Annotated in this window: 51 protein-coding genes (2 of these 51 only partly in view); 29 read left to right on the forward strand and 22 right to left on the reverse strand. The window is 73.6% G+C overall.

Features of this window, described 5'->3' with window-relative positions:
• The 5 genes from M8330_RS08160 to M8330_RS08180 all read right to left on the reverse strand — a co-directional run.
• On the reverse strand, positions 1 to 477 hold the 5' portion of the coding sequence (locus tag M8330_RS08160; protein ID WP_250826936.1) for an anti-sigma factor. Its footprint begins 276 nt before the window's first position; 477 of the gene's 753 nt are visible here — the first part of the coding sequence; its start codon is at positions 475 to 477; its stop codon lies beyond the left edge, outside the window.
• Entirely contained in the window at positions 474 to 1,106 is a 633-nt protein-coding gene (gene sigK / locus M8330_RS08165; protein WP_250826937.1) for an ECF RNA polymerase sigma factor SigK, read from the reverse strand. Before sigK ends, M8330_RS08160 begins: the two co-directional genes overlap by 4 nt.
• A 163-nt stretch (positions 1,107 to 1,269) precedes the next feature.
• Positions 1,270 to 1,926 carry a fasciclin domain-containing protein gene (locus M8330_RS08170; RefSeq protein ID WP_250051349.1) on the reverse strand — a complete coding sequence of 219 codons (657 nt, stop codon included), beginning with the start codon at positions 1,924 to 1,926 and terminating at the stop codon, positions 1,270 to 1,272.
• A gap of 451 nt (positions 1,927 to 2,377) precedes the next feature.
• Positions 2,378 to 3,952 (reverse strand): molybdopterin-dependent oxidoreductase, encoded by a 1,575-nt coding sequence (locus M8330_RS08175; RefSeq protein WP_250826938.1) that lies wholly within the window; start codon positions 3,950 to 3,952, stop codon positions 2,378 to 2,380.
• Between the two features lie 35 nt (positions 3,953 to 3,987).
• A complete protein-coding gene (locus M8330_RS08180) occupies positions 3,988 to 5,475 on the reverse strand; it encodes an HNH endonuclease signature motif containing protein (protein WP_250826939.1) in 1,488 nt (495 codons plus the stop codon).
• Positions 5,476 to 5,766: 291 nt separating this feature from the next.
• On the opposite strand from M8330_RS08180, the gene M8330_RS08185 reads away from it, so the two are divergent.
• From M8330_RS08185 to zwf, 8 genes are all read left to right on the forward strand, one after another.
• Entirely contained in the window at positions 5,767 to 6,528 is a 762-nt protein-coding gene (locus M8330_RS08185) for an enoyl-CoA hydratase-related protein (RefSeq protein WP_250826940.1), read from the forward strand.
• A gap of 43 nt (positions 6,529 to 6,571) precedes the next feature.
• Positions 6,572 to 7,222 (forward strand): SigE family RNA polymerase sigma factor, encoded by a 651-nt coding sequence (locus M8330_RS08190; RefSeq protein ID WP_250826941.1) that lies wholly within the window; start codon positions 6,572 to 6,574, stop codon positions 7,220 to 7,222.
• A complete protein-coding gene (locus M8330_RS08195) occupies positions 7,219 to 8,613 on the forward strand; it encodes a hypothetical protein (protein ID WP_250826943.1) in 1,395 nt (464 codons plus the stop codon). Before M8330_RS08190 ends, M8330_RS08195 begins: the two co-directional genes overlap by 4 nt.
• Positions 8,614 to 8,764: 151 nt before the next feature.
• Positions 8,765 to 10,996 carry a HelD family protein gene (locus tag M8330_RS08200; protein ID WP_250826944.1) on the forward strand — a complete coding sequence of 744 codons (2,232 nt, stop codon included), beginning with the start codon at positions 8,765 to 8,767 and terminating at the stop codon, positions 10,994 to 10,996.
• A gap of 57 nt (positions 10,997 to 11,053) precedes the next feature.
• Positions 11,054 to 12,985, forward strand: coding sequence for an anthranilate synthase family protein (locus M8330_RS08205; protein ID WP_250826945.1), 1,932 nt, complete (start codon positions 11,054 to 11,056; stop codon positions 12,983 to 12,985).
• Between the two features lie 267 nt (positions 12,986 to 13,252).
• Positions 13,253 to 13,867 carry an anthranilate synthase component II gene (locus tag M8330_RS08210; RefSeq protein ID WP_250051335.1) on the forward strand — a complete coding sequence of 205 codons (615 nt, stop codon included), beginning with the start codon at positions 13,253 to 13,255 and terminating at the stop codon, positions 13,865 to 13,867.
• Positions 13,864 to 15,180, forward strand: coding sequence for an anthranilate synthase component I family protein (locus M8330_RS08215; RefSeq protein ID WP_250826946.1), 1,317 nt, complete (start codon positions 13,864 to 13,866; stop codon positions 15,178 to 15,180). Before M8330_RS08210 ends, M8330_RS08215 begins: the two co-directional genes overlap by 4 nt.
• Positions 15,181 to 15,252: 72 nt before the next feature.
• Entirely contained in the window at positions 15,253 to 16,698 is a 1,446-nt protein-coding gene (gene zwf / locus M8330_RS08220; protein ID WP_250826947.1) for a glucose-6-phosphate dehydrogenase, read from the forward strand.
• Positions 16,699 to 16,723: 25 nt separating this feature from the next.
• On the opposite strand, the gene M8330_RS08225 is transcribed toward zwf, so the two are convergent.
• The 7 genes from M8330_RS08225 to M8330_RS08255 form a co-directional block, all read right to left on the reverse strand.
• Entirely contained in the window at positions 16,724 to 17,116 is a 393-nt protein-coding gene (locus M8330_RS08225) for a rhodanese-like domain-containing protein (RefSeq protein ID WP_250826948.1), read from the reverse strand.
• Between the two features lie 63 nt (positions 17,117 to 17,179).
• Positions 17,180 to 17,560 carry a DUF805 domain-containing protein gene (locus tag M8330_RS08230; RefSeq protein WP_250826949.1) on the reverse strand — a complete coding sequence of 127 codons (381 nt, stop codon included), beginning with the start codon at positions 17,558 to 17,560 and terminating at the stop codon, positions 17,180 to 17,182.
• A 67-nt stretch (positions 17,561 to 17,627) separates the two neighbouring features.
• On the reverse strand, positions 17,628 to 19,055 hold the full coding sequence (locus tag M8330_RS08235; protein WP_250826950.1) for a sensor histidine kinase: 1,428 nt from the start codon (positions 19,053 to 19,055) through the stop codon (positions 17,628 to 17,630).
• On the reverse strand, positions 19,052 to 19,786 hold the full coding sequence (locus M8330_RS08240) for a response regulator transcription factor (protein WP_250826951.1): 735 nt from the start codon (positions 19,784 to 19,786) through the stop codon (positions 19,052 to 19,054). The genes M8330_RS08235 and M8330_RS08240 overlap by 4 nt, the downstream gene beginning before the upstream one ends.
• 77 nt (positions 19,787 to 19,863) lie before the next feature.
• The gene (locus M8330_RS08245) at positions 19,864 to 20,739 is read right to left on the reverse strand and encodes a fructosamine kinase family protein (protein ID WP_250051325.1); all 876 of its coding nucleotides are present in this window, start codon (positions 20,737 to 20,739) and stop codon (positions 19,864 to 19,866) included.
• Complete coding sequence (locus tag M8330_RS08250) at positions 20,736 to 21,248, reverse strand: low molecular weight protein-tyrosine-phosphatase (protein WP_250826952.1); 513 nt, start codon at positions 21,246 to 21,248, stop codon at positions 20,736 to 20,738. Before M8330_RS08250 ends, M8330_RS08245 begins: the two co-directional genes overlap by 4 nt.
• Before the next feature lie 3 nt (positions 21,249 to 21,251).
• Entirely contained in the window at positions 21,252 to 21,629 is a 378-nt protein-coding gene (locus tag M8330_RS08255; protein WP_250051320.1) for a phage holin family protein, read from the reverse strand.
• A 187-nt stretch (positions 21,630 to 21,816) separates the two neighbouring features.
• Between M8330_RS08255 and M8330_RS08260 the strand changes: the two genes are divergently transcribed.
• Complete coding sequence (locus M8330_RS08260) at positions 21,817 to 23,517, forward strand: methyl-accepting chemotaxis protein (RefSeq protein ID WP_250826953.1); 1,701 nt, start codon at positions 21,817 to 21,819, stop codon at positions 23,515 to 23,517.
• 17 nt (positions 23,518 to 23,534) lie between these two features.
• On the opposite strand, the gene M8330_RS08265 is transcribed toward M8330_RS08260, so the two are convergent.
• Positions 23,535 to 24,206, reverse strand: a complete 672-nt coding sequence (locus tag M8330_RS08265; RefSeq protein ID WP_250826954.1) for a GntR family transcriptional regulator — start codon at positions 24,204 to 24,206, stop codon at positions 23,535 to 23,537.
• 176 nt (positions 24,207 to 24,382) lie between these two features.
• On the opposite strand from M8330_RS08265, the gene M8330_RS08270 reads away from it, so the two are divergent.
• The 8 genes from M8330_RS08270 (at position 24,383) to M8330_RS08305 (ending at position 36,623) form a co-directional block, all read left to right on the forward strand.
• Entirely contained in the window at positions 24,383 to 25,363 is a 981-nt protein-coding gene (locus tag M8330_RS08270) for a dimethylarginine dimethylaminohydrolase family protein (protein WP_250826956.1), read from the forward strand.
• Positions 25,364 to 25,475: 112 nt separating this feature from the next.
• Entirely contained in the window at positions 25,476 to 26,063 is a 588-nt protein-coding gene (locus M8330_RS08275; RefSeq protein WP_250051312.1) for a VanZ family protein, read from the forward strand.
• A gap of 10 nt (positions 26,064 to 26,073) precedes the next feature.
• Positions 26,074 to 27,141: a histidinol-phosphate transaminase gene (gene hisC, locus M8330_RS08280; protein ID WP_250826957.1), complete on the forward strand. Its 1,068-nt coding sequence runs from the start codon at positions 26,074 to 26,076 to the stop codon at positions 27,139 to 27,141.
• 142 nt (positions 27,142 to 27,283) lie between these two features.
• Complete coding sequence (locus tag M8330_RS08285; RefSeq protein ID WP_250826958.1) at positions 27,284 to 30,877, forward strand: transglutaminase family protein; 3,594 nt, start codon at positions 27,284 to 27,286, stop codon at positions 30,875 to 30,877.
• Between the two features lie 68 nt (positions 30,878 to 30,945).
• Complete coding sequence (locus tag M8330_RS08290) at positions 30,946 to 33,537, forward strand: circularly permuted type 2 ATP-grasp protein (protein WP_250826959.1); 2,592 nt, start codon at positions 30,946 to 30,948, stop codon at positions 33,535 to 33,537.
• Positions 33,534 to 34,538 (forward strand): transglutaminase family protein, encoded by a 1,005-nt coding sequence (locus M8330_RS08295; protein ID WP_250826960.1) that lies wholly within the window; start codon positions 33,534 to 33,536, stop codon positions 34,536 to 34,538. Before M8330_RS08290 ends, M8330_RS08295 begins: the two co-directional genes overlap by 4 nt.
• 35 nt (positions 34,539 to 34,573) lie before the next feature.
• A complete protein-coding gene (locus tag M8330_RS08300) occupies positions 34,574 to 35,614 on the forward strand; it encodes a zinc-binding metallopeptidase family protein (protein WP_250826961.1) in 1,041 nt (346 codons plus the stop codon).
• A gap of 34 nt (positions 35,615 to 35,648) precedes the next feature.
• Positions 35,649 to 36,623 (forward strand): glutathione S-transferase family protein, encoded by a 975-nt coding sequence (locus tag M8330_RS08305; RefSeq protein WP_250826962.1) that lies wholly within the window; start codon positions 35,649 to 35,651, stop codon positions 36,621 to 36,623.
• A 123-nt stretch (positions 36,624 to 36,746) separates the two neighbouring features.
• Here the strand turns inward: M8330_RS08305 and M8330_RS08310 are convergent, their stop codons facing one another.
• Positions 36,747 to 37,502, reverse strand: coding sequence for an SDR family NAD(P)-dependent oxidoreductase (locus M8330_RS08310; protein ID WP_250826964.1), 756 nt, complete (start codon positions 37,500 to 37,502; stop codon positions 36,747 to 36,749).
• Positions 37,503 to 37,680: 178 nt separating this feature from the next.
• On the opposite strand from M8330_RS08310, the gene M8330_RS08315 reads away from it, so the two are divergent.
• A complete protein-coding gene (locus M8330_RS08315) occupies positions 37,681 to 38,280 on the forward strand; it encodes a TetR/AcrR family transcriptional regulator (RefSeq protein WP_250051303.1) in 600 nt (199 codons plus the stop codon).
• Between the two features lie 34 nt (positions 38,281 to 38,314).
• Here the strand turns inward: M8330_RS08315 and M8330_RS08320 are convergent, their stop codons facing one another.
• Both M8330_RS08320 and M8330_RS08325 read right to left on the reverse strand, forming a co-directional pair.
• Positions 38,315 to 38,527, reverse strand: coding sequence for a hypervirulence associated TUDOR domain-containing protein (locus M8330_RS08320; RefSeq protein WP_250051302.1), 213 nt, complete (start codon positions 38,525 to 38,527; stop codon positions 38,315 to 38,317).
• Entirely contained in the window at positions 38,524 to 39,003 is a 480-nt protein-coding gene (locus M8330_RS08325) for an SRPBCC family protein (protein WP_250826965.1), read from the reverse strand. Before M8330_RS08325 ends, M8330_RS08320 begins: the two co-directional genes overlap by 4 nt.
• A gap of 306 nt (positions 39,004 to 39,309) precedes the next feature.
• Here M8330_RS08325 and pdhA point away from each other — a divergent pair, with 306 nt between their 5' ends.
• From pdhA to M8330_RS08345, 4 genes are all read left to right on the forward strand, one after another.
• Positions 39,310 to 40,425 (forward strand): pyruvate dehydrogenase (acetyl-transferring) E1 component subunit alpha, encoded by a 1,116-nt coding sequence (pdhA, locus tag M8330_RS08330; protein WP_250827032.1) that lies wholly within the window; start codon positions 39,310 to 39,312, stop codon positions 40,423 to 40,425.
• A complete protein-coding gene (locus tag M8330_RS08335) occupies positions 40,422 to 41,417 on the forward strand; it encodes an alpha-ketoacid dehydrogenase subunit beta (RefSeq protein WP_308196256.1) in 996 nt (331 codons plus the stop codon). The genes pdhA and M8330_RS08335 overlap by 4 nt, the downstream gene beginning before the upstream one ends.
• A gap of 20 nt (positions 41,418 to 41,437) precedes the next feature.
• Complete coding sequence (locus M8330_RS08340; protein WP_250826966.1) at positions 41,438 to 42,772, forward strand: dihydrolipoamide acetyltransferase family protein; 1,335 nt, start codon at positions 41,438 to 41,440, stop codon at positions 42,770 to 42,772.
• Positions 42,773 to 42,948: 176 nt separating this feature from the next.
• Positions 42,949 to 43,440: a hypothetical protein gene (locus M8330_RS08345; protein ID WP_250826967.1), complete on the forward strand. Its 492-nt coding sequence runs from the start codon at positions 42,949 to 42,951 to the stop codon at positions 43,438 to 43,440.
• Between the two features lie 17 nt (positions 43,441 to 43,457).
• Here M8330_RS08345 and M8330_RS08350 read toward each other — a convergent pair whose 3' ends face one another.
• Both M8330_RS08350 and M8330_RS08355 read right to left on the reverse strand, forming a co-directional pair.
• Positions 43,458 to 44,945: a M1 family metallopeptidase gene (locus tag M8330_RS08350; RefSeq protein WP_250826968.1), complete on the reverse strand. Its 1,488-nt coding sequence runs from the start codon at positions 44,943 to 44,945 to the stop codon at positions 43,458 to 43,460.
• Complete coding sequence (locus tag M8330_RS08355; protein WP_250051295.1) at positions 44,942 to 45,529, reverse strand: RNA polymerase sigma factor; 588 nt, start codon at positions 45,527 to 45,529, stop codon at positions 44,942 to 44,944. The genes M8330_RS08350 and M8330_RS08355 overlap by 4 nt, the downstream gene beginning before the upstream one ends.
• 241 nt (positions 45,530 to 45,770) lie before the next feature.
• On the opposite strand from M8330_RS08355, the gene M8330_RS08360 reads away from it, so the two are divergent.
• Positions 45,771 to 47,354 (forward strand): serine/threonine-protein kinase, encoded by a 1,584-nt coding sequence (locus M8330_RS08360; protein ID WP_250826969.1) that lies wholly within the window; start codon positions 45,771 to 45,773, stop codon positions 47,352 to 47,354.
• 3 nt (positions 47,355 to 47,357) lie between these two features.
• Here the strand turns inward: M8330_RS08360 and M8330_RS08365 are convergent, their stop codons facing one another.
• Entirely contained in the window at positions 47,358 to 48,017 is a 660-nt protein-coding gene (locus tag M8330_RS08365; RefSeq protein ID WP_250826970.1) for a hypothetical protein, read from the reverse strand.
• Between the two features lie 77 nt (positions 48,018 to 48,094).
• Between M8330_RS08365 and M8330_RS08370 the strand changes: the two genes are divergently transcribed.
• Positions 48,095 to 49,627, forward strand: coding sequence for an amidohydrolase (locus tag M8330_RS08370; protein WP_250826971.1), 1,533 nt, complete (start codon positions 48,095 to 48,097; stop codon positions 49,625 to 49,627).
• A 217-nt stretch (positions 49,628 to 49,844) separates the two neighbouring features.
• Here the strand turns inward: M8330_RS08370 and M8330_RS08375 are convergent, their stop codons facing one another.
• Complete coding sequence (locus M8330_RS08375) at positions 49,845 to 50,783, reverse strand: SGNH/GDSL hydrolase family protein (RefSeq protein ID WP_250826972.1); 939 nt, start codon at positions 50,781 to 50,783, stop codon at positions 49,845 to 49,847.
• A 126-nt stretch (positions 50,784 to 50,909) separates the two neighbouring features.
• Between M8330_RS08375 and M8330_RS08380 the strand changes: the two genes are divergently transcribed.
• The gene (locus M8330_RS08380; protein ID WP_250826973.1) at positions 50,910 to 51,944 is read left to right on the forward strand and encodes a cation diffusion facilitator family transporter; all 1,035 of its coding nucleotides are present in this window, start codon (positions 50,910 to 50,912) and stop codon (positions 51,942 to 51,944) included.
• Positions 51,945 to 52,005: 61 nt separating this feature from the next.
• Here the strand turns inward: M8330_RS08380 and M8330_RS08385 are convergent, their stop codons facing one another.
• Positions 52,006 to 53,175, reverse strand: coding sequence for a PucR family transcriptional regulator (locus tag M8330_RS08385; RefSeq protein WP_250826974.1), 1,170 nt, complete (start codon positions 53,173 to 53,175; stop codon positions 52,006 to 52,008).
• Positions 53,176 to 53,323: 148 nt separating this feature from the next.
• On the opposite strand from M8330_RS08385, the gene M8330_RS08390 reads away from it, so the two are divergent.
• The 3 genes from M8330_RS08390 to M8330_RS08400 all read left to right on the forward strand — a co-directional run bounded on the left by M8330_RS08390 (position 53,324) and on the right by M8330_RS08400 (position 56,760).
• Complete coding sequence (locus M8330_RS08390) at positions 53,324 to 54,472, forward strand: ferredoxin reductase (RefSeq protein ID WP_250826975.1); 1,149 nt, start codon at positions 53,324 to 53,326, stop codon at positions 54,470 to 54,472.
• A 65-nt stretch (positions 54,473 to 54,537) separates the two neighbouring features.
• Entirely contained in the window at positions 54,538 to 55,824 is a 1,287-nt protein-coding gene (locus M8330_RS08395; protein ID WP_250826976.1) for a fatty acid desaturase family protein, read from the forward strand.
• 162 nt (positions 55,825 to 55,986) lie between these two features.
• Positions 55,987 to 56,760: an ABC transporter permease gene (locus M8330_RS08400; protein WP_250826977.1), complete on the forward strand. Its 774-nt coding sequence runs from the start codon at positions 55,987 to 55,989 to the stop codon at positions 56,758 to 56,760.
• 78 nt (positions 56,761 to 56,838) lie between these two features.
• Here M8330_RS08400 and M8330_RS08405 read toward each other — a convergent pair whose 3' ends face one another.
• A complete protein-coding gene (locus M8330_RS08405; protein ID WP_308195938.1) occupies positions 56,839 to 57,228 on the reverse strand; it encodes a MerR family transcriptional regulator in 390 nt (129 codons plus the stop codon).
• A gap of 69 nt (positions 57,229 to 57,297) precedes the next feature.
• On the opposite strand from M8330_RS08405, the gene M8330_RS08410 reads away from it, so the two are divergent.
• On the forward strand, positions 57,298 to 57,671 hold the 5' end (the start) of the coding sequence (locus tag M8330_RS08410; RefSeq protein WP_250826978.1) for an alkene reductase. Its footprint extends 694 nt past the window's final position; 374 of the gene's 1,068 nt are visible here — the first part of the coding sequence; it begins with the start codon at positions 57,298 to 57,300; the stop codon falls past the right edge of the window.

The raw sequence follows: 57,671 nt of genomic DNA on the forward strand, positions 1-57,671 counted from the left end.
GGAGCCGTCCTCGAACTTCTGCACGTAGCGCTCGGCGTCGGTCGCGGCGAGCACCCGGTCGGTCGGCGAGGCGACGAGGGAGGGCGCCGGGGCGTCGTCCCACGGACGGGTGATGGCCAGGGTGGTGGCGGCCCCTAGCGTGATGACCGCAGCGGCCGCGGCGGCCACGAAGGTCCGCACCCGGGGCGGCCGGTGGGCAGCGACGGAAGGCGTGGGCAGGGTGGCACGAGGGGCCGAGGCGACGACGGGCGGCAGCGGCCGCACGGTGCCGACCTCGGCCAGCAGCCGCTCGCGCAGCGCTCCCGGAGGGGTGACCTCCTCGGCGGTCGCGGCCAGCAGCGCGCCGGCCTCGCGCAGCGAGTCCACCTCGCCGCGGCAGTCGCCGCACTCGGCCAGGTGCCGCTCGAAGCGAGCGCGCTCGACGTCGTCGAGGGCGTCGACGGCGTAGGCGCCTGACAGGGCGTGGACGTCGTTCATCGGCCTACTCCCAACGCGTCTCGTAGTCGTATGAGCCCGTCCCGGATCCGCGTCTTCGCGGTGCCGACGGGCAGCTGCAGCATGCTGGCGACCTCGGTGTGGGTGTACCCGCCGAAGTAGGCCAGCTCGATGGCCTCCCGCTGCACCTGGGTGAGCGAGGAGAGGGCCCCACGGACCCGCCGAGCCTCCAGCGACGCGTGCGCCGCCTCGGCCGTCACGTCGTGGGGCACGGGCTGGTTCTTGTGCTGGTAGGCGACGTCGCGCCTGGTCGCGGCCTCGGCCGAGCGGACCCGGTCGACGGCCTTGCGGTGCACGATCGTCATGACCCACGACAGCGCGCTGCCGCGCTCGGGGTCGAAGCGTGCGGAGGTCCGCCACACCTCGAGGAAGGCCTCCTGGGTGACCTCCTCGGCCTGGGCCGGGTCCCGCACGACGCGCACCGCGAGCCCGTAGGCCCGGGACGAGCAGGCGTCGTAGAGCCTGGCGAAGGCGGACTGGTCGCCGCGGGCGCAGCAGCGCAGGGCCTCGTTCAGCTCCTGCGCGGCGTCCCGAGCGGCGACGGTGACGTCCTCGGGGCGCGCGCGACCGGAGGACGTGGAGCCGGCCTCACCGGGTATCGCATCGCTCACGAGGCGCATCGTCCCAAACTTCCTGCTCGAAGACCCTCACCTCGGGGTGAGTGGTCACGGTGTCGAGATCGGCCCGGGCCACCGGGAGGTGGCCCGGGCCGATCGTGCGTCCGGAGGAGGGGACCTGCGGACGACGTGGTCCAGTGCCCCGGAGGGCGCCGGATCAGGGCATCAGCACCTGGTCGATCACGTAGACCGTCGCGTTGGCGGTCGGGATGTTGCCGCACAGGACGTTGGCGCCGTCGACGGTCATGCCGTCGGTGTCGCCCTCGACGGTGACCATGTCGCCGTTGAGGGTCTCCTGGTCGCCCACGATCTGGTCGGGGTCCATCTGGCCGGCCACCACGTGGTGGGTCAGGATCGCGGTGAGCGTGTCCTTGTCCTTGAGGACGGCGTTGAGCGTCTTCTTCGGGATCTCGGCGAACGCGTCGTCGGTGGGGGCGAAGACGGTCAGCGCGTCGGCACCGTTGAGGGTGTCGACCAGGTCGGCGGCCTGGACGGCCGAGACGAGGGTGCCGAGCAGCGGGTTGTTGCTCGCGGCGGTGGCGACCGGGTCGGAGACCATGCCGTCGAAGGAGCCGGCGCCGTCGGTCGGCACGGCGGAGCAGGCCGGGCCGAAGACCTGGTCGCCCGCGGAGGCCTCGGTGGTGGTGTCCTCGGACTCCATGGAGTCCATCGACTCGGACTCGGTGGCCGAGGCGGAGGTCTCGGTGTCGCTGGCGGCGTTGTCGGTGGACTCGGAACCGCACGCGGCGAGACCGCCCATGGTCAGGACCGCGACGGCCAGGCCGCCGGAGAGACGAAGGGTGGTGCGCTTCATGATGTCGTGCCTTCCTGCATCGGGGGTACCGGACCCACTGCGGGCCCGGGGGTGCCTCCGGGCCGTCGGTGGTGGTCACCGGCCGGCCCTGAGTGGCTGGACGTGAGTAGTTCGGCGCTGTGCCCGGGGCGGATGGGTGGATTTCGAGAAATCTCCGAACTTTCTTGTTTCCGCAGTTCAGAGGCATGCCGGTGGTCGAGCAGCGAGGCCCTCCCTTGGTCGAGCGGCGAGGCCCTCCGGTGGTCGAGCAGCGAGGAGCTCCGGCGACGAGCGCACGACGAGACCACCCACCCGCACCTCGGCCACCCGCACCTCGGCCACCAGGCTCCGGACGCACCACACCCGGCAGCGGGGCCCATGACCCTGCTGCCGGGTGCGACTCGTCGGCGTGCGCCGACGTCCAGGTGACGAGCGCGGGCGGGCGTCGTCCAGCCCTGCCCCGCGGCCCGCCTCAGCCCACGGTCACCTGGAGCGTGTGGATGCCGGAGGCACCGTCGGGGAAGGGGTCTGCGCGCACGTTCTGCTGCACCTCTCCGCTGCCCGTGACCACGCGCGCGGAGATGCTGTGGGAGCCGGGCTCGGCGTCCCAGCGCAGGAACCACTGGCGCCAGTAGTCGTTGGCGACGTCGGGGCCGGCCTCCGCGTCGGTCCACGGGCCACCGTCGATGCTGACCTGCACCTGTCCGACACCGCCGGACTGCTGGGCCCACGCCACGCCGCCGATCGTGACCTCGCCGGCGTCCAGCTGCTCGAGGGCGGCGGGGGTGTCGATGCGGGCGGAGATCTTGATCGGGGCGTCGGTGGCCCAGTCGCGCTCGGTCCAGTAGGCCTGCGCGTCGTCGTAGGTGGTCAGCGTCATCCGGGTGATCCACTTGCAGGCGGAGACGAACCCGTAGAGGCCGGGCACGACCATCCGCGCCGGGAAGCCGTGCACCTGTGAGAGCGCCTCGCCGTTCATGCCGACCGCGATCATCGCGTCACGGCCGTCGGTGGCCACGGCGAGCGGGGTGGAGATGGTCATCCCGTCGAAGTCGGTGGAGAGGATCTGGTCGGCCCGGTCGCCGACACCCGCCTGGTCGAGCAGGTCGGTGAGCCGGACGCCGAGCCAGCGCGCGCCGCCCGCGTACGGACCGCCCACGGAGTTGGAGACGCAGGTCAGCGTGATGTCCCGCTCGATCAGGTCCATCGCGAGCAGGTCGTCGAACGTGAAGGTGAGCTCGTTCTCGACGTCGCCGTCGATGGTGAGCGTCCAGGAGTCGACGTCGACCGCCGGCACGTCGAGCCGGGTGTCGACGCGGTAGAAGTCGCCGATCGCCGTGCGCAGCGGCGTGATGCCCTTGACCTTGCCGTCGAGCCCGGTGGGGAAGGCCCCGGCCGGGTCGGCCGCCGGGGGCAGCGTGACGTCGGCCGGGCCCGTGCGCAGCCGCGCGACGAGACGGCTCGCGCCGCCCGCGGCGGCGGCCACCACCGCCAGTGCACCGGCGGCCAGGAGCACCCCGCGGCGGGTCGGTCGCGCGCCGGCGTCCGCCTCGTCGTCGGCGGGGTGCAGCCAGGGCAGGGAGGAGAGCCCGGACGCGGCGACGCGGTGCAGCAGCACCAGCGAGCCGACGCCCGCGACACCGGTGGCGATGCCGGGCACGGCGTCGAGGACGCCGGACTGCGGGCGCACCAGCGCGAGCACCGTGGCGACGAGCACCAGCAGGCCCTCGAGCGTCGCGCCCGCCACGAGCCGACGTCGGGCCAGCAGGCCCGCCACGGCGGCGAGGACCAGGACCACCACGAGCACGCTGCCGAGGAGGATCGCCTTGTCGGCGGTGCCGAAGGTCTCGATCGCCCAGTTCTTCAGCGGCGTCGGGGTGAGGTCGATGACGGTGGAGCCCGTGGCGAGCACGGGCGAGGCGTCAGGTCTGACCAGGGCGGCGACCAGCTGACCGACGGCGAGGCCGACGAGCGTGGAGACCACGCCCATCAGCGCCCAGGTGGGGGCGCCGACGGCGCGGTTGGACTCGGTGCGGGGGGTCTCCATGCGAGTGGTTCGGAGCGGGCGCCCGGACGGCTTGGTCAGTCGGTGCCGGTCCTGTTGTCGGCCGTGGTGCCCGCGGCGGTGACCAGGTAGCTCTGGCCGTGGCGGGTGGTCCACTCCCAGCCGGTGGCGAGCCCCTGGGTGTCGAGGGCGCGGTGGTAGGCCCAGCCGAGGTGGGTCTTGGCGCGGTGGTGCCGTCGGCACAGGGGCGCGGCGTTGTCGGTCGCGGTCGGGCCGCCCCTGGCGTGGGGGAGCACGTGGTCGAGGTCGGCACGGCGTGAGGGTCGGCGGCACCACGGGAACACGCAGGTCGGCTCCGTCAGCACGACGTGTTCTCGGAACCGGTCGGGGAACTCGTAGGCCTCGCTGTGCCGTCGCACGCGTGCGTCGATCACGGGCCTGACCGTGAGGGTGGATCTCGCGGGTGAGTCGGTGATCCACCTGGCGAGGACGTCGAGGGTGGTGAATCCACCGCCCAGGGCGCTGAGGCTCCCGGGTCCGGACTCGATCCTCGCGAGTGGCTCCTGATGGCGGTCGGCGGTGCCCTCGACCGCGGCGCGGACCGCGTCCTCGGAGAGGTGCACGTAGACGGTCATGTCCCGGGTCGTCGTGGGCCGGGCGGTCGTCCGGGGCAGGTGGCCCTGGAGCTGACGGCGGGCGATCTCGCCGAGGGCGGCCGCGCGGCGGACGTCGAGGGAGTCGACCGAGCCCGCCTCCCGGAGCTCGTCAGCGACCTGGCTCAGCGCGGCGTCGAGGTCCGCGGCGTCCGTGACGTCCGTGACGTCCGTGACGTCGAGCATCACGTCGACGCAGACGACGCCGGTGTGGTCGATCATCCGGTGGCCGGCGGGGGTCTGGTCGAGCGTGACGTGACGGGTCTCGGCGGCGTCGAGCGCCTGCTCCTCGGCGGCCTCCGGGTCGAACCGCACCAGCGCCTCGGTGACGAGCCGGTCGAGGGCGGTGGGGCCGATGCGGTGGCCGACCCCGGCGAGCTGGGCGTCGACGAACGCCGCTCCTGCGGCCGGCAGGTGCATCGTCCGCCGTGCGACCAGGCGGGCCCTGGACCAGGGCAGGGCGTGGTCGACCTCGCGGGCGTCGACGACCCGCACCCCTCCGTCGTCGCCCAGGGCGAGCCCGCGGGTCAGTGCCGCCCACGAGCGGGGCAGCCGGTGGCGGAGCTCGACGACGTCGCCGATGAAGGACCGACCGGCGTCGGTCGACATCCCCAGCGCGGCGGCCCACTCGACCACTGCCGCCTCGGTCACCAGTGGCGACCCCGGGCCGCCGAGGTCGAGGGGGCGGTCGCCGTGCAGGAAGGCCGGCGTCTCCCAGGCGTAGGCGGCGGCATCGGCGAGGCCCATCACGGCCTGCTCGGGGTGGGCCTCGACCCACGCCACCGTCGCCTGGGCGACCTCGACGTCGGCGACGTGCCGGGCGCGCCTGGCGTCGCGGACGCGCGTCAGGAGCGAGGCAGTGGGGTGGGTGCCCCTGGCCTCGTCGACGTCACGCTCCACGGTGCAGGTCATGCCTGACAGTTTACGCGATGATGAGTTCGAATCACAGGGTGTGGACTGGCCTGTGGAGAACGCTGAGGGTGGGCGTTGGCGGTCGGGTGCAGGGGTCTCGTGGCTCGTCGCCGGGGCTCCTCGCACCTCGACCACCGGTGGGTGCGGGTGCAGGGGTCTCGTGGCTCGTCGCCGGGGCTCCTCGCACCTCGACCACCGGTGGGTGCGGGCCGGCCTCCTCGCACCTTGACCACCGGTGGGTGCGGGCCGGCCTCCTCGACCGCGGGCGGGCCGCAGGGCAGGATGCGCCGCATGGACGCCCCCCTGGTCCGCACCGACGTCGACGGCGCCGTCGTGACCCTCACGCTCGACTCCCCGGCCAACCGCAACGCGCTCTCGCGGCGGCTGCTGGCCGAGCTGGACGCGGCGCTCGTGGCCGCGGCCGAGCGCCCCGGCACGCGGGTCGTGGTGCTCGCCGCCACCGGCCGGGTCTTCTGCGCGGGCGCGGACCTGAGCGAGGCCGCGGGCGGGTCCATGGAGGAGACGACCGCGGCCATCGTCGGCCTGCAGCGACGCATGCTCACCCTGCCCGTGCCCGTGCTGGCCCGGGTGCAGGGTCCGGTCCGCGCCGGCGGCCTCGGCCTGGTCGCGGCCGCGGACGTGGTGGTCGCCTCCACGCAGGCGACCTTCGCGCTCACCGAGGTGCGGCTCGGCCTGGCCCCGCTCGCCGTCAGCCTCACCGTGCTGCCCCGGCTCACCGACCGGGCAGCGGCCTGGGCGGCGCTGGGCGGCGAGGTCTTCGACGCCGCCACCGCCACGTCCTGGGGCCTGGTCACCACCGTCGTCGACGCCGACGACCTCGACGCCGAGGTCGGGTGGCGGGCCGACGTCCTCGCCCAGGGGGACCCGCAGGGCCAGCGGGAGACCAAGGCGCTGCTCGTCGCCGACCTCGTCGCGCGGATCGACGCGGAGGGTGCGAACGTGGCCCGCCGCTCGGCCACCCTGTTCGGCTCCGACGCGGCGCAGGCCGCGATGGCGGCGTTCCTCGAGCGGGGCCGTGGAAGAAATTCCTGACACGGGGGCAACCGGACGGGGGGTCGACCCGGTCCTCCAGGACATGACCACCCGATCTCGGGACCGGGAGACCACCACCGGACCCTCAGCGCAGGCGCCCGCCGCCGACACCGTGGGGCACGCCGCCCACGACGTCGCCGCGCCCTCGGCCGCGCACTCGCGCACCCGCCGCAAGGCGTCGGTGCCGTTCGAGGACTTCGTGGCCGCCCGCTCCGGTGCCCTGCTGCGCACCGCCTACCTGCTGACCCACGACCACGCGCTCGCCGAGGACCTCCTCCAGACCGCGCTGGCCAAGGCGTGGCCCGCCTGGGACCGGATCGACGAGCCCGAGGCGTACCTGCGCCGCGTCCTCGTCACCACCTTCTCCTCGTGGTGGCGCCGCAAGTGGAACGGCGAGACGCCCACCGAGGTGCTGCCCGAGACCTCCGCCCCCGACGCCCACGACGCGGCCGGCACCCGGGACGACCTGTGGTCGGCGATGGCCCGGCTGCCACGGCGCCAGCGGGCCGTCGTCGTCCTGCGCTACCTCGAGGACCTCACCGAGGCGCAGACGGCCGAGGCCCTCGGCTGCTCGGTGGGCACCGTGAAGTCCCAGACCTCCAAGGCGTTCGCGAAGCTGCGGATCGACCCCTCCCTGACCGACCACCACCCCACGACCACCACCTCCGAGCAGACCGGGGAGGAGCTGTCATGAGCCCCACGATCGACGACCTGCGCGCCACCCTCGACCAGCGTGGCCACGACGTGGACGCCGGCGGCGTCGACGTGCACGCCCGCCTCTCCGGCGTCCGGCACCGCGTCGCGGCCGCCCGCCGTCGTCGTGCCGCCGCCGTCTCCACCGCCGCCGCGGTCGTGCTCGCCGGCGTCCTCTCCGTCGGCGTGCTCACCCGCGGCGCCCCGGTCGACGACGGCCTCGTGGTCGCCGGCCAGGACGTGGCGGAGCAGGTGAGCCTGCCGCTGGGCGAGTACGCCTACCAGCGGTCGGTGGACCTCGACGACATGGAGGACCCGAACGGCGTCGTCCGCGACAGGACGGTTGCCGAGGAGCTCCTGCGACGCCAGGTCACCCTGCCTCGTGCAGGTGTCGACCAGGCGGTCGCGCTGGTCGCCTCGGGGCTCGACGGCGGCACCGTGACCCTGCGGACCCTGTACGGCGGACCCGGGCTCGTCCGCCTCACCGAGGACGGCACCACGCCTGTCGCGTCCGTCGGCACCGGGCGCACCGACCTCGTGCTGGTCCTCCGTGACGTCCCGGCCGACGCCGAGGTGGCGCTCGTGGTCTACGACCGCAGCGACACGCGGATCGACGCGCTCTACGCGCCCGACGGCTCGGCCTGGTTCCGGGACGAGGTCGGGGGTCGAACCCGGCTGGCCGGCGCCTTCACGCCGACCGAAGGTCGGGCCACCGCCTCCCTGACCTTCACCGGAGCCCTGGGCAGCACCCTCATCTCCGACTACTGCCGCAGTGACGTGAAGGGCGCCTACGCCACCGTGCTGGTCGACGGTGGTCTGAGCTCCTCGGGCGGTTGTGTCGGCGAGGCCGGCGACGCCTTCATCGGTGGCGTCACCTTCACCAGCCAGGACAAGGTCACGGAGCACACCCTGGAGATCCGGGTGACCCGCGGCGAGGACGGCCCGCTGCTGGACGCCTCCCAGGTGGTGGCCGGCGTCGCCGGGTACGCCGCCGACCCCGACGACACCGTCCTGAGCGACGGCACCCGCAGCGGGGACGACGTCGACGCCCGGATCGAGGTCGACGGCCGCGCCTGGGTGCTGGAGCAGGTCGTCGAGCTGTCCGGCCGGGACAGCCTCACCGCCGACATCGACCTCACCGAGGAGCCCGACGCGCGGTACGTGGACGTCACCTACGCGCGCGGACGCACGACCCTGAAGGCCGTCGGGTCGGTCAGCGGCAGGGCCCTGAGCGGTCGTGCGACCCACGTCGCCAGCGGCGGGTGGATGACCGGCCAGATGAGTGGCGTGCTGCTCCAGGGGGAGCGCTGGCAGGTCACCCTCGCCAGGCCGCAGGGCGCGCTCGAGGAGGGCGGTGGGGCCCTGCTCGTGTACGCCCCCGTCGACGAGTGAGCACCTGGGCCACGGCTCACCCCCCGGTTGGCGCCGTGGACGGACACCCGGACGGGTAACGTTGTCGTCTTGCCGCGCCCGGTGGGAGGGCGCGGACGCGCACGCGCGCGGACGAGGACCCCCATCCGGGACAGCACGACGAGGAGCAGCGTTGACCGAGGTCAGCAGCAGCGGTGACGAGCAGCGGCGTCCGGAGGACGTGGCCGCGACCGAGACGGCGGCCGAGCAGGCCTACGTCGACACGGTGTTCGCCCAGCTCGAGGTGAGCGCCAAGGCGGCGCAGGACCTCGCCAAGGAGGGCCACAGCCGCGGCGCGCTGGGCCACGAGGGCGGCCTCGTGGAGCGCGACGCGATGGTCTTCCAGGCGGCCAAGCGGATCGCCCAGCTCGACGCGGCCCACGAGGGCCTGGTCTTCGGCCGGCTCGACCTCGACCCCTCCGTCGACGACCGACCCCGCTACATCGGCCGCATCGGCCTGCGCGACGCCGAGCGGGAGAGCCTGCTCATCGACTGGCGCGCCCCGGCGGCGTCCGTCTTCTACCAGGCCACGGCCGCCACGCCGCAGAGCGTGCTGCGCCGCCGCGTCCTGCGCTCCAAGGGCCGCGTGGTCGAGGGCGTCGAGGACGAGCTGCTGGACGGCGAGGGCATGGAGGCCGCCGGCCTCGACCTGCCGATCGTCGGCGAGGGCGCGCTCATCGCCCAGCTCTCCCGGGCCCGCGACCGGTCGATGCACTCGATCGTCGCGACCATCCAGGCCGAGCAGGACCAGGCGATCCGGGCACCTGCCAAGGGCGTCGTCTCGATCTCGGGCGGCCCCGGCGTCGGCAAGACGGTGGTCGCGCTGCACCGCGCGGCCTACCTGCTCTACACCGACCGTCGCCGCTACGAGTCCGGCGGCGTCCTCGTCGTCGGCCCCTCCGGCGTCTTCATGCGCTACATCGAGCGCGTGCTGCCCTCGCTCGGCGAGACCGCCGTCGCGCTGCGCTCCCTGGGCGAGGTCGTGGACGGCGTCCGCGCGACGCGCCAGGACGACCCGGCCGTGGCCGCGGTCAAGGGCTCCGCGCGGATGGCCACGGTGCTCCGGTCGCTCTCGCGGCAGCAGGCGCCCGACAGCCCCACGAGCTTCCGCACCTTCTACCGCGACGACGTGCTCACGCTCGACCGCGGCACGCTCGGCCGCATCCGTCGCCAGCTGATGAACCAGGGCCGACGCAACCGGCAGATGCCGCGCGTGCCCGGCGCCCTGCTGGACGCGCTGTGGCGCCAGGTGCGCTCCGAGCGTGGCCGCGAGCGGGGCCGGGAGTCGTTCAACGAGGACCTCAAGGGCGACCCGAAGTTCCTCGACTTCGTCGCCGCCTGGTGGCCCCCGCTGGACGCCCGGGAGGTGCTCGGCTGGCTGCGCGAGCCCGACATGCTCGCCCGGGTGGCCGGCTCGGAGCTCTCCAAGGACGAGCAGGACCTGCTGGTGAAGTCCTACGGCCACGGCACCGACGACCTCTCGATCCAGGACGTCGCGCTGCTCGACGAGCTGCGCTACGCCATCGGCGACGTGCCGCAGAAGACCGACGACGAGGCCAGCCTCGACGACACCGGCCTGCTCGAGGGCGGCCTCGACATGGCCGAGCTGTTCACCGCCGCCGACCGCGAGTTCGCCCCGGCCGGCCGCGCGTGGCAGGCCCCGCAGCACAAGATCGAGGACGACCCGTTCGCGCACGTCCTCATCGACGAGGCGCAGGACCTGACCCCGATGCAGTGGCGCATGGTCGGACGCCGCGGGCGCACCGCGACCTGGACGATCGTCGGCGACCCGGCGCAGTCGTCGTGGCCGGTGCCCGAGGAGGCGGCCGCCGCCCGCGCCGAGGCGCTGGAGAAGAAGGCCACGCACTCGTTCCACCTCGGCACGAACTACCGCAACTCCTCCGAGATCTACTCCTTCGCCGCGGCCTACGCCGAGCGCGTGGGCCTGGACGCCGACCTGCCGACCGCGGTCCGCTCCACCGACGAGCACCCCGTGGTGCTGGAGGACGTCGACGACCTCGAGGCGTCCGTGCGCGAGGTGGTGGACGGCCTGGCCGGCCGCGTCGCCGGCACGGTCGGCATCGTCGTCCCCGTGGCCCGTCGCAGCGAGGTGAACTCCTGGCTGGCGAGCTGGCCCGAGCGCGCCGAGGACGCCCCGCACGCCCGCGCGGCGATCGACTCCACCGACGCCCCCAGCGGCGACGACCGGGTCGTCGTGCTGACCGGCCTGGACACCAAGGGCCTGGAGTTCGACGCGATCGTGGTCGTGCGCCCGCAGGAGATCGAGGACGAGTCGCCGACCGGCCGCGCCACGCTCTACGTCGTCCTCACCCGCGCCACGCAGCTGCTGACCACCATCAGCTGAGCACCATCAGCCGAGCACCGGCGCCGGACGGGCTCGGCCCGCGACTACCCTGCAGCCATGACCAACGACGTCGCCGCTGCCCGGGAAGCCATCGAGGCCATCCAGGGGCACGAGGCGTGGGCGATCATCCGCCGCTCCACGCGCGCGGGTGACAACCCGACCGTCGGCGTGCTCGGCGGCAAGCGGTGGGTCGCGGACTCGCTCATGGACGTCCCGCTGGAGACCGGCGTCCCCGAGCCCGGACGCTTCGCCGACCGGCTCGTGGCCGTCCCGTTCCGGCAGGTCGCCGAGCGCGGGTTCGACGCCCACGACGACGGCACCCCGCTGGTCGTGGTCGACGTCGAGGACGAGCGCGAGTTCTCGGTCGACGACGTGGTCGCGGCCATCACCGAGGTGCCGGTCGAGCTCGCCGACGCCGGCGGCTTCGACACCGACGACGAGGCCTACGCCGAGGTCGTCAAGCAGATCATCACCGACGAGATCGGCCAGGGCGAGGGCGCCAACCTCGTCGTCGGTCGCCCGTTCCACGCCACCGTCGCCGACTGGGACGCCGCGCGCGCCCTCACCGTCTTCAAGCGCCTGCTCGAGCGCGAGCGCGGCGCCTACTGGACCTACGTCTTCTTCACCGGCGACCGCTACCTCGTCGGCGCCACCCCGGAGCGTCACGTCTCCGTGCGCGACGGCGCGGTGCGGATGAACCCGATCTCCGGCACCTTCCGGCTGCCCCGCCCGGCCGCCGACGGCACCGCGGTGCCCGCCGCCGCGCTGAAGAGCGACCTCCTGGACTTCCTCTCCGACGAGAAGGAGATCTACGAGCTCTTCATGGTGGTCGACGAGGAGCTGAAGATGATGTGCGACATCTGCTCCGAGGGCGGCCAGGTGCTCGGCCCGTTCCTCAAGCCGATGAGCCACCTCATCCACACCGAGTACCTGCTGGCCGGCCAGACGCACCGCGACGTGCGCGAGGTGCTGCGCGACACGATGTACGCGGCCACCGTCACCGGCTCCCCGGTCGAGAACGCGTGCCGCCTGATCAAGAAGTACGAGCAGCAGGGCCGCGGCTACTACGGCGCCGCGCTCGCCGTGCTCGGCCGGGACGAGGCGGGCGGCCCCGTCCTCGACAGCCCGATCGTCATCCGCACCGCCGACGTGGACCTCGAGGGCAACCTCACCGTCACCGCGGGCGCCACGCTGGTGCGCGACTCCGACCCGCACTACGAGGTCGCCGAGACCCACGCGAAGGCCGGCGGCATCCTCTCCGCCTTCGGGCTCGTGCCCCCGGCCCCGCCGACCACGGTGGACGTGCCGGCGCTGGTCAACGACGAGGACGTGCTGCTGCGGCTCAACCAGCGCAACCGGCGCCTCTCCCAGTTCTGGCTCACCGACCAGGCCGGCGAGGACCCCGACCCGGCCCTCGCCGGCAAGAGCGTCGTCATCCTGGACGGGGAGGACGACTTCGTCCGCATGCTCCGCCACGTCCTGGCGACCCTGGGGCTGACCAGCACGGTCGTGCGGCACGAGGACTACGTGCCGGGCTGCCTCGACGGTCACGACCTCGTGCTCGTCGGGCCGGGCCCCGGCGACCCCCGCGACGGCGACGACCCGAAGATGGCGAGCCTGCGGCACGCGGTCTCCTCGGTGCTCGAGACCGAGCAGCCGTTCCTGGCGGTGTGCCTGGGGCACCAGGCGCTGTGCCACACCCTCGGCCTGCCGCTGGGCTACAAGGACATCGTCTTCCAGGGCACCCAGTCGCCCGTGCCGTTCGAGGGCCGCACCGAGCGGGTCGGCTTCTACAACACGTTCGTGGCCCGCGTGGGCGAGGACGTGGCGCTGCCGGCGGGCACGGTCGTCGACGCCGACCCCGAGAAGGGCGACGTGCACGCCATCCACGGGCCGCACTTCACCGGCATCCAGTTCCACGCGGAGTCCATCCTGACCCAGCACGGCGTGGACCTGCTGCACCGCATCCTGCTGCGCCTGCTGGGCTGACGTCTACCGCGGATCGTCGTTCCAGTCATCACTCATCTTCGGTAATCGCAGCAAAAGTAAAGCGATCTGTTGCCTTGACGCCGCGGGCTCGTCTAGCCTCGTGACCAGCCCGGCGGGGACTGCCCCCCAGCCTTGCCGGGCCCCTACTCCCCCCCCGGCAGAACCCCGTAGAACCCCTGGTCAGAGTCGTCGTCCGACGCGTGGCACCCACGCTCCGACGGCCGGGCGGGTGCCCGACGCGTCGTCGTCGGTCGCTATCGTGTGCCGGTGCCGGAGCGCTCCGTGATCGTGGTCGACCACCACGACTCCTACACGCAGAGCCTCGTGCACCTCGTCGCCGCGGTGACCGGGGTGCTGCCCACGGTCGTCCAGCACGACGAGACCGACGTGGCCACCGTGCTCGCGCACTCCCACGTGGTCCTCTCGCCGGGGCCCGGCCACCCCGCCGACGAGCACGACTTCGCCGTCGGCCGCGGCGTGCTGCGGGCGGGCACGCGGCCGGTCCTGGGCGTCTGCCTGGGCCTGCAGGGCATGGTCACCACCTTCGGCGGCACGGTCGAGCGGGTCCGGCCCGCGCACGGCGAGGTCGCCACCGTGCAGCACGACGGACGGGGGGTCTTCGCCGGCGTGCCCGGCCCCTTCGCCGCCGTCCGCTACCACTCGCTGGCCGCGACCCGCGTGCCCGACTGCCTCACGGTCACCGCCACCTGCACCGACCCCGACGGCACCGAGGTGGTGATGGGCGTGCGGCACCGCACGCTGCCGCTGGAGGCCGTGCAGTTCCACCCCGAGTCGGTGCTCTCCGAGCACGGCCTCGACCTGGTCGCGGCTTTCCTCGCGCCCGGCTTCGGCGTCGAGACCCGCGGGGGAGGGGACGCGTGAGCACCGCGCCGGAGCCACGGGACCTCGCGGCCGAGCGGTTCGCCGAGGTCGCCCGCGCCACCGACCGCTGCGTCTGGCTGGACGGGGTGGGGGCGCGCGAGTGGTCCGGACGCGACTCGGTGCTCGCCTGGTGCGAGCCGGAGGACGTCTCGTTCAGCTACGACGCGACCCGGCGCGAGGTCACCCGGCACGCCGGCGGACGCGCCCGCGTGGTCGGCGACGACCCCTTCGCGGTGCTGCGCGCCGAGCTGGCGGCGGCGCCCGGCGCCCGCTGGTACGGCTACCTCGGCTACGCGGCCCGGCCCGACCTGCCGGCACACCCCGACCCCGACCTCCCCGACGCGGTGTGGCTGCGTCCCTCGCGGGTCGAGCGGCTGCCGGCCGGTCGACCCCCGGCGCCCCGGGGGCACGCGGCGGCGGCGGAGAACGGGGCGGAGCAGGACGGGGCGGAGCAGGACGGGGACGACGGCACCCCGCCGTCGTCCTACCTCGCGCAGTTCGCGCAGGTGCAGGAGGCGCTGCACGCGGGCCTGAGCTACGAGGTGAACCTGACCCGCCGGGAGCGGGTGGAGGCTGCCGCCGACCCCGTCGAGGTCTACCTGGCCCTGCGGGCGGCGAACCCCGCCCCCTACGCCGGGTACCTGGCCCACGACGTGCCCGGGGCCCGCGCCTGGCTGCTCTCCTCCAGCCCCGAGCGCTACGCCCGCGTCGCCGACGGCACGATCGAGGCGCGGCCGATCAAGGGCACGACCCCGCGCGGAGCGACCCCGGCGCAGGACGCGGCCGCCGCCGACGCGCTGCGTCACGACCCGCGCTACCGCGCCGAGAACCTGATGATCACCGACCTGCTGCGCCACGACGTGGCCGGCGTGAGCGCGCCGGGCTCGGTGACGGTGCCCGAGCTCATGACGGTGGAGTCCTACCCGAGCGTCCACCAGCTGGTGAGCACCGTGCGGGGGCGGCTGCGACCCGGCACCGACGCCCTGGCCGCCGTGCACGCCCTGTTCCCGGCCGGCTCGATGACGGGGGCGCCGAAGCTGCGCACGATGGACGTGATCGCGGCCGTGGAGGACTCCCCGCGGGGCGTCTACGCCGGGGCGTTCGGCTGGCTCGACGCGGCCGGCGCCGACCTGGGCGTGGTGATCCGCTCGCTGGTCACGGCGGGCGAGGGCACCTGGACGCTGGGCACCGGGGGCGGGGTGACCGTGCACTCCGACGCGGACTCCGAGCACGCGGAGACCCAGTGGAAGGCCGAGCGGCTGCGGGCCGTCCTGGCCGCGGTGGCCCGACGCCCGGGTGAGGCGGGTCCGTGAGCCCGGCCACGACGATGAAGGAGCGCGGGTGGTGTCACCCGCTGGTAACCGGAGGTGGTTAGGGTCGAGTCCATGGAGAAGCCGCACGTCATCGTGCTCTTCGGCGCGACGGGTGACCTGGCCCGCCGCAAGCTGCTGCCCGGGCTGATGCACCTGTTCCAGGCGGGCCTGCTCAAGGATGCCCGGATCGTCGGCACCTCGCTGGAGCCCTACTCGAACGAGGAGTTCGTGAAGGTCGCTCGCGAGGCGTGCGAGGAGTTCGGCAAGGAGAAGTTCCAGGAGTCCTCCTGGCAGACCTTCGCCGAGGTGCTCAGCTACGTGCCGCAGGGCGCGGGCGCCGAGCCGCTGGCCGCCGAGGTCGAGCGCGTCGAGGAGATGCTGCCGGGCGAGGAGCGCGACAAGCGCCGCCTCCACTACCTCTCCGTGCCGCCGAAGGCGGCGCTGGACGTGCTGCGCCAGCTGGACGAGGCCAACCTGGTCGACCGCGCGCGGATCATCATGGAGAAGCCCTTCGGCACCGACCTGGAGTCGGCGAAGGCGCTCAACCGCCGGGTGCACACCGTCTTCGCCGAGGACCAGGTCTTCCGCATCGACCACTTCCTCGGAAAGGAGGCGGCCCAGAACATCCTGGCGTTCCGCTTCGCCAACGGTCTGTTCGAGCCGATCTGGAACCGCAACTTCATCGACCACGTGCAGATCGACGTGCCGGAGACCCTCGGGCTCGAGGGGCGCACGAAGTTCTACGAGACCACCGGCGCCTTCAAGGACATGGTGGTCACCCACCTCATGCAGGTGCTGGCGTTCACCGCGATGGAGCCGCCCACGGCGCTGACGCCGGGCCCCATCAGCGAGGAGAAGCTCAAGGTCTTCCGCTCGATGCGGCCGCTGGAGCCGAACAACGTCGTGCGCGGCCAGTACACCGGCTACCGGGGCAAGGAGGAGGTGGCGGACGACTCCGACACCGAGACCTTCGTGGCGCTCAAGGCCGAGATCGACAACTGGCGCTGGGCCGGCGTCCCCTTCTACCTGCGCACCGGCAAGAAGCTCGCCGAGGGCGCGCGGATCATCTCGATCGCGTTCAAGGAGCCGCCGCTGACGATGTTCCCGTCCGGCTCCAACGTGGGCACCCAGGGCCCGGACCACCTCACCTTCGACCTGGCCGACCAGTCGAAGATGTCGCTGTCCTTCTACGGCAAGCGGCCCGGCCCGGGCATGAAGCTCGACAAGATGTCGATGCAGTTCTCCACCCACGAGACCGCGGCCTCCGGGCTGGTGCTCGAGGCCTACGAGCGCCTCATCCACGACGCGATGCGCGGCGACCACACGCTGTTCACCACCGCGGACGGCATCGAGGAGCTGTGGGCCAAGTCCATGCCGCTGCTCGACAACCCGCCGCCGGTGCGCTCGTACTCGCCCGGCTCGTGGGGGCCCAACGCCATCCACCAGCTGATCGCGCCGCACGCATGGCGGCTGCCGTTCGAGCGGGCCTGGCGGGAGAGCAACCCCAACGAGTGGTGAGGCCCGGCAGGGCCCGGTGTGAGGGTCAGGACGTGGCGGGGTATCCCGCGTCCTCCATGTCACCGAGCCCGCCGCCGTTGACAAGGTCGGTGAACCCGGCGTCCGTCATCTGCTCGATGGCTGCGCCCGCGCGGCTGCCGGAGCGGCAGTAGACGACGTAGGCGGCCTCGGGGTCGAGCGCGGCGATCTCCTCGGCGAACGTCGAGGCGGAGACGTCGATGTTGACCGCGCCCTCGACGTGCCCGTCGGCGAACTCCTCGGGGGTGCGCACGTCGACGATCGTGGCGCCGCCGTCGATCGCGTCCGCGACGGCGGAGGAGCCGGCCGTCGACTCGGACGAGCCGCAGGCGGCGAGACCGAGGGACAGCCCGAGCGTGAGGCCGACGGCGAGCAGGAGCGAGGAGAGGCGGCTACGCATGCCCCGAGCGTAGCACCGCAACCCCTAGGGGGGTTGCGGACGAGCCGTGCTCAGGCGTGGCGCTCAGGCCAGGTCGCCGGCCTTGGGGCTCGGGCCGTACGCGTTGTCGCCGGGCTCGCTGTCCATCACGAAGAAGACGATGAGCACGACGAAGCCGACGAACGGCACGAGGCCGATGAGCAGCCACCAGCCGGTCCGGCCGATGTCGTGCAGGCGCCGCACGCCGACCGCGATGACCGGCACGATCAGGCCGAGCGAGACGATCACCGAGATGATGCCGAACAGCACCGCGCCGGCGTCCCCGGTGATGCTGGCCAGGATGTTCAGCACGATGTTGACCAGCACGACGGCCAGGTAGAACCACCAGTACTCCGAGCGCCGCGCGCGGCCGGTGAAGTCGGCGTAGTGGGTGAGGACGTGGCGGACGGCGTCGGTGAACGACATGGTGGCCCCTGGGAGGAGTGCTCGCGGATGGTCGAGCCGGGACGCTAGCGAACTCCGCCGAGCGGTGTCAGCCCCCGGTACGGACCGGCGCGTCGGCCTGCCCGGGCAGCTGGAGCACCATCCGGGCCCCGCCCAGGGGCGAGCGGCCGGCGACCACGGTGCCGGAGTGCCGCTCCGCCGCCTGCGCGACGATCGAGAGGCCGAGGCCGGAGCCGGGCATCGTGCGCGACTCGTCCGCGCGGTAGAAGCGCTCGAAGACGTGCGGCAGGTCGGCGTCGGGGATGCCGGGGCCCTCGTCGTCGACGGTGAGGACGCCCTCGACCAGCGACACCTGCACCCGACCGTCCGTCGGGCTCCACTTGGCCGCGTTGTCGAGCAGGTTCGTCACCGCCCGCTCGAGCGTCCCGGGCTCGCCGCGGGTGAACCAGGGGCGCAGGTCGGTCTCGAAGACGGCGCCGGGCGCGCGGCGGCGCACGCGGGCCAGCGCGTGCTCGACCACCTCGACGAGGTCGAGGTCCTCCACCGTGTGGCCCATCTCCTCGTCGCGGGCGAGCTCGACCAGGTCGCCGACCAGGGTGGAGAGCTCCTCGACCTGGGCGCGGACGTCGTCGAGCACCTCCGCCACCGCCTCGGGCGGCAGCACGATGTCGTCGCTGCGGGCCTGGGCGAGCAGCTCGATGTTGGTGCGCAGCGAGGTCAGCGGCGTGCGCAGCTCGTGGCCGGCGTCCGCCACCAGGCGCTTCTGCCGCTCCCGCGAGGAGGAGAGGGAGGCCAGCATCAGGTTGAAGGACGTGGCCAGGCGCGCGACCTCGTCGTCGCCCTCGACCGCCAGCGGCTCGAGCCGCTCGGTGCGGGCGATCTCCTCCACTCCCCGGGTGAGCGTGCGGACCGGGCGCAGGCCGCTGCCGGCCACCGCCCAGCCGGCCAGGGCGGCCACGAGGACGCCGGCCACGCCCAGGACGAGGGTCACCGCGCCGAGCTTGGCGAGCACCGACTCCTGCGAGGTGAGGGACTGGGCCAGCACGAGGGCCTGGCCGGCCTGGTCCGGCACGGGCACGGTCACGACCCGGAAGCGCTCGCCGTCGTCGGTGACGAGGGTGCGCAGCGAGCCCTCGCTCAGGCCCTGGGCCACCGCGATCTCGGGCTCGCCGATCGTGAGGCCGGTGCCGGTGGTCTGCGGGGAGATGACGTTCACGGTGCCGCTGGTGACGTCCACGACGGCCACCCGGATCTCGCCGGCGGCCAGCGCGAACGCGGACAGCCCCTGCGCCGCGTCCCCCACCTGGTCGAGCTGGGCCACCGCCTGCGCGCGGGTCACGAGCGCCTCGTCGGAGGTGGAGCGGAGCTGGGCCCGGGTGGTGACGAACGCGCCGACGGCGACGGCGGCCACCGAGACGGCCACGGCGAAGGTGGTCAGCAGCGTGATCCGGCTGGCCAGCGAGCGCCGGTAGTGCCAGCGGTGACCGAGGGCGTCCGGGCCGAGGGTCGCCGTCATGACTCCTTCAGCACGTACCCGACGCCGCGGACCGTGTGGATGAGGCGGGGCTCGCCCTCGGCCTCGGTCTTGCGGCGGAGGTAGCCGACGTAGACCTCGAGGGAGTTGGCCGTCGTCGGGAAGTCGTAGCCCCAGACCTCCTCAAGGATGAACGAGCGCTCCAGCACCCGGCGCGGGCGCCGCAGGAACATCTCCAGCAGCGCGAACTCGGTGCGGGTGAGCTCGATGGCGCGGGAGCCGCGGCGGACCTCGCGGGTGGCGGTGTCCATCGTGAGGTCGGCGAAGGAGAGCTGCTCGGTGGCGTCGTCGCCGGCGGCCGGCACGACCCGGCGCAGCAGCGCGCGCAGCCGGGCCAGCAGCTCGGCGAGGGCGAAGGGCTTGGTCAGGTAGTCGTCCGCGCCGGCGTCCAGGCCCTCGACGCGCTCGCCCACCGCGTCCCGGGCGGTGAGCACGAGCACCGGCACGTCGTTGCCGGCGCTGCGCAGGGCGCGGGTCGACTCCAGGCCGTCCAGGCGCGGCATCATCACGTCCATCACCACGGCGTCGGGGCGGCGCTGCGCGATCGCGGCCAGCGCCTGCGCACCGTCGTCGGCGGTGGTGACCTCGTAGCCGTTGAACTCCAGCGAGCGGCGCAGCGAGTCGCGCACGGCACGGTCGTCGTCGACGACGAGGACGTGGGGCCGCGGCTGCGTCGCGTCGGCAGCGGCGGTGGAGGCTGCGGGAGTGGGCACGGCACCACTGTGTCAGAGGCTGCTGAACGGTCCCTGAGAGTGCGCCGCAGGGCGTGCGGCCGGTCCGGACCGGTCGGTCACAGGTACCGGCGGGCCGTCTCCGCGGCCCGAGGCCCGTAGCCGCCACCGAACAGGCAGGCGTGCACCAGCAGCGGGAAGAGCTGGTGCAGGCCGAGGCGGTCGCGCCAGCCCTCGGCCAGCGGGCTCGCCTCCTCGTAGGCCTCCAGCACCTGCGGCAGGTGCGGCAGCCCGAAGAGCGCCAGCAGCGCGAGGTCGGTCTCCCGGTGGCCGCCGTGCGCGGCCGGGTCGATGAGGTGCGGCACCGTCTCGGCGCCCGGCGGCGCCCCGACCGGCAGGCCCCACAGCACGTTGCCGTTCCACAGGTCGCCGTGCAGCCGCGCCGGTGCCTCCTCCGGGACGAGGCGGGGCAGCCGCCCCGCGACCTGCTCGATCGACGTGGCGTCCTCGGGCTCGATGGCGCCGCGGTCCCGGGCCAGCTTGAGGTAGGGCAGCACCCGCCGGACGGCGAAGAACTCGCCCCAGGTGGGGGCGGGTCGGTTCGGCAGGGGCAGCCGGCCCGCGTACCCGTCGCGCTCGGCGCCGAACGTCGGCGCGCCGGCCGCGTGCGTCGTCGCCAGGCCACGGCCCAGCGCGGCGGCGGCCTCGGCCGAGGCCCGCCCCGGCTCGACCCAGCGCAGGATCAGGCACTCCTCGTCCACGGCCAGGATCTCGGGGACGGGCACGCCGCCGGCGTCCGCGAGCCAGCGCAGGCCCGCGGCCTCGGTGGCGAAGAAGTCGGCCGGTGCCCCCGGCAGCGACTTCACCAGCGCGGTGCGGCCGTCGGAGAGACGGATCTTCGTGGCGTGCGCGATGTCGCCCCCGGCCACCTGAGAGGTGGCGGAGACGGCGGCCCCCAGGAGCCGTTCGGCGCGGCGCGCGACCCCGGTCGTCATGCGCGCCCCCGGACCCCGGGCAGGCGCTGGAGGGAGGCGACCACGCACGCGGCGACGCGCTCGCAGGTCTCCAGCGCCTCGGTGAAGCCGCGCTCGCCGCCGTAGTAGGGGTCGGCCACGTCGGCGCCGACGTGCACCGGGTCGTGGTCGCGGAAGAGGTGGACGCGCTCGCTGCGCCCGCCCAGGTCAGCCAGGTTGCTGCTGTCCATCGCGAGCAGCAGGTCGAACTCGGCGAACCAGGAGTCGTCCAGCTGCTGCCCGCGGTGGCCGCTGGGGTCGTAGCCGGAGGCGAGCAGCGCGGAGGCGGAGCGGTGGTCCATGGACTCCCCGACGTGCCAGCCGCCGGTCCCGCACGAGGCGACCCGCACGTGGCGCGCCAGCCCCGCCTCGTCCACGCGCTCGCGGAGCACCACCTCGCCCATGGGCGAGCGGCAGATGTTGCCGAGGCAGACGACGCCCACGGCGTAGCGGCCGGGGGTGCGGGGCGGGGGGAGAGGGGCGGTGCGCACGCCTCAGTCCTCCCCCAGGACGCCGTCCACGACCCAGGTCACGACCGTGACGATGATCGCGCCCCACACGGCGGACCAGAACCCGTCGACCCGGAAGCCGACGCCCAGCTGCTGGGCCAGCCACGAGGTGAGCAGCAGCATCGCGGCGTTGATCACGAGCAGGAACAGCCCGAGCGTGAGGATGATGAAGGGCAGCGAGAAGAACTGCAGCACCGGCTTCACCACGGCGCTGAGCGCACCCAGGATCAGGGCGGTGAGCAGCAGCGGGACGATCTTCTCGGTCCAGTCCCCGTTGCGGGGGATGAACCAGATGCCGCCGAGCAGCCAGGCAGCGACGGCCAGGGCGACGGCGTAGGACACGAGCCAGCTCACGAGGCGCACGTGGCGATCATGGCAGGTCCGTGGTCGGCCCCGACCCCCTTCCCGGGGGAGCCGTCCCGCTGGCCGCGCCCTGGCGAAACCGCTTGAGTCCGCATCTCGGCTGCCGATGCGAGGGATGGCCGGGACGCTCCCGGACCCGCTCGTCGTCCCCGCGCCACCTCGGCGCGCCCCTCGCAGGAGTACCGCCGTGACCCTGGCTCCCGACCGCCCCGTGACCGCCGCCCCCGCCGTGCCCTCCGGGACCCTCGCGAGCGCCCCGGCACCCGCCGCGTCGCCCACGCCGGCGGCGGTCGGCACAGCACCGGGCCCGTGGAGCCGGCTGCCCCTGCGCTGGAAGATCCTCACGCCCGTCGGCGTGGCCGGCCTCGTGGCCGGCTTCGTGGCCGCCCTTGGCGTGAGCGGCATGGCCACGGCCGCCGGCGACGCGGCCGAGATCCACGAGCACCAGCTGGCCTCCGAGGCGCTGCTGGAGATGTCGGTGCTGCGCAAGAGCCTGTCGCTGAGCGCCCGCGACGTGCTGCTCGTCGGTGACGGGCCCGGACGCGCCGCGGTGCTCGAGGAGTACGAGGCGCTGCAGGCCGACTTCGCCGACCACGTCGAGCGGTACCTCGCGCTCGAGCCGGCGCCCGCCGAGGCCGAGCTCGCCGCGACCCTGCCCGACCTGCTCACCGAGTACGTGACGCTGGTGGACACGGCGCTCGCCCCGGCGGTGGCCGCCCAGGACAACGCCGAGTGGATGCGGGTCAACGAGGCCGAGGTGGTCCCGGCGGCCACGGCGATCAGCGACGTGCTCGCCGAGCTCAGGAGCGCGGAGGACGAGGCCAGCGAGGCGGCGCTCACCGAGGCGCAGGCCACCTACCGCGCCGACCGCACCGTCTTCCTCGTCGCGCTGGTGGTGGGGCTCGTGCTCTGCGTGGCCATCGCGCTGGTCGTCAGCAACGGGATCGTCCGCGCCATCCACCGGCTCCAGACCGCCCTGGCGGGCATGGCCGCGGGCGACCTGACGGTCGCCGCCGGTGCCCTCGGTGCGGACGAGGTGGGCCGGATGGCCGTCGACTTCGACGCCTCCCGCGAGGCGCTGCGCAGCTCCCTGGCGGAGGTCATGGACCACGTCGTGGTCATGTCGGCCGCGGCCGAGGAGATGCAGTCGGTCTCCGTCGAGCTCGGCGGCACCGCGGAGGAGTCGGCCCAGCAGGCCGCCTCCGTCACCACCGCCACCGAGGAGGTCTCGGTCAGCGTGCAGACCGTCGCCGCCGCCAGCGAGGAGATGAGCGTGAGCATCCGCGAGATCGCGGAGTCCGCCACCGAGGCCGCCCGCGTGGCCACCGACGCCGTCAGCGACGCGCAGGCCACCACCGCCACCGTCGCCCGGCTCGGGGAGTCCTCCGCCGAGATCGGCAGCGTCATCCGGACGATCACCGCCATCGCCGAGCAGACCAACCTGCTCGCGCTCAACGCCACCATCGAGGCCGCACGGGCCGGCGCCGCGGGCAAGGGCTTCGCCGTCGTGGCCAACGAGGTCAAGGAGCTCGCGGTGGAGACCTCGCGGGCCACCGACGAGATCGCCGGCCGGATCGAGGCGATCCAGGGCGACAGCGAGGGCGCGGTCAGCGCGATCGCCGGCATCGTCGCGGTGATCAGCCGGATCTCCGACTACCAGACCACCATCGCCGCCGCCGTGGAGGAGCAGACCGCCACGACCGGCGAGATCGGACGCAACATCGTCGGCGCCTCCGAGGGGGGCACCGAGATCGCGGAGAGCATGTCGTCGATGAGCCGCTCCTCCGAGCACACCGCCGTCGCCGCGTCCATGACGCGGGAGGCGGCCGTCGAGCTCACCGAGGTGGCCCAGCGGATGCGTGACCGGATCAGCCGCTTCACCGTCTGAGGCGCCGGCGGGGTGCCTCAGCCCAGGCCGAGCGCGTCGAGGATGTCGTCCTCGGCGTCGATGAGGTGCTGGCGCAGGAACGCGTAGGCCCCGCGCACGTCCCCGGTCTCCAGCAGCACCACGAGCGCCGTGTGGTTCTCGGCCTCGTCGTGGGCGTTGCGCCGGATGCGCTCGACCTGCGCGAGCGCCAGCTTCAGCTCCACCACCAGCGCCTCGGCCATCGCCTGGAGCCGCGGGGAGCCGGTGAGGCCCACCAGCGACAGGTGGAAGGTCAGGTGCCGCTCGTTCAGCTCCTGGTAGGAGGCGCCGCCCGAGACCGCGCGCGTGTAGGCCTCGAGGCTGGCGCGCACCGCTCCACGCTGGGCGTCGGTGGCCATGTCCCACCGGCGCACGCCCGCGCCCTCGAGCACCCAGCGGGCCCGGCAGACGTCGCGGATGGAGTCGGCGGCCGGCGTGGTGACGCTGACGCCGCGGTGCGGCTCGCGGGTGGCCAGCCCCTCGGCCACCAGCTGGGTCAGGGCCTCGCGCACCGTCGGCCGCGAGACGCCGAGCGACCCGGCCAGGGCGACCTCGCGCAGCGGGGTGCCCGACTCCAGCTCGCCCTCGAAGATGGCGCGCCGCAACTCGGCGACCACACGGTCGACGGTGGAGGAGTGCTCCAGGCGGAGCGTGGCGAACTGCTCGGGCACGGCGGACATTCTCCCCTCTCCCCGGTGCGGGCGCAGGCCCGGGCACGGCGCGGCGGACTTGGCAGGGACCAGGGTCCTGCCCCACACTCGCTTCTGTCAGATTGTCTGACAATCTGACGACGAAAACCATGCCGCCCGGCGATCCCGGTCGGCCCGCGCTCCCCAGGAGGACAGTCGTGACCCTGACGCACCCCACCGACCTCCACGCCGTGCCGTCGCCCGAGACCTCCGACCTGGCCGAGCGCCGGGGCGCCGACCTGGTCTGGGGGCGGCACTACGCCGCCGTCCGCCCGGACCACTTCCGCATCGAGTACGCGATCAACCCCTTCATGCACCTCGACGACCAGCCCGACCCGGCCCTCGCGCTGGAGCAGTGGGAGCGGATGGTCGCCGTGCTCCGCGGGCTCGGGGCTCGGGTCGACGTCCTCGACCAGCGCGAGGACTCCCCGGACATGGTCTACGCGATGAACCTGGGGCTGGCCTTCGTGGACCCGTCCGGGCGCGAGCACATGGTGATGAGCCACATGCGCTACCCCGAGCGCCGGCACGAGACCCGCTCGGCCGAGCCGTTCTTCGCCGCGGCCGGTCGCGAGACCTCCTTCGTCGGGGCCGGCGGCACCGGCCCGCACCTCGAGGCCGGCGACGCGTTCGCGTTCGGCGACGCGCTCGTCGTGGGCTACGGCCCGCGCACCGAGGAGGCGGCCCTGGCCCAGCTGGCCCGCACCCTCGACGTGCGGGTGCGTGGGCTGCGGATCACCCACCCCGGCATGTACCACCTCGACCTGGCGTTCTGCCCGCTCGACGAGCGCACCGCGCTGGTCTGCCCGGCCGCGCTCGACGGCCCCTCGGCCGACGCGCTGCTCGACCTCGTCCCGGACCCCGTGGTGCTGACCGAGGCCGAGGCGCTGAGCACCTTCGCCGCCAACTCCGTGGTCGTGGGCCGCACCGTCGTGATGCCCGCCTGCCCGCCCCGCCTGCGCCAGGAGCTGGAGGGTCGCGGCTTCGAGGTGGTCGTCGTCGACGTCACCGAGTTCCACAAGGGCGGCGGCTCGATCCGCTGCCTGACCAACCCCCTCGACGTCACCGTCGGCCGCGACCTGCCCCGCGTGCCCGGGGGCGAGGTCGTCCTCCCCGGCGCCTTCGAGGGCGTCGCCTGACCCCGCCGAGTCGGCAGCAGCTTTCACCGCCGGGACGCCGGCGGGGCACCTCACAGGCGCGCACAGCCGAGGATGAGGGCCCGGCCAGGCTCCTTTGCCTAGGGTCTGGTCCGTGTTCGGCAACGAGTTCCCCGTGGGCGGCATCCCCGTGATGCTGGTGGGCATCGCGCTCACGGGCCTGCTCTGCCTCGGGCTCCAGCGCGGCCTGCGCTCCCGCGGCCGGGTGCTCGCCTGGTCGGTGGCGCTGCTGGTGTGGTCGCTGGCGGTCATCGGCTTCGTGACGCTGCTGCCGACCAGCCCCGACACGGGCGTCGTCTACGCCGAGGACCGGCTGGGCACCTGCTCGTGGGACTACGGCGGCCCCGCCCCCGACGGGTTCTGGATCTTCTCCGGTGGGCAGCGGCTGCTGAACGCGGCGATCTTCGTGCCGGCCGGGCTGCTGTGGGCGGTCGCGACGGCGCGCTGGCGCGCCGGCCGGTGGCTGGTGCCGCTCGGCCTGGTGGTGCTGACCGGCTACTCGGTGCTCATCGAGTGGCTGCAGCTCGAGGTGGCCAGCCTCAACCGCGCGTGCGACGTCACCGACGTCGTGGACAACGCGGCCGGTGCGGCGCTCGGCCTGGCCGCCGGCGTCCTCGTGGCCCTCGTGCTGCGCCCCTGGCGCGAGCGCCCGGGCTCCGCCGAGGGGCCCGCCGCTCACTAGTCTGCGGGGCATGACCGCACCGCAGCCCCGCGCCCACCTCGCCCACGTGCCGGCCTACAAGCCGGGCAAGCCGCCCGTGGCGCGCGAGGACCTGGTGACGTACAAGCTCTCGAGCAACGAGAACCCGTACCCGCCGCTGCCGGGCGTGGTCACCGCGGCGCACGCGGCGGTCGACACCATGAACCGCTACCCCGACATGGGCAACGGCCTGCTCTACTCCGGGCTCGCGCAGGAGCTGGGCGTGCCGGAGTCGCACCTCGCGGCCGGCACCGGCTCGGTCGCGCTGATCTACCAGCTGCTCACGGCGTTCTGCGAGCCCGGCGACGAGGTCGTCTACGCCTGGCGCAGCTTCGAGGCCTACCCGATCGCGGTCTCCACGTGCGGCGCGACCTCGGTGCAGGTGCCGGTGCTGGCCGACGGTCGCCACGACCTCGACGCCATGCTCGACGCCATCACCGACCGCACCAAGGTCGTCATGGTCTGCACCCCCAACAACCCGACCGGCCCGGCGCTGACCCAGACGGAGCTGGACGCGTTCCTGGGCCGCGTCCCCACCCACGTCGTCGTGGTGGTGGACGAGGCCTACCTGGAGTTCGTGCGCAACGCCGACGCGGTCGACGGCATCGCCACCTACGCCCGGCACGAGAACGTGGTGCTGTTCCGCACCTTCTCCAAGGCCTACGGGCTGGCCGGTTTCCGCGTGGGCTACGCCGTGGCGCCCGAGCCGATCGCCACCGCCCTGCGCCAGGTCTCCCTGCCCTTCGGCGTCTCCTCGGTCGCGCAGGTCGCCGCGGTGGCCTCCCTCGAGGCCGCGGACGCGCTGCTGGAGCGGGTGGACGCGCTCGTGGCAGAGCGGGACCGGCTCCAGGCCGCGCTGGCGGCGCAGGGCTGGGACCTGCCCGACGCGCAGGGCAACTTCCTCTGGTTCGCGCTGGGCGAGCGCACCGCGGACTTCGCGCTTGCCTGCGACGACGCGGGCATCGTGGTGCGTCCGTTCGCTGGCGAGGGCTGCCGCGTGTCGGTCGGCGAGACCGAGGCGAACGACCGGCTGCTCGAGGTCGCCGCCACCTTCGTGTGACCCGTCCGGGCTGAAAGCTCCTGCCGACTTGGCCCCGACACCTGTCGAGTCGGCAGAAAGTTACTGCCGACTCGGCAAATGAGCCTCGCCGGTGACCGAGATGGTGACGCGTTCGTCACCAGACCAAGGCAGTCTTGGCCCCATGTCGATCAAGGTCGCCCTGGAGCACCGCACCACCTACGACTTCGACCGCCCGATCAACGTCGGTCCGCACGTGGTGCGGCTGCGGCCTGCCCCGCACACGCGGACGCCGATCGACTCCTACACGTTGAAGGTCGAGCCGGCCGGCCACTTCATCAACTGGCAGCAGGACGCCTTCGGCAACTGGCTGGCGCGCCTGGTCTTCCCCGAGAAGGTCAAGACCCTCGACATCACCGTCGGGCTCGTGGCCGACATGATCACGATCAACCCCTTCGACTTCTTCGTCGAGGAGTACGCGGAGACCTTCCCGTTCACCTACGCCGAGGAGCTCCGGGCCGACCTGGCGCCGTACATGCGCGACGTCGAGGACGCCGGCGAGGTCGACGCCTGGCGCGAGAAGCTCGACCTGCCGATGGACGTGCGCACCGTCGACTTCCTGGCCAACCTCAACGCCGCCGTGCAGGCCGAGATCGGCTACTCGGTGCGGATGGAGCCCGGCGTCCAGACGCCCGACCACACGCTGGAGTCCAAGATCGGCTCCTGCCGGGACTCCGCCTGGATGCTCGTGAGCCTGCTGCGCCAGTACGGCCTCGCCGCCCGCTTCGTCTCCGGGTACCTGGTGCAGCTCAGCGCCGACCAGGAGAGCCTGGACGGGCCCAGCGGCCCCGAGGCCGACTTCACCGACCTGCACGCCTGGACCGAGGTGTTCGTCCCCGGCGCCGGCTGGATCGGCCTGGACCCGACGTCCGCCCTCTTCGCCGGCGAGGGCCACATCCCGCTCTCGGCGACCCCGCACCCCTCCTCGTCCGCCCCGATCGAGGGCGCCACCGACAAGACCGAGGTGGAGTTCTCCTTCTCCAACACGGTCACCCGGGTGCACGAGGACCCGCGGGTCACCAAGCCCTACACGGACGAGGCGTGGAGCCGCGTCGACGCGGTGGCCCAGGGCGTCGACGCCCGGCTCGAGGCGGGCGACGTGCGCCTGACCATGGGCGGCGAGCCCACCTTCGTGGCGCTCGACGACCAGACCTCCGACGAGTGGAACACCGACGCCGACGGCCCGCACAAGCGCGCGCTCGCCCGCGAGCTGGCCGAGCGGCTGCGCGCCGTCTACGCGGACGGCGGCGTGGTGCACCGCGGGCAGGGCAAGTGGTACCCGGGCGAGCCGCTGCCCCGCTGGAACATCGCCCTGCAGTGGCGCTCGGACGGCGTGCCGCTGTGGTCCGACCCGGCCCTGCTGGCCGAGCCGTGGGACGACGATCAGGCCTACGAGGACGCCCACGAGCGCGCCGAGAAGCTGGCCTACCGCGTGACCCGCTCGCTCGGCCTGCCCGCCGAGCAGCTGCGCCCGGCCTACGAGGACCCGTTCCTCTCGCTGGCCGAGTCGGTGGCGCGCCCGCACGGCGAGAAGCCGGAGCTGGACCTGCTCGACCCCGCGCACGTGGCCGCGCTCGAGGCGGAGGCGGCGCTCGACGAGGCCGGCCCCGTCGACGTCGGTCCGGTGGTGGCCGACAAGCCGAAGAACCTCGAGCCGCACGGCGTCGAGGCCGACCCGGTGCGCGACTCCGACGGCGAGCCGGGGGCCGAGACGCTCCGCGACCCCTCCGACCCGACCGACCCACGCGCCGGCACGCAGGCGCCCTCCCCGGAGGCCGAGCACGGCGAGGCCGAGCCGGTCTCGATGGTCGACCGGATGGACGCGGCCGGCCTGGAGCTGATCCAGCGCCTGGACGAGGCGGTCACCGAGCCCACCGGCTGGGTGCTGCCGCTGACCACCGGCGAGGAGTGGACGTCCCCGCAGTGGCGGCTGCGCCGCGGCCGGCTCGTGCTCAGCCCGGGCACCAGCGCCGTGGGCCTGCGCCTGCCGCTGGACTCGATCTCGTGGGTCGACCCCGACCCCGACGACCAGCCCTCCTACCTGGAGGCCGGCGAGCCGCTCGAGCCGAGCGTGCCGAAGGTCGACATCTGCGCCCCGGACGGCGCGCCCACCACCGCGGTCGCCTTCGAGGCCCGCGACGGCCACGTGCACGTCTTCCTGCCGCCCACCGCGCGCCTGGAGGACTACACCGACCTGCTGAAGATCATCGAGGTGGCCGCCCGGCGGCTGGAGCAGCCCGTCGTGCTCGAGGGCTACGGCCCGCCGCCGGACGCCCGCCTCACCTCGCTCACGGTCACGCCCGACCCCGGCGTCATCGAGGTCAACGTGCAGCCGACCCGCTCCTGGACCGACCTGCGCGACCTCACCGAGACGCTCTACGACCAGGCCCGGCGCAGCCGCCTGACGACCGAGAAGTTCGACCTCGACGGGCTGCACACCGGCACCGGCGGCGGCAACCACATCACCCTGGGCGGCCACCAGCCGGTCGACTCCCCGATGCTGCGCCGCCCCGACCTGCTGGTCAGCCTGCTGCGCTACTGGCAGCGCCACCCGTCGCTGTCCTACCTGTTCAGCGGACGCTTCATCGGCCCCACCAGCCAGGCGCCGCGGTTCGACGAGGCACGCCCCGAGGCCGTCTACGAGATGGAGATCGCCTTCGCGGAGATCGCCCGGATCACCGACAGCCTGGCCTGGCAGGGCCTGGAGCCGCGTCCGTGGCTGGTCGACCGGGCGCTGCGGCACCTGCTCGTCGACCTCACCGGCAACACCCACCGCGCCGAGTTCTGCATCGACAAGATGTACAGCCCCGACTCCTCCCGCGGGCGCCTCGGCCTGCTGGAGCTGCGCGGCTTCGAGATGCCGCCGCACCCGCAGATGGCGCTGGTGCAGGCGCTGCTGGTGCGCAGCCTCGTCGCGATGTTCTGGGAGCGGCCGAACCACGACCCGCTGGTGCGCTGGGGGACGGGCCTGCACGAGCGGTTCCTGCTGCCGCAGGGCACCATCGCCGACATCGCGGAGGTCGCGGCCGACCTGCGCGGTGCCGGGATCGCGTTCGAGGAGTCCTGGCTGGACCCGTTCACCGAGTTCCGGTTCCCGCGGATCGGCGTCGTCCGGGTGCCCACCACGCCCGGCATGCGCCCCGAGCAGGGTGGCACCGGCCATGTTCCTGGGGCGGTCGAGCTCGAGCTGCGCCAGGCGATCGAGCCCTGGATGGTGCTGGGCGAGGAGGCCACCGCGGGCGGCACGAGCCGCTACGTCGACTCCTCGGTGGAGCGGATGCAGGTCACGGTCCGCGACTTCGACCCGGGCCGACAGATGGTCACGGTCAACGGCGTCCCGGTGCCGCTGGCGCCGACCGGCCGACCGGGCGAGTACTACGCCGGCGTCCGCTACCGGGCGTGGCAGCCGTGGTCGGCGCTGCACCCCTCCATCGGCGTGCACGCGCCACTGCACGTGGACGTGGTGGACACGGTGAACCAGGTCAGCCTCGGCGGCGCGACCTACCACGTCAGCCACCCCGGCGGCCGCAGCTACGACGTGCCCCCGGTCAACGCCAACGAGGCCGAGTCGCGGCGCCTGACCCGGTTCGAGCCGCGCGGGCACACGCCCGGCCTGCTGGACGTCGCCGGCATGCGCGAGACCGGCCGGCGTGCCGCGTCCGCGGAGACCCCGCACACGCTCGACCTGCGGCGGGCGCCCGGCCCGCTGCGGACCTGAGCGCACGACGGGCGGGACGCGGTGTCCGGAGTGCGGGGAATCCGTGAGCGGCAGGTGAGAATGTCCCCGTGACGGTGCTGCGCGACTACGCCGCTGCGGTGACGCAGCCGCCTCTGGACGAGGACCGGCCCCGCCGCTTCGACGAGGTGGTGGGCCCGGACGGGTCGCTGCGGCCTGCCTGGAAGCCGCTGGCCGAGCTGGCCGTGGGGCTGACCCCGCACGACCTCTACCGGGTCGACGGGGACATCGTCCGCATGCTCGCCGACGAGGGCGTCACCTACGCCCGCCCCGGCGAGCGGCCCGGCCCGTGGCGGCTGGACCCGGTGCCCCTCGTCGTGGACGCCGGCACCTGGGCGCCCCTCGAGGTGGGCCTCGCCCAGCGCGCCGAGCTGCTCAACGCCCTGCTCGTGGACCTCTACGGCCCGCAGCGGGTGCTCACCGAGCGGGTCGTGCCGGCCGCCGTGGTGCTCGGCCACCCGGGCTTCGTCCGCGCCATGGCCGGCGCCCGGATGCCGGACAGCCACCCGCTGGTCTTCTCGGCCACCGACATCGGCCGCGACCACGACGGCACCTGGCGCGCCGTCGGCGACAAGACCCAGGCGCCCTCCGGCATCGGCTACGCGATGGAGAACCGGCGCGTGCTCTCCCGCGTGCTCCCGGAGATGTACCGCGAGGCCGGGCTGCACCGCATGGAGCCCTACTTCTGGGCGCTGCGCAGCGCGCTCATGCAGGCCGCGCCCGGCGAGGTCGCCGACCCGCGCGTCGTCGTCCTCACCCCCGGCACGCACTCCGAGACCGCCTACGACCAGGCGTTCCTCGCCTCCACCCTCGGCTTCCCGCTGGTCGAGGGCAGCGACCTCGTCGTCCGCGACGGGTGGGTCTACCTGCGCCAGAACCGCGGACGCATGGAGCGCGTGGACGTGGTCGTGCGGCGCGTCGACGCCTCCTGGTCGGACCCGCTGGAGCTGCGCGGGGAGTCCCAGCTCGGCGTCGCCGGGCTCACGGAGGCGGCCCGTCGCGGCCGGGTGCGGATCGTGAACCCGATCGGCGCCGGCGTGCTGGAGAGCCCCGCGCTGCTGCCCTACCTGCCCGCCGTGTGCGAGCTGCTGCTGGGCGAGTCGCTGCTGCTGCCGTCCGTGGACTCCTGGTGGTGCGGCGACCCGGCCGGCCTCGAGGCGACCCTGGACCTGGTCGAGCGGGACCCCGACGTCCGCGTGGTCGCCGTCGACGGCCCCGAGGACGGCCTGACCGGCCTGCCGCGCGGCGAGCTGGTCGAGCGGGTGCTCGCCCGCCCGCACCACTACGTGGGCCGCCGCGACCCGGTCTTCTCCCAGGTGCCCTCGTGGAGCGCGGGGGCGGCCCGGCCGCGCCCGGTCACGCTGCGCACCTTCACCGTGCGCTACGGCACGGCCTACCGGCCGCTGGTCGGCGGCATGGCGAACGTGCTGGACGACATCGGCACCCGCTCGTCCTCCAGCAAGGACGTCTGGGTGCTCAAGGCCGACCCGGCCGACGCGGACCAGGGGCTCTCCGGCGTCCTCGCCGCGACGCCCGGGCGCGCCGCCCCGGTCGCCGCTCCGCGCGTCCTGGAGGACCTGTACTGGACCGGCCGCTACGCCGAGCGGGCCGAGGGCATGCTGCGGCTGCTGCTGGTCACCCACGGCACGGCCGAGGACTTCCGCAGCCGTCCGCGCACCGCGGGCGGGACCAGCCTCGAGGTGCTGCTCGGCGCGCAGTCCCGCCTGGCCGGGCGGCGGCACGAGAACCTCGACGCGGAGTTCCGCTCGCTGCTGCTCGACGAGGACCGCGTCGGCGGCGTCGGGCACAGCGTGGCCGCGCTGCGCGACGCGCTGTCCGGCATCCGTGACCAGCTCTCCGTCGACACCTGGCGCGCGCTGGGCGTCATCGACCGCGCCGTCACCCTGCTCGAGCTCAGCCCGGCCAGCCACCAGATCGCCGAGGCCGCGGGCCGCCACCTCACGGGGCTGCTGTCGCTGCAGGGCAGCAGCGCGAACATGATGCAGGACGACGGCTGGCGGCTGCTCTCGGCAGGGCGCTGGCTCGAGCGGGCGATCCAGCTGTGCCACCTGCTCGTCGCCACCACCACCGAGCGCCGGGGCCTCGACGTGGACCGGGCCGTGCTGGCCGCGGTGCTCGACGCGGCCGAGTCGGGCGTGACGCACCGCCGGCGGTTCCGCGGCTACGTCCGCCCCGCCGGCGTCCTGGACCTGCTCCTGCTGGACCCCGACAACCCGCGCTCGCTGCTGCACTGCCTCACCGAGCTGCGCACGCACCTGGGCCGACTGGCGGGCTCGACCGGCTCGACCCGTCCCGAGCGGCTCCTGGAGCACCTGCTCAGCGAGGTGGAGGCGCAGGAGGTGTCGTCGCTGGTGGCCATCGGCGGCACGGACCGTCCGCTGCTCACCACGTTCCTGGAGGAGACGCTGGAGCGCCTCTCCACGCTGGGTGACGCCATCGCCGAGCACCACCTCTCCTCCGGCCCGCCGCCGCGTCCGCTCAACAGCCTCACCGTGCTCGACGCGCTGCCGGCCGAGCCGGTCACCGGCACCATCCCCGTCATCACCGACGACATGGAGCGTCCGCCGGGCATCCCGCCGCGGGTGCCGCGCGGTGGCGCGAGGCGCGAGGGGGACGCATGAGGTACCGCGTCACCCACCGCACCACCTACACCTACGACGAGCCCGTCACCGACTCCTACGGCCTCGCCTACGTGACGCCGCGCGCCCTGCCGGGCCAGGAGATCGAGACGACCGAGGTGATGGTCAGCCCCGCCCCGTCCGACCTGACCACGCGCGGGGACTACCTGGGCAACACCGTCACCTACTTCCAGGTCACCGAGCCGCACCGCAAGCTCGAGGTGGAGGCGGTCTCGACGGTGCGCACGGCCGAGCCGGAGCACCCCGAGGCCGCGCTGTCCCAGCCGTGGGAGCGGGCCCGGCCGCTGCTGCACCCCGACCTGCCGGGGGCGCGGCACGCCACGGACTTCGCGCTGCCCTCGGCGCTGGTCGCGCAGACGGAGCAGGCGCGGGCCTACGGCGCGGAGTCCCTCACGCCCGGGCGGCCGCTGGGGGAGGCGGTCACCGACCTCATGCGCCGGGTGCACGCCGACTTCTCCTACGACAAGACGGCCACCACGGTCACCTCGACCATCCCCGACATCTTCAGCAGCCGGGCGGGCGTGTGCCAGGACTTCGCGCACCTGATGCTGTCCTGCCTGCGCAGCCACGGCCTGGCCGTGCGGTACGTCTCGGGCTACCTGGCCACCGACCCGCCGCCGGGCAAGCCCCGCATCGTCGGCGCGGACGCCTCGCACGCCTGGGCGGCGGTGTGGCTGCCGGCGGTCCCGACCGTGCCGGCCCCGGGCGAGGAGGCCGGCCCCGCCGACGTCCTGCCCGCCCAGGAGCCGGAGGGGCACTGGCTGGCGCTGGACCCGACCAACGACCAGTGGGCCGGGGAGCGGTACGTGACGGTGGCCTGGGGCCGCGACTACGCCGACGTGCCGCCGGTCAAGGGCGTGATCTTCACCGAGGCCAAGCGCTCGACGCTGCGGGTCTCGGTGGACGTGGCGCCGATGGACGAGGAGGGCAACCTCGTCGAGGTCGTCGGCGCCCTGCCCGGGGGGACCCCGCTGGACGGGTGAGAGCCCGCGGGCCGGCGAGCGGGCATCATGCGTGCGTGAAGGCGTACCGCTGCCGGGTCTGTGCGAACCCGCTCTACTTCGAGAACTCCGTCTGCGTGTCCTGCGGCACCAACCTGGGCTGGTCGCGCGCCGAGCGCGACATCGTGCCGGTGGACGAGAAGAACAGCTACACCGACGCGGCCGGCACCACCTGGTACGTCTGCGCGAACCTCAACCTCTCCGGCTGCACCTGGCTGACCCGCGACGAGGGCGGCTGGTGCTTCTCCTGCCACCTCACGCGCACCCGGCCGAACGACGCCGACCTCGAGGGCCTCTCGAACTTCCCGGTGGCCGAGCAGGCCAAGCGGGCGCTCATCACCGAGCTGGAGGACCTCGGCCTGCCGATCGTCGGCAAGGAGGGCGAGGACGCCGCCGGGACGAACGCGGACGAGGCGGACGGCCTGGCCTTCGACCTGCTCTCCTCGGTGGAGGAGAACGTGGTGATCGGGCACGCCGACGGCGTCATCACCATCGACCTGGCCGAGTCCGACACCGCGTACCGCGAGAAGGTGCGCGACCAGATGGGCGAGCCGTACCGCACGATGCTCGGCCACTTCCGCCACGAGATCGGCCACTACTACCAGTGGCAGCTGGTGCGCGACGACGAGACGCACGCGCGCTACGTGGAGCTCTTCGGCGACGACACGGCGAGCTACCAGGACGCCATCGACCGGCACTACGAGCAGGGCGCGCCGGCCGACTGGGCGGAGAACTACATCTCCACCTACGCGACCATGCACCCGTTCGAGGACTTCGCCGAGACCTGGGCGCACTACCTGCACATCGTCGACACGATCGAGACCGCGCGGGCCTACGGCCTGGCCGGGCCGGTCGGCATCGAGCCGGGGTTCCGCGACGTCGTCCAGCACACCTGGATCCCCCTCTCGACGGCGCTGAACATGGTCAACCGATCGATGGGCAAGGAGGACCTGTACCCGTTCGTCATCCCGGCGCCGGTCCTCGACAAGCTCGAGTTCGTCGACGGCCTGGTGCGGGCCTCGTCCTCGGACGTGACGGGCACCCGACCGGTCGGGTGACCGTCATGGTACGAGTTTCAACTACCCTCGTGCCATGACGACCTCCGACCACACCCCCAGCTACGTCGAGAAGGGCAAGGGCTTCGACCGGGACATGACCTACGTCCCGGACCGGATCACCGCCGGTGCCCGCACGCCCGAGCACGGCCCCGTGAACGGGGAGCTGTGGCCGGTGGAGCCGGGGCGCTACCGCCTGATCGCGGCCCGCGCCTGCCCGTGGGCCAACCGCGCGATCATCGTGCGCGAGCTGCTGGGTCTCCAGGACGTCATCTCGATCGGCCTGCCCGGCCCCACCCACGACCAGCGGTCGTGGACGTTCGACCTCGACGAGGGCGAGGTGGACCCGGTGCTGGGCATCCACTTCCTCAAGGACGCCTACGAGAAGCGCTTCCCCGGCTACCCGCGCGGCATCACGGTGCCCACGATCGTGGACGAGCGCACCGGCGAGATCGTCACCAACGACTTCCCATGGATCACGCACGACTTCTTCCACGAGTGGAAGGAGTTCCACGCCGAGGGCGCGCCGAACCTGTGGCCCGAGGAGCTCCGCGAGGAGATGGACGTCGTCAACAAGCGCGTCTTCACCGAGGTGAACAACGGCGTGTACCGCTGCGGCTTCGCCGGCTCCCAGGAGGCCTACGAGGACGCCTACGACCGGCTGTTCACCGCCCTGGACTGGCTGGAGGAGCGCCTCGCCACCCGCCGCTACCTGATGGGCTCGGCGATCACCGAGGCCGACGTCCGCCTCTTCACCACGCTGGTGCGCTTCGACGCGGTCTACCACGGCCACTTCAAGTGCAACCGCAACAAGCTGACCGAGATGCCGAACCTCTGGGGCTACGCCCGCGACCTCTTCCAGACCCCCGGGTTCGGCGAGACCGTCGACTTCGACCAGATCAAGGCGCACTACTACGTCGTCCACAGCGACATCAACCCCACCGGGATCGTCCCGAAGGGCCCGGACGCCGCCGTCTGGGAGACCTCGCACGGGCGCGAGTCCCTCGCCTGACCTCAGGCCGTCCGTCTCCGGAACGGCCCGGCCCGCCCACGGGATCGCCGTGGACGGGCCGAGGTCAGGGGGCCGCGTCGGGGGGCGCGGCGTGCCGTCACGCGGGCGTGACGGCCGGGGTCGTCACTGGGCGGCGTAGCCACCGTCGACGAGGTGGTAGGAGCCGGTGATGAAGGACGCGGCGTCGGAGGCGAGGAACGCGACCAGGCCGGCGACCTCGTCCGGGGAGCCCATGCGGCCGAAGGCGTGCTTGGAGGCGAGGAACTCCTGCGCGTCGGCGTCCAGGTTGGCCTCGAGCAGCGGGGTCTTGATGAAGCCGGGGCCGACGGCGGTGACGCGGACGTCGTCCTTGGCGTACTCGAGCGCGGCGTTCTTGGTCATGCCGAGGAGGCCGTGCTTGGCGGTCACGTAGGCGCCGGAGTTCGGGATGCCGACGGAGCCGAGGACGGAGGCCATGTTGACGATCGAGCCGCCACCGTTGGCCTTCATGGCCTCGACCTGCGCGGCGACGCCGTAGAAGACGCCGTTGAGGTTGATGTCGATGACCTTGCGCCAGGAGTCCAGCGGGTACTCGCCGGCCGGGGCCGCGGCGCCGCCGATGCCGGCGTTGTTCACGGCGATCTTCAGCGGGGCCATCGCGTTGGCGGCCTCGATGGCCTTCGCGTGGGTCTCGGCGTCCGAGGCGTCGCCGATGAAGGCCTGGGCGGTGCCGCCGGCCTCCTCGATCTCGGCGACGACCTTCTGCGCGGCGTCCTCCAGGAGGTCCCAGACGAGGACGGAGGCGCCGTTGGTGGCCAGGGTCAGGGCGACTGCGCGGCCGATGCCGTTGCCGGCCCCGGTGACGATGGCGGAACGGTCGGCGACGTCGTAGGTGGCCATTTCTTCTCCTCCGGTCCGGCAGCGAGGTCGGGCCTGATCTTATTCGACAGTTGTTGGGCTATTTGACACTGTAACCTCACGCGCACGTGACTTGTTCCGAGGGTGGGGCGTAACTTCCCTGGCAGGTTGCTGTGAGGTGCGCCACCGCAGGTCGGTGGCGCTGGTGAGGGGCGAAGACATGGACGCACGACAGCGACGCAGCCGCGAGCGGCTGCACCGGGCGGTGCTGACGCTGGCGCAGGAGCGGCCCGTGGCCACGCTCAGCGTGACCGAGGTGGCGGCGGAGGCCGGCGTGCACCGCACCACCTTCTACGAGCACGCCTCGTCGCCGTTCGCGCTGCTCGAGCAGGCGCTCGTGCGGGAGCTGGACGAGGTGCGCGTGCGCCTCCTCTCGCCCGCCGAGGACCTGCCGGTAGCCATCCACGAGGGCACCCGGATGGTGCTCGAGCACGTCAAGAGCCACCTCGGCGTCTACCGCCAGGGTCTCGCCTCGGACGCCGGGCCCAGCTCGCTGCACGCCATGCTGGCCAGCCACTTCATGGGCTCCACCCGTCAGCTCCGCTCGGCCGGCCGCGCACGCGTCGTGCTCGACGTGCCCGGCGTCGACGCCGAGCTCACCGCCGAGGCGGCGGCCCGGTTCCTCGCGGACGGCACGGTGGGCCTGATCGCCACCTGGATCGCCACCGACGAGCTCGACGTGGACGCCTTCGTGGACGTCTACGCCGCCCTCACGCCGCAGTGGTGGACCGACGCGGTCGCCACGCCGGCGTCCGCCTGAGGTCGGCGCTCGAGGACGGGGAGCGGGCGCGCGGTCAGTCGGCGCGCTCGACCTCGCCGGCCAGCTTCACCACGGCGTCGCCGGAGTCGGAGTCGATGACGTAGGCGGGCTCGTCGTCGCTGCCGTGGCGGGTGATCTCCTCGCCCTTGATCGTGCGGGTGACGGTCTCGTGGTGCACCTCGGTGACCGTGCCGGAGCCGGTGCCGGCGCCCCACGACCAGGTGACGCGCGTGCCGGTGCGGATCATGCGTCCTCCTCGCCCAGGCCGGCGTCGCGCTCGGCGGCGTCCTTGAGTCGCAGCAGGGTGGCCTCGATCGCGCGCAGGTTGCGCGCCGGGTAGCCCAGCAGGGCCAGGACGCGGCGGCCGACCGGGCCGTAGCCGGAGTCGTCCCACGTCTCGGTGACCCGACAGCGCGACGCGCCGTCGGCGAGGTCCAGCGGCTCGATCTCGTAGCGCCACCGGTGCTTGCCAACGTGCCGCCAGGCGATGAGCCGGTCCTCGGTGTGCTCCACGACCGTGTTCCTCGTCGCGTAGGGCACGCCGAGGCGCATGCGCATGCCGAACGTGTCGCCCAGCGCGAGCCCCTGCGGTGCCTCACTGGTGTCGGCGCCGGCCACGACGGTGCCCGAGCCGTCGATCCGGGCGTGCTGGCGGGGGTCGGCGACGATCGAGAACACCACGGACGGGGCGGTGTCGACGACGATCGAGGACTGCACGGTCATGTCCCGACCGTAGGAGGGTGGACGCACCCGGGGCACCACCCGGCGGATGCGTGCGTCGGGGGTGCGTTGTAGCGTGGGTGCACCGATGTGGTCGGCGTCACACTCCATCAGTGGGGCGCCGGATCCGGCAGGATGAGGCGCACCACCCCCGCGCCCCGCACCTCCCGGGAGCACACGGTGGCGAACGACCCGGTGGAGAACCCGCCCGGGCGAGAGGAGTTGACGGTGCCCAGCGTGCAGTCCAGCGAACAGAGCATCCCGACCCACCCCGGTGGTGGCACGAAAGCAGGCAAGGACCCCGGTGACGTGTTGGCCCGGGCCTACGCCCAGGGGTCCCAGGACCCCGTGCAGCTGTTGACGCCCGAGGGGGAGCGCGTCCAGCACCCCGACTTCGACGTCGACCTCACGCCCGCGCAGCTGCGCGGTCTCTACCGCGACATGGTGCTGACCCGCCGCCTCGACACCGAGGCCACGGCGCTCCAGCGCCACGGCGAGCTGGGCCTGTGGGCGCAGTCGCTGGGCCAGGAGGCCGCCCAGGTGGGCGCGGCCCGCTCGGTGCGCAGCCAGGACTTCGTCTTCCCGACCTACCGCGAGCACGGCGTCGCCTGGTGCATGGGCGTCGACCCCGTCGAGCTGCTCGGCATGTTCCGGGGCACCGACCACGGGACGTGGGACACCGAGGCCACGCGGATGGGCCTCTACACGATCATCATCGGCGCGCAGACCCTGCACGCGGTGGGCTACGCGATGGGCCTGCAGCGCGACGGGGTGGTCGGCACGGGCGACCCGGACCGCGACGCCGCCGTGGTGGCGCACTTCGGCGACGGTGCCTCCAGCCAGGGCGACGTCAACGAGGCACTGGTCTTCGCCTCGTCCTACCAGGCGCCGGTGGTCTTCCTCTGCACCAACAACCAGTGGGCCATCTCCGAGCCCACCGAGCGGCAGAGCCGCGTGCCGCTCTACCAGCGCGCGTGGGGCTTCGGGCTGCCGGGCATCCGCGTCGACGGCAACGACGTGCTCGCCATGCACGCGGTCACCACCGCGGCGCTGCAGCGGGCGCGCGAGGGCCAGGGGCCGGTGCTGATCGAGGCGTTCACCTACCGGATGGGCGCCCACACCACGACCGACGACCCGACCCGCTACCGGCTCTCGGCCGACGTGGAGTCGTGGAAGCTGAAGGACCCGATCCTGCGGCTGGAGGCGTACCTGCGCCGCAACGGTCTGGTCGAGCAGGCCTGGCTCGACGAGCTCGCCGCCGAGGCCGACGCCCTGGGCGAGCGGATGCGCGAGGGCTGCCGCACCCGCACCGACCCGGACCCGCTGTCGATGTTCGACCACGTCTACGCCGAGCAGACCCCGGAGCTCGCCGCCCAGCGCGACGGCTACGCGGCCTACCTGGCCGGCTTCGAGGAGGACCAGTGAGCACGCCGAGCAGCACGCAGCGGATCACGCTGGCCAAGGGCCTGAACCTGGGCCTGCGCAAGGCCATGGAGCACGACGACAAGGTCCTCGTCATGGGCGAGGACGTCGGCCGGCTCGGTGGCGTCTTCCGCATCACCGACGGCCTCCAGAAGGACTTCGGCGACGACCGCGTCATCGACACCCCACTGGCCGAGTCCGGCATCGTCGGCACCGCGGTGGGCCTGGCGATGCGCGGCTACCGACCCGTGGTCGAGATCCAGTTCGACGGCTTCGTCTACCCGGCCTACGACCAGATCGTCAGCCAGGTCGCCAAGATCCGGGCCCGCACCGACGGCCGGACGGCGATGCCGGTCGTCATCCGCATCCCGTTCGGCGGCGGCATCGGTGCGGTCGAGCACCACAGCGAGTCGCCCGAGGCGCAGTTCGTGCACACCCCCGGCCTCAAGGTCGTGGCCTGCTCGAACCCGGCCGACGGCTACGCGATGATCCAGCAGGCCATCGCCTCCGACGACCCGGTCGTCTTCCTGGAGCCCAAGCGGCAGTACCACTCCGAGAAGGCGGACGTGGACCTGGCCGCCGAGCCCGCGCCGCTGTTCTCCTCCCGCGTGGTGCGCCCCGGCACGGACGTCACCGTCGCCGCCTACGGCCCCACCGTGCGCACCGCGCTGCGGGCGGCCGACGCGGCTGCCGAGGACGGCACCTCGCTCGAGGTGATCGACCTGCGCACGCTCTCGCCGCTGGACCTCGACCCCGTCGTCGAGTCCGTCCGGCGGACGGGGCGCCTGGTCGTCGTCCACGAGGCGCACACGACCCTGGGCGTGGGCACCGAGGTGGCAGCCCGCGTCACCGAGGAGTGCTTCTACTCCCTCGAGGCCCCGGTGCTGCGCGTCGGCGGCTTCGACGTGCCCTACCCTGCGGCCCGGATCGAGGAGGCCTTCCTCCCCGACCTGGACCGGCTGCTGGACGCGGTCGACCGCTCGCTCGCCTTCTGACCCACCCGGGAGAGGAACCCATGCCCGAGTACAAGCTGCCCGACGTCGGCGAGGGCCTGACCGAGGCCGACATCGTCGCCTGGCGGGTCAAGGTCGGCGACACCGTCAAGGTCAACGACGTGGTCGTCGAGATCGAGACCGCGAAGTCCGTGGTCGAGCTGCCCTCGCCGTACGCCGGCGAGGTGACCGCGCTGATGGTCGAGGAGGGCGAGACGGTCGTCGTCGGCACCCCGATCATCCGGATCGGCGAGGCGGCCCCGGCTGCCGCCCCGACCCCGGCGCCCGCCCCGGCCCAGCCCGAGATCGACCCTTCCAACCCCGGTGCGACCGGCGGCGGGGAGGGGGAGTCCCTGGTCGGCCGCGCCAAGGCGGAGGGCGGCAGCACGCGTCGCAAGCGCAAGGCGACCGGCGCCCCGGCCGTGAAGGCGCCCACGGACGTGCGGGCGCTGGCCAAGCCTCCGGTCCGCAAGCTCGCCAAGGACCTCGGGGTCGACCTCCAGGCCGTCGTCCCCACCGGCGACGGTGGCACCGTGACCCGGGACGACGTGCTGGCCGCGACCTCGGACGCGTCGGCGACGAGCCACGAGACCGCCGCGCCGTCCTCGACCCCCGCACCCACCGCCCGCCCCTCCCGCGCCCCCGGCGAGCGTGAGACCCGCGAGCCGATCAAGGGCGTGCGCAAGGCGATGGGGCAGGCGATGGTCGACTCGGCCTTCTCCGCCCCGCACGTGACCGTGTGGAAGACCCTCGACGTCACCTGCACCATGGAGCTGGTCGAGCGGCTGAAGAGCCACCGCGAGCTGCGGGACGTGAAGGTGACGCCGCTGCTGGTCGTCGCCAAGGCCGTGCTGCTGGCGCTGGGACGGCAGCCGCTGCTGAACTCCACGTGGGACGAGGCGGCCGGCGAGGTCGTCCTCAAGCACTACGTGAACCTCGGCATCGCCGCGGCCACCCCACGCGGGCTCGTGGTCCCGAACATCAAGGACGCGGACGGCCTCGGCCTGCGTGACCTCGCGGTCGCGCTGGGTGCGCTCACCGCCACCGCGCGCGAGGGCCGCACCAGCCCCGCGGACATGGCCGGCGGGTCGTTCACGATCACCAACGTGGGCGTCTTCGGCATGGACGCCGGCACGCCGATCCTCAACCCGGGCGAGTCGGGCATCCTCGCGGTCGGCGCCATCGAGCGGCGCCCGTGGGTCGTCGGCACCGGCGCCGAGGAGCGGATCGAGCCGCGCCACGTCACGACGCTGGCGATCTCCTTCGACCACCGGCACGTGGACGGCGAGACCGGCTCGCGGTTCCTCGCCGACGTCGCGGCCGTGCTGGAGGACCCGTCGCTCGCGCTGATGTTCTGAGCCTGTGATGTCGCGGCGAGCCCGGTCCCGGTGGCGCGCGCCGAGCCGGTGTCGTCATTCTCCTGCGCGACAGGGTGACCCTGACCTACAGTTCGGCGACCACCCAGGCTTGTGGAGATCGTCGGGAGTAGACCGGGATCGCGTTCACGTGCCTCGCCCCCTCCCGAGGAGACCCCATGTCCCCCCAGCGTTCCGACCGCGACATCACCATGGCCCACTTCGACATGCCGCCTGGCTTCTGGCTGAACCTCTTCACCTTCGGCATCGCACGCGCGCTGTGGATCTCGCGCACGAACAAGACCATCGGGCGCGGCGGTGCGCGGTTCTGGTTCGCGTGGTTCCTGCAGGCGTTCGCCAACTACGGTCTGGCCGACCGGCTCAACCTGCTCCTCAGCGAGGCGGGGTCCCGCCACCGCATCTCGCCGTTCTGGTGCTTCCTGCTGACCGGCATCCCGCTGATCGGGGCCAAGCGTCGGATGAAGCGGGCCATGGCCGCGCTCCTCGACGCGCAGGGGGTCCTGCTGCGTGCAGCCGCTGCCGCGTCCATGGCTGGCCCCGACGTCGTCGCGGCTCAGGCTGCCCTCGAGGCTCCCGCTCCGACCGTCCAGCCCGAGGCGGTCGCCCTCGAGTCTCGGGACGAGGACCCCACTCCGGAGCCCACCGCCTGACGGGGTCTGAGACCGCCTCAGGCGTAGGGCGGGGTGCGCTCGCCGCGCAGCCACGCGTCGAAGAAGGACGTCGGCACGCCGCTGCGCCGCGACCACCACCGCACCATCGCGTCGGTGCCGGCGTTGCCGTCGGCGTGCGTGCGCGGCCAGGCGCGCACGAGCCGCCAGAAGGTCTCGTCGCCGATCCGGCCGCGCAGCAGGTGCCACATCACGGCCGGGGAGAGGTAGACGTTGCTCTCGCCGAACGACTCCGGCCGCGCCTCGGCGGGCGGGCCGTAGGAGCGACGCAGCGCCGCGTCCTGGTCGTACCAGTAGGCCATGAGCTGCTCGAGCGTGTAGTCGCTGTTCTCGGCCTGGAAGATGGCCTGGAGGTACATCGCCATGCCCTCGTTCATCCACAGGTCGCGCCAGTCGGTGGGGGTGACGAGGTCGCCGTACCACTGGTGCACGATCTCGTGCACGAGCACGGCGGGCGAGGTGGCGTACTCGGTGTCGCCCAGCGTCAGCATGGTCTGGGTCTCCATGCCCGACTCGCTGCCGACGACGAGCACGCCGAGCGACTCGAACGGGTACCGGCCCAGCCGGCCCTCCACCCAGCGCAGCGCGCCCGGCGCCGCGGCCACCGCCACGCCGCGTGAGGACGAGGTCGGCACCCAGGTCGTCACGGGCACGTCGCCCGCGGAGAGGTCCGTGCGCACGTGGTCGCCGGTGGCGACCGTGACGAGGTAGGAGGCCGCGGGGGCGTCGAGGTGCCAGTCGGTCGTGCGGACGCCGGCGTCGACCACGTCGTCGGCCACGGTGCCGTTGGCGACCGAGGTCCAGCCGTCCGGCACCGCCACCGAGATGTCGTAGAACGCCTTGTCGGCCGGCTGGTCGTCCACGGCGTACCAGGTCAGGGCGCCGTAGGGCTCCTGCATGGTCCAGGTCGAGCCGTCCTCGCCGGTGGTCCAGCCGTTCGTGGAGAAGTCGCTGCGGGTGGTCGGGGCGGCGACGGGCAGGGGGGTGCCCTCGTAGTCGAGCTCGAGGACGTAGCGCTGGTCGGCCACGACGTCGACCGCCAGCACGAGGTCGTCGTCGGCGTGCTGCACGGCGTCCTCGGGCAGCTGCGTGCCGTCCAGGGCCGCGGCGGTGACGGTGAGGGCGTCGGAGAGGTCCAGCACCAGCCGGTCGGCGTCCCCGGTGGCACGCAGCACGAGCGTCTCGTGGCCGGTGAGCAGCCGGGCGTCCGGGTCCCAGCCGAGGTCGAGGTCGTAGTGCAGCGCGTCCAGCCCGGGGTCGCCGACGACGGGGTAGACGGGGTCGGTGCGCGGGGTGCTGAGCGCGGCGTCGTAGGCCGGGTCGTCGGCGTCGGGCAGGTCGCCGCCGTCACCGACGGCGCCGGCCACGCGCACCGTGCCGGTCTCCCCGAGCAGTCGCACGCCGTCGTCCGCGCCCCCGGGGGTGGGGGAGCAGGCGGCCAGGGGGAGCAGCGCCAGGGCGGACCCGGCGACCAGGAGGCGCCTCACCGGGGCTCGACGGTGAGGTCGCGCAGCAGCGGTCGGGTCAGGCGTCGGCCGGTGTGGATCTGGGCCTTGACCGTGCCCAGCGGCAGGTCGAGCAGGGTCGCGATCTCGTCGTAGGGCAGCTCGTAGACGTCGCGCAGGAGCAGTGGCTGCACCAGCTGCGGGTGGTCGCGCTCGAGGACCTCCATCGCCTCCAGGAGGTCGAGCCGGGTGCCGGCGACGACCGAGGTGGTGCGCGGGTCCGGGCGGTCGGCGCGCGGGTGGGAGGCGACGTCGACGGGGGAGGCCTGGCGCGAGAGCCGCCGGTAGGTGGAGCGGGCGCTGTTGACGCACACCGTGTGCATCCACGTGGTGAACCGGCCGCGGCCGTGCCAGGTGCCCACCTTGGTGGCCACGTTGAGCAGCGCGTCCTGGCAGGCGTCCTCGGCGTCCGCGGGGTGCGGCAGGACGCCGCGGCACACCGCCAGGGCGCGGGGGCGGACGGCGGCGAGCAGTTGCTCCATCGCCTCGCGCTCGCCCGCGGCGGCACGGCGCGCCAGGTCGTCGACCTGGTCGGGTGTCGGCGGTTCGGTGTGCGGGTGGCTCACAGCGTCTTCCTACCCCGGGACCGGCCCTGACCACGACCCCCTGACGCCCCTGCGGGCCCATCTGCGGCCGGATCGTTGCCTGGATCGTCACCCGGGCCGACCGGGTACGCCCGGGTACGCCCGGGTACGACCCACCGTATTCGTGGTTCCGGCGGCGTCGAACCACGAATACGGTGGGTCGTACCCGCTCGCGCGCCCACCAGGGTGGACCTGACGACCGCCCGTTGGTGAGGATGTCGCCGTGCCCACCTCCGACCCCGACGAGACCCGGCCCGGCCGGGCCCCGTCCGGCGCAGCCACGTCGGGCACGCCGTCCGCACCGCAGCCGGGCCCGGCGCGGCTGGGCCGGTACGCCGTGCGCCGCCGGCTGGGCGCGGGGGCGTTCGCGACGGTGTGGCTGGCCTACGACGAGCAGCTTGACTCGCCGGTGGCGGTGAAGGTGCTCGCCGAGAACTGGGCGGGCGAGCCCACGACGCGCCGCCGGTTCACCGAGGAGGGCCGGTGGATGCGGCGGGTGGAGTCGCCCCACGTGGTGCCCGTCTACGACGCCGGCGAGCTGGAGGACGGCCGCCCGTTCCTCGTCATGGCCTACGCCGACCAGGGCACCCTGGCCGACCGGCTCGACGTCACCGGCCTCACCGCCGCCCAGTCGCTGGAGGTGCTGCGGCAGGTGGCCGCGGGCCTCGCCGCGCTGCACGAGCGCGACCTGGTGCACCGGGACGTGAAGCCCGCCAACGTCCTGTTCCGCACCCGCGAGGGCACGGTCGTCGCGATGCTGGCCGACCTGGGGCTCGGCAAGGCGCTGGACGTCTCCAGCCGGCTCACGCTGGTCGGCGGCACGCCCACCTACACCGCGCCCGAGCAGGCGCGCGGCGAGACCGTCGACGGGCGCGCGGACCAGTACTCGCTGGGGGCCCTGGCCTACCTGCTGCTCGCCGGTCGTCCGGCGTTCCGCCACACCGACCTGCGGCAGGCGGCCGACCCGACGCCCCCGCCGCCCGCGCACGAGCTCAGCCCGGTGCTGGAGCCGGAGGTGGACGCCGTCGTCCGCCGTGCCCTCAGCCCCGCCGCCGACGACCGCTGGCCCGACGTGCTCGCGTTCGTCGACGCGCTCGAGGCCGCCCTCGGTGCGGCCGGCCATCCGGCCGAGGACGCCACCGTGACCCGGCCGTGGCTGCCGATCGACCCCGAGCTGACCCTGCCCGGTGCCCGCCCCTCGGTCTTCGCGCCCGCGGGCGACCTGCCGCCGGTCGGCACCCCGCCGCGTGCCTCCCGCGGGCGCCGCGCGGCCGGGGCGCTGGCGCTGCTGGTGGCGTGCGCGGTGGCCGCCGTCGGTGCCGGGCTCGGTGCGCACGCCGCGCTCGCGCCCACTCCGCCGGCCGAGCAGGAGGTCTACGACGCCTCCGGCACCCTCTCGGTGACCGTGCCGGCGGCCTGGGCCACCACGGTCGCGGACGAGGCGTGGAGCTCGCCCGCGGACGACGGCACCTACCCCGCGCTGGCCGTCGGCACCGGGGCCGCGTGGAACTCCGCGAGCGCCGTGGCCACGGGCGCCGGCGAGGGCGTGTTCCTGGGGATCATGAGCGGCAACGGCCTGCCGGACCGGATGCCCGGCCACCCCGAGTGCGCGCGGGTGCAGGCCCGCTACACCGACGACGGCGCCGAGCCCGCCCGCACCGTGGTGCACGCGGGCTGCCCCGGCGGGGTGACGGTCGAGCGGGTCGTCCGCGTGACCGCCGACCGGCTGCTGTGGGTGCAGGTGCGGGCCGCGACGACGGCGACCGCTAACCAGGTGCTCGACGGGATCGCCACCCACGGCATGTGAGCCTCAGCCGAAGCGCAGCGACCTGGTCAGCCGGTCGAGCAGCTGGGTGAGGCCGTCGCGGTCCGCCTCGCGGCCGACCACGCCGACCCAGACGAACGCGGCCGTCTCCCCGGGGCGGGCGACGTAGCGGTCGAGCTCGACGCGGCGGTGCTCGCCGGCCACGTAGGAGGCGGTGACCGAGTCGTAGGTGCGCGACTCGAGCTGGAAGTCGAGCACGTCGCTGGCGCCCTGGAGGGCCTCGACGCGCGCGTCACCGGCGGCCCGGGGGCTGATGTTCTGGTTGCCGATCAGCCGGATGCGGATGAAGTAGGTGTTCGCCGACTCGGGGAACGAGTACGGGTAGAACTGCACGGCGCCGATGGTGGAGTCCGAGCGGACCCACCCCTGCGGCACGGTGAGGCTGACCGGGAAGTCGGTGGTGCCGACCGCGGCCCGCTCCAGTGGCAGGTCGGTCTCCAGCGCCGGGTAGTCGGGGTCCTCCACGACCCGGACCGTCCGGTCGCGCGGGAACGCCGGCTTGGCCGCCGGCACCGGGGACGCGGTGCCCAGCGAGGTGGGGGCGTCGCCGTCGTCCTGCTCGAGGGTGAGCGCGCCCACGCCGGCACCCGCCGCGGCGCACAGCAGCACCGCGGCGACACCGATCCCGAGCACCCGTGCACGCACGCGCCCACCGTAGGACACGGGTGCGCGCGGGCGGGCCCGGCTTCGCCCGCGCGGGGGGTGCGTGCCATCGTCGGCCCATGAGCGACTTCCTCCTGCGCAGTGCACGCGTGGTGCCCCTGCAGCCCGGGGACGGCCCGGGGCCGGAGCCGGTCGACGTCCTCGTGCGCGGCGGACGCGTCGTCGAGGTCGGCGCCGGCCTGGCCGCCGACGGCGCGGAGGTCGTCGACGCCGCCGGACGCTGGCTCACGCCCGGCCTGTGGGACGCGCACGTGCACCTGGCCCAGTGGACGCTCTCCTCCGGCCGCCTCGACCTCGCCGGCGCCCGCTCGCCCGAGGACGCCACCCGCCTCGTCGCCGAGCGCGTCGCCGAGTACCCCGACCTGCCCGTCATCGGCTTCGGCCACCGCTCCGCCGGCTGGCACCGCGACGTCACCGTGACCGAGCTCGACGCGGTCTCCGGCGACACCCCCGTCGTCCTCATCTCCGGCGACGCCCACCACGCCTGGCTCAACACCGTGGCCCTGCTGCACCTGGCGCTGCCGGTGCGCGACTCGGTGGTGCGCGAGGCCGAGTGGTTCGGCGCCTACGCCCGGCTCTCCACGCTGGTCGGAAACGACGGCACCAGCCCCGAGGCCTACCGCCGCACGATGGACGCGGCGGCCGCGGCCGGCATCGTCGGCCTCACCGACTTCGAGTTCTCCGGCGGCGCGGCCGAGTGGGCCGAGCGCTGGGTCGCCGGCGCCGACGTCCTGAGGATCCGGATGAGCACCTACGCCGAGAACCTGGACGACGTCCTGGCCCGTGGCCTGCGCACCGGCGACCCGGTCGTGCCGCAGCTGCCCGACGCGCACCGGCTCACCATGGGCCCGCTGAAGATCATCAGCGACGGCTCGCTCAACACCCGCACCGCCTGGTGCTGCGAGCCCTACGGCGACGCGCACCGGCTCGAGTACCCCGCCGGCCAGCCCAACCTCTCGGGCGCCGAGCTGCGCGACCTGCTGCGCACCGCCCACGCCTCCGGCCTCGAGATCGCCACCCACGCCATCGGGGACGCCGCCGTGGCCGAGGCGCTCGGCGCGTACCGCGACGTCGGGGCCCGCGGGTCCATCGAGCACGCGCAGATGGTCAACCGTGCCGACGTCGCCGAGATGGCCCGGCTGGGCCTGCGGGCGTCGATCCAGCCCGCCCACCTGCTCGACGACCGCGACCTCACCGAGGCGATCTGGGGCGAGCGCTCCGAGCGGTGCTTCGCGTTCCGCTGGATGCTGGACGACGGCGTGGAGCTCGCCATGGGCTCGGACGCGCCCGTCTCCCGGCTGGACCCGTGGCTGGCCATGGCCGCCGCCGTCCACCGCTCCGCCGACGACCGCGACGCGTGGCACGGCGAGCAGGCGCTGACCCCGCAGGAGGTGCTGGCCGCCTCCGTGGACGGCGCGCCCACGGTGGGGGTCGGCTCGCTCGCCGACCTCGTCCTGCTGGACGCGGACCCGCTGGCCGCCGTGCAGGCCGCGGACCCGGCCGAGGCCGCTGTGCTGCACGCCGAGCGGCTGCGCGACATGACCGTCGCTGCCACGTGGATCGACGGGAAGCTCGCCCACTCGACGCTCTGAGGTGCCCGGCCCTCGATCTCGCGACAGGACTTTGTCCTTCCTCGATCAGCGGGCCGGAGCCGGTGATCGAGGTGCGAGGAGCGCCGGCGACCGTCCGGTGATCGAGGTGTGAGGAGCGCCGGCGACGAGCCTCGAGATCCCCGCACCCGACAGGGGGCCCGCCGCTGGTCGAGGAGGTCGCGCAGCGACCGTCGCGAGACCGAGGCCGAACGGTGGCTCAGTCCGCGTCGAGGGTGCTGACGATCGCCTCGGCCACGGCCTCCTGCTCGGCGGCGTAGGGGTGGAAGGCGAGCGCCTGGGAGGTGTCGGTCTGCGCGCCGGCGATCCACGGGTCGTCGGCGCAGATGTCGTGGCCCTCGCTCAGCGACCACACGTCGACGTAGGTCACGCCGGCCCGGTCGGCCGCGTCGCGGACCGCGTCCGCCAGGCCCTCGTTGATCTCGCGGGCGAGGTCGAGGTCGCCGTCCGCGATCGGGAGCAGGTCCTGGCAGGAGCCCTCCGCGGGCACGATCTGCGGGTAGCCGACGGAGAGGACCGTGGCGTTCGGCGCGCGGCCGGCGATCCCCTCGAGCGCGGCGCGGACGTGGCTGCGGATCGTGCTCAGCGTGCTGCGCACCTCGCGCGGGGTGGTGGCGTCGGTGCAGGGCTGGCCGCTGCGGTCGGTCATGGCCAGCTGCACGCAGCCGCCGAGCAGCTTGCTGAAGAGGTCCTCGTCGTTGCCGCCGATGGAGAGGGTGACCAGCTCGGTGTCCTCGCCGAGCGCGTCGAACTGGGCGGGCTGGTTGGTGCCGTCCATCGTGGTCTGCACGCCGACCAGCGAGGTGGTGGTGGCGCCGGAGCAGGAGACGTCGGTGAGGTCGGCGTCGAGGGCCTGGGCCACGAGGCTCGGGTAGTTGCCGTCCGAGCGCAGGCAGCCGTCGTTCGGGTCCGTGGTGGGCACGAACGGGGCGGCGGTGTAGGAGTCGCCGAGGGCGACGTAGACAGGGCCCTGCGGGTCGGCGGCGCGGGTCGCCTCGGCGGAGGACGCGGTGGCCCCGCCGTCGTCCTCGCTGCAGGCGGTGAGGCCCAGGGTGGCGAGGACCAGAGCGGGGAGGACGAGGGCCGCGCTCACGCCGCCCAGGCGTCGGGCGGGGGTACGGACGCGGCTCGAGGTCATGCCTCGACGCTACCGGCCGGGTGCGCACCTGTGCTCCTCCGCGGCCTCGGCTGTGCGCCGGCACTGTGACCGCGCCTACCTGCGGGGGTGGGCGTGCCCGTCGGCAGCACGGGGTAGACGAGAGTCATGGGTGACTTCGACAACCAGTCCGGGCCGGGCCCGGCGGGCACGACGATCGTGGAGGCCGAGGACCTGGACCCGCAGGCCTCCGCCGACATGGACGAGGCCGGCGGCGGCTCCTCGCTGCTGACCGTGGTCGTCGCCCTGACGGCCAACGGCCTGCTGGCGATCGCCAAGACGGTCGCCGCCGTGATCAGCGGCTCGGCGTCGATGCTCGCCGAGGCCGCGCACTCATGGTCCGACACCGGCAACGAGGTGTTCCTGCTGGTCGCCGAGAAGGCGGGCGCCAAGCCGCGCGACGAGGAGCACCCCCGCGGCTACGGCCGCGCCACCTACATCTGGTCGCTGGTGGCCGCCTTCGGCCTGTTCACCGTCGGCTCGCTGGTCTCGATCTGGACCGGCGTCAGCCAGCTGATCGAGGGCGGCAGCGGTGACGAGGGCGGGTTCACCCTCTCCTACGTCGTGCTCGCCGTGGCGTTCGTGCTGGAGGGGACGTCGTTCGTGCAGGCCGCGCGGCAGGTGCGGGGCCACTCCAAGAGGTGGGGGCTGCACCCGCTGCGCTACGTCTCGGACACCTCCAACCCGACCCTGCGCGCCGTCGTCCTCGAGGACTCCTCCGCGCTCGTCGGCATCGTCTTCGCCGCTGCCGGCATCGCCCTGCACCAGGCCACCGGCGACGCCCGCTGGGACGCCATCGGCTCGATCGGCATCGGCCTGCTGCTCGCCGTCGTCGCGATCTTCCTCATCCGTCGCAACATGGAGTACCTGCTCGGCGAGGGCATCGCCCCGGCGATGCGCTCCCGCGTGCTGGCCCGGCTGCTGGAGCACCCCGAGATCGACCGGATCACCTACCTGCACGTCGAGTACGTCGGCCCGCAGCGGCTGTTCGTCGTCGCAGCCGTCGACCTGGTCGGCGACGACACCGAGCCCTCCCTGGCCCGTCGCCTGCGCCGCGTCGAGCACGACATCGAGACCGAGCCCGTCATCACCGACGCCGTGCTCACCCTCGCGCCGCCCGAGGACGCCGCCCTCCAGCCGTGACGGGGGGCGGACGTCATCCATCTGAGGGGGACTGCGTCCGCTCCGTATGACGTCCCTGGCCTCACGCCAGCGCGACGGTGAGCGCGAGGACGGTGTCAGGGTCGTCGAGGGAGTCCCCGAACAGCTCGCGCAGCTGGCCCATCCGGTAGCGGACGGTCTGCGGGTGCACGAACAGCGCCTCGGCCACCTCCTCGCGTCGGCCGTGGTGCAGCAGCCAGGCACGCAGCGTCTCGGTGAGCTTCTCGGCGGTGGCCGGGCGCAGGTCGGCCAGCGGCGCGAGCACCTGGGCGCGCAGATCGGCGCGGGCGGCCGGGTCGGCGTCGAGCACGAGCTGGGGGAGGAACGCGTCGGCGTCGGGTCCGAGCCCGGCGGTGCGCGCGCGCAGGGCCCGGTCGTAGGAGGCACGGACGTCGAGCCAGTCGCGCGCCGGGCCGGCCGTGACGTCCCGGCCGTCGACGGCCGCGAGGAACCGGGTACGGGTGGCGCCGGTGAGGTCGGGGACGAGCAGGAGGGCGTCGTCCTCGCGCCCGGGCGCCTCGGGGACGACGATCGTGGAGCCGGGCAGCCGCCCCAGCGCCGGACGCACCTGCGCCTGGGTCACCAGCACGGCGGTGAGGGTGGACGGCGCCACCCAGTCGGCCTTCGCGGCGGCCTCGTGCACGCGCTCGGCGGGCGCGCCGGTGAGCAGCTGCGAGGCCAGCCGCTCGAGCAGCCGCTGCCGCACGCGTCCGGTGGTGGCCAGCTCGTCGGTGTGCCCGGCGACCGAGGCGGCCGAGAGCTCGTCGATGTAGGCGAACACGAGGCCGGCGAACCGGCCGACCGTCTCCGCGTCCATCCCGCCCTCGACGGCGAGCGAGGAAAGCTGGCGCCACGACTCGCGCGCCCCGATCCGGTACGCGGAGAGCAGCGCGTCGGTGGTCCGGCCGGAGCGGGCCTCGCCACGTCCGAGCTGGTAGGCGCCCTCCACGGCCGGCCCGGTGGGGGTGCGCGGGTCGATGCCTCGCCGCCCCGAGGCCAGCGACAGGAAGCCGCCCAGCGCCAGCTGCACGGCGTTGCGGATGTTCTCGCCCATGCGGCCGGAGAACGTGTCCGCGTAGGAGGGCACCTCGCGGGTGATGGTGGTGACCACGTGGTCGGCGACGGCCGGCAGCTCGGCGCGCATCAGCGCGACGGCGTCCGTGGGCAGCCGGACCTCGTGACCGGCGGTGCGGCGGGGCACGCGTCGGGCCATGTTCATCCCTCCTTCATCCTGGAGACCTCAGGTTCTGGCTGAGAATCCCCCACACCGGGAACTTCTGTACACAGCGAACAAAACTGGCGCGTAGGTTCACGTTCGCAGGACAGGACTTTAGCGCTCCCGGAGCGTCACGATGGGACGCATGACGAGCACTGCCATGTCGGGCGCCGGCCGCCCCGCCTCCACGGGCGGCGGACTGCGCCGGACGCTGCGGGAGAAGGTGGCCCCCAAGGTCCGCGACTTCGCCGACGCGGCCGTCACCCCGCTCTCGCTCGACGACGTCCTCGACCACTTCCACCCCCTGCGCGGTGGGTCGGAGCTGCGCGGTCGCGTCGTGCGGGTCACCCCGGAGACGCCGCGCTCGGCCACGGTGCTGATCAAGCCCGGCCGCGGCTGGACCGGCCACGTGCCCGGCCAGTTCGTCCGCCTGGGCGTCGACGTCGACGGCGTCCGTCTGTGGCGCTCGTACTCGCTGACCCACGGCCCGCGCCCCGACGGCCTCATCTCCATCACGGTGAAGCTGGTGCCGGGCGGCGCGGTCTCCACGCACCTCGTGCGTCGGGTGAAGCCGGGCACGCTGGTGCACCTCGGCACCGCCGAGGGCGAGTTCGTCATGCCCGACCCGATGCCCGCCAAGTTGCTGCTGGTGACCGCCGGCTCCGGCATCACCCCGGTCATCGGCATGCTCCGCAACCTGTTCCACAAGGCGGAGAAGCCGGACGTCGACATCGTGCTGATCCACTCCGCGCTCGCCCGCGCGGAGGTCATCTTCGGTCGCGAGATCCGCGGCTACGCCGAGGCCGGGCTCATCCGCCTCGTCGAGCTGCACACCGACTCCCGCGGCCGCCTCGACGTCGCCGAGCTCGACCAGCTGGTGCCGGACCTCGACGAGCGCCCCACCTACGCGTGCGGCCCCGTCGGGCTGCTGGACAGCCTCGAGACCCACCACGCCGAGCGCGGCCTGGAGCTGTTCGTCGAGCGGTTCCGGCCCGTCCTGCTCGCCGAGCCCGGCGAGGGCGGCACGGTCACCTTCACCGAGACCGGCACGGACGTCGAGGTGCAGGGCGACAGCACGATCCTCGACGCGAGCGAGGCTGCCGGCGTCCTCATGCCCAGCGGCTGCCGCATGGGCATCTGCATGTCCTGCGTCCTCCCGCTCAAGGAGGGCACCGTGCGCGACCTGCGCAACGGCGAGCTCACCCACGCCGTGCCCGGCGAGACCCACCCGGACGGCGTCACGGTGCAGACCTGCGTCACCAGCGCCGCCGGCCCCTGCACCTTCACCCACTGACGCGCGCCCGCGTCCCACGAACCCCCAGCCCGCCAGACCGCCCCACCACACGAGGGAGCACAGCGATGACCAGCATCACCAACAAGGACGTCAACCCGGTCGCCCACCTGAGCCCGGAGGACATCGAGCAGATCGGCCTCGAGCTCGACGCGATCCGCCAGGACGTCATCGAGCAGCGCGGTGAGCGCGACGCGAAGTACATCCGCCGCGTGGTGAAGGTCCAGCGCAACCTCGAGCTGGGCTCGCGCGCCATCCTGCTGGGCTCGGCGCTGCCGCCGCTGTGGGTGCTCGGCACCGCGGGTCTCTCCGTGGCCAAGATCCTCGAGAACATGGAGATCGGTCACAACGTCATGCACGGCCAGTGGGACTGGATGCGTGACCCGAAGATCCACTCGTCGGCGTGGGAGTGGGACAACGCCTCGACCTCCGACGGCTGGAAGCACAGCCACAACGAGCTGCACCACACGTACACGAACATCGTGGGCAAGGACAACGACCTCGGGTTCGGCATCATGCGCGTGGACGAGGACCAGCGGTGGTACCCGCTCTACCTCGCCCAGCCGGCCTGGAACTTCATCAACGCCTGCTTCTTCGAGTACGGCATCGCCGCCTACGACCTCGAGCTGGGCAGGAACCTCAAGCTGCCCAAGGACCGTCGCTCGCCCGGCTTCGCCGAGCGCGCCAAGGCCACGGTCAAGAAGATCCGCAAGCAGGCGACCAAGGACTACGTGGTCAACCCGCTCATCGCCCTGCCCTTCGGTTCCGCCCTCCCGGCCCTGGCCGCGAACTTCACCGCCAACCTCGTGCGCAACGTCTGGTCGCACTCGGTCATCATGTGTGGCCACTTCCCCGAGGGCGTCGAGACGTTCGAGCTCAACAAGATCCCGGAGAACGAGACCCGCGGCGAGTGGTACCTGCGCCAGATGCTCGGCTCGGCCAACATCTCCGGCTCCAAGGCCATGCACATCATGACCGGCAACCTGAGCCACCAGATCGAGCACCACCTCTTCCCCGACCTGCCCAGCAGCCGGTACGCCGAGATCGCCCCGCGCGTGAAGGCCCTCTTCGCGAAGTACGACCTCAACTACCACGAGGCACCTCTGCCGCAGCAGGTCGGCTCGGCCTGGCACAAGGTCGTCCGTCTCTCCCTGCCGAACCACTGGCTGGAGACGACCAACCGCTCCAACCTGGTCGACCAGACCAAGCTGCTCTACGCGATGACCACCAAGGGTCCGAAGATGCGCCGCCTCGCGCAGCGTCGTCTCGACCAGATGGCGCGCAAGCAGGCCGAGGCCAAGGCGGCCCAGGACGCCCCCGCGACCCAGCCCGTCGTGGAGGCCGTCCCCGCCTGACCGGTGGTCGAGGTGCGAGGAGCACCTGCGACGAGCCACGAGACCCCCGCACCCGACTCACGACGCGCGCCGTCCGGTCGGGTGCGGGGGTCTCGTGGTTCAGCCGTGGACGGCCTCACACCTCGACCGCCGGCGGGCGCTGCCCCGGGGCAGGATGGGCCCGTGACCGCCGCGCTGACCGACTGGCTCCCATTCGTCGCGGGGCTGGCGGTGCTCGCCCTGGCGACCGTCGGCGTCGCCGCCTGGGCCGGGGTCGGCCTGGGCTGGCTGCCCGTGCGGTCGCTGCTGCGCGCCGGCGTCCAGCTGACGGCGGTGGCGCTGCTGCTGGCCGGCGTCCTGGCGAACCCGTGGACGGTGGTGGCGTTCGTCGCGCTGATGCTCAGCACGGCCTCGTGGACGTCGGCGGGGCGGCTGCGCGCCCTGCACCACGGCCGCCGCACGGCCGCGGCGGGCGTGCTCGCGGGGGCGACCGTGGCGGTGGGGTCCGTGCTGGTGCTGAGCCCGGTCACCGGCCTGGTGCCGCACGGCGTGCGGTACGTGATCGCGGTGGCCGGCATCCTCGTCGGCAACGCGATGACCGCCGCGACCCTGTCGGGGCGCAGCTTCCTGCGGGCCGCCCGGGTGCGGGCGGCCGAGGTCGAGGGCTGGCTCGCGATGGGCGCGACCCCCTCGCAGGCCCACGCGGCCATCGGTCGGGAGTCGGTGCGGGAGTCCCTGCTGCCGACCCTCGACCAGACCCGCGCCACGGGCCTCGTCACGCTCCCCGGTGCCTTCGTGGGCGCCCTCTTCGGCGGGGCGAGCCCCGCGGACGCCGCCCGATTCCAGCTCGTCGTGCTGGCGGGCATCGCGCTGACCGCCGTGGTCACCGCTGTCGTCGTCACCCGGCTCGCCGGGCGCAGCCCGCTGCTGGTCCCCGTCGAGCCCTCCGCCGGCTGACCCCCGCGTGAAAGGTGCTGCCGACTCACCGCCGAGTCGGCAGCACGTTACTGCCGACTCAGCGGGAGGGGAGCAGTGTCAGCCGGCCTCGTCGTAGGGGACGCCGGTGACCAGCTGCTCCCGGTAGCCCTCCGAGATCTCGATGAGCCGGTCGAGGGCGTCACGCGTCCGCAGCAGCTCGCCGATGTGGACGTCCAGCTTGTCCCGCTCCTCGCGCAGGGTCGCGAGGGCGGCGTCGGAGTTCTCCACCCCGGGGCTCTCCACGCACGGCATGACCTGGGCGATCGTCCGGCTGGAGAGCCCGGCGGCGTACATGCGCTGGATGAAGACGACGCGCTCCACCTCGTACTCGGTGTACTGCCTCTGTCCGCCGGAGCTGCGGTCGGCCGAGAGCAGGCCCTGCTCCTCGTAGTAGCGCACCGAGCGGGCGCTCACGCCCGTCCGCCTGGCCAGCTCGCCGATCCGCACGTGCTCTCCCTCTCATCCCGGGTCCAGGACTTGACCTTGACGTCAATGTCAGGTTCTAGCGTGGCCAGCATGACACAGCTCTTCGAGTCCTACGACCTCGCCGGCCTGACCCTGCCCAACCGCGTCGTGATGGCGCCGATGTCCCGGGTGCGCGCCACGGTCGACGGTCTCGCCACCCCGCAGATGGCGACCTACTTCGCCCAGCGCGCCACCGCCGGTCTCATCGTCACCGACGGCGTCTTCCCCAACGCCGTGGGCCAGTCCAACCCGATGATCCCTGGGCTGGCCACCGACGCGCAGGCGGAGTCCTGGCGCCAGGTCGCCGACGCCGTCCACACCGAGGGCGGTCGGGTCTTCGCCCAGCTCATGCACGGTGGACGCATCACCCACTCCTCCATCCACGGCCTCCAGCCGGTCGGGCCCTCGGCCGTGGCCGGCCCCGG

Origin of the sequence: Nocardioides bruguierae (assembly GCF_023656415.1) — a bacterium.
Lineage (GTDB): Bacteria > Actinomycetota > Actinomycetes > Propionibacteriales > Nocardioidaceae > Nocardioides > Nocardioides bruguierae.

Bases quoted from the DNA above. Each gene is read 5' to 3' on its own strand.
- M8330_RS08310 (WP_250826964.1), bottom strand. From the start codon at position 37,502: ATGGCCACCTACGACGTCGCCGACCGTTCCGCCATCGTCACCGGGGCC.
- M8330_RS08295 (WP_250826960.1), top strand. From the start codon at position 33,534: ATGAGGTACCGCGTCACCCACCGCACCACCTACACCTACGACGAGCCC.
- M8330_RS08345 (WP_250826967.1), top strand. From the start codon at position 42,949: ATGTCCCCCCAGCGTTCCGACCGCGACATCACCATGGCCCACTTCGAC.
- M8330_RS08225 (WP_250826948.1), bottom strand. From the start codon at position 17,116: ATGCGTAGCCGCCTCTCCTCGCTCCTGCTCGCCGTCGGCCTCACGCTC.
- M8330_RS08185 (WP_250826940.1), top strand. From the start codon at position 5,767: ATGGACGCCCCCCTGGTCCGCACCGACGTCGACGGCGCCGTCGTGACC.
- M8330_RS08380 (WP_250826973.1), top strand. From the start codon at position 50,910: ATGGGTGACTTCGACAACCAGTCCGGGCCGGGCCCGGCGGGCACGACG.
- M8330_RS08190 (WP_250826941.1), top strand. From the start codon at position 6,572: ATGACCACCCGATCTCGGGACCGGGAGACCACCACCGGACCCTCAGCG.
- zwf (WP_250826947.1), top strand. From the start codon at position 15,253: ATGGAGAAGCCGCACGTCATCGTGCTCTTCGGCGCGACGGGTGACCTG.
- M8330_RS08180 (WP_250826939.1), bottom strand. From the start codon at position 5,475: ATGACCTGCACCGTGGAGCGTGACGTCGACGAGGCCAGGGGCACCCAC.
- M8330_RS08305 (WP_250826962.1), top strand. From the start codon at position 35,649: ATGACGACCTCCGACCACACCCCCAGCTACGTCGAGAAGGGCAAGGGC.
- M8330_RS08175 (WP_250826938.1), bottom strand. From the start codon at position 3,952: ATGGAGACCCCCCGCACCGAGTCCAACCGCGCCGTCGGCGCCCCCACC.
- M8330_RS08235 (WP_250826950.1), bottom strand. From the start codon at position 19,055: ATGACGGCGACCCTCGGCCCGGACGCCCTCGGTCACCGCTGGCACTAC.
- M8330_RS08315 (WP_250051303.1), top strand. From the start codon at position 37,681: ATGGACGCACGACAGCGACGCAGCCGCGAGCGGCTGCACCGGGCGGTG.
- M8330_RS08195 (WP_250826943.1), top strand. From the start codon at position 7,219: ATGAGCCCCACGATCGACGACCTGCGCGCCACCCTCGACCAGCGTGGC.
- M8330_RS08375 (WP_250826972.1), bottom strand. From the start codon at position 50,783: ATGACCTCGAGCCGCGTCCGTACCCCCGCCCGACGCCTGGGCGGCGTG.
- M8330_RS08245 (WP_250051325.1), bottom strand. From the start codon at position 20,739: ATGACGACCGGGGTCGCGCGCCGCGCCGAACGGCTCCTGGGGGCCGCC.
- M8330_RS08385 (WP_250826974.1), bottom strand. From the start codon at position 53,175: ATGGCCCGACGCGTGCCCCGCCGCACCGCCGGTCACGAGGTCCGGCTG.
- M8330_RS08325 (WP_250826965.1), bottom strand. From the start codon at position 39,003: ATGACCGTGCAGTCCTCGATCGTCGTCGACACCGCCCCGTCCGTGGTG.
- M8330_RS08285 (WP_250826958.1), top strand. From the start codon at position 27,284: ATGTCGATCAAGGTCGCCCTGGAGCACCGCACCACCTACGACTTCGAC.
- M8330_RS08370 (WP_250826971.1), top strand. From the start codon at position 48,095: ATGAGCGACTTCCTCCTGCGCAGTGCACGCGTGGTGCCCCTGCAGCCC.
- M8330_RS08320 (WP_250051302.1), bottom strand. From the start codon at position 38,527: ATGATCCGCACCGGCACGCGCGTCACCTGGTCGTGGGGCGCCGGCACC.
- M8330_RS08170 (WP_250051349.1), bottom strand. From the start codon at position 1,926: ATGAAGCGCACCACCCTTCGTCTCTCCGGCGGCCTGGCCGTCGCGGTC.
- M8330_RS08205 (WP_250826945.1), top strand. From the start codon at position 11,054: ATGACCAACGACGTCGCCGCTGCCCGGGAAGCCATCGAGGCCATCCAG.
- hisC (WP_250826957.1), top strand. From the start codon at position 26,074: ATGACCGCACCGCAGCCCCGCGCCCACCTCGCCCACGTGCCGGCCTAC.
- M8330_RS08230 (WP_250826949.1), bottom strand. From the start codon at position 17,560: ATGTCGTTCACCGACGCCGTCCGCCACGTCCTCACCCACTACGCCGAC.
- M8330_RS08395 (WP_250826976.1), top strand. From the start codon at position 54,538: ATGACCAGCATCACCAACAAGGACGTCAACCCGGTCGCCCACCTGAGC.
- M8330_RS08340 (WP_250826966.1), top strand. From the start codon at position 41,438: ATGCCCGAGTACAAGCTGCCCGACGTCGGCGAGGGCCTGACCGAGGCC.
- M8330_RS08390 (WP_250826975.1), top strand. From the start codon at position 53,324: ATGACGAGCACTGCCATGTCGGGCGCCGGCCGCCCCGCCTCCACGGGC.